The organism is Desulfomicrobium norvegicum, from assembly GCF_900114595.1.
Classification (GTDB): Bacteria; Desulfobacterota; Desulfovibrionia; order Desulfovibrionales; family Desulfomicrobiaceae; genus Desulfomicrobium; species Desulfomicrobium macestii.
In genome coordinates, this window is the sequence record NZ_FOTO01000011.1 from 57,672 (window position 1) to 115,342 (window position 57,671).

The 57,671-nt window shown below is 59.0% G+C and carries 47 protein-coding genes, 2 tRNA genes and 1 pseudogene (2 of these 50 cut by a window edge); 21 read left to right on the forward strand and 29 right to left on the reverse strand.

Going from position 1 to position 57,671, the window contains the following annotated elements; genetic code table 11:
* The 4 genes from BMZ24_RS14640 to BMZ24_RS14655 form a co-directional block, all read right to left on the reverse strand.
* Positions 1 to 810, reverse strand: partial view of a type II toxin-antitoxin system HipA family toxin gene (locus tag BMZ24_RS14640; RefSeq protein ID WP_092193507.1) — the 5' portion only. The gene continues 498 nt to the left of window position 1, outside the view; 810 of the gene's 1,308 nt are visible here — the first part of the coding sequence; its start codon is at positions 808 to 810; its stop codon lies beyond the left edge, outside the window.
* Complete coding sequence (locus BMZ24_RS14645; protein WP_092193508.1) at positions 807 to 1,154, reverse strand: helix-turn-helix domain-containing protein; 348 nt, start codon at positions 1,152 to 1,154, stop codon at positions 807 to 809. The genes BMZ24_RS14640 and BMZ24_RS14645 overlap by 4 nt, the downstream gene beginning before the upstream one ends.
* A gap of 392 nt (positions 1,155 to 1,546) precedes the next feature.
* Complete coding sequence (locus BMZ24_RS14650) at positions 1,547 to 2,008, reverse strand: hypothetical protein (RefSeq protein ID WP_143077925.1); 462 nt, start codon at positions 2,006 to 2,008, stop codon at positions 1,547 to 1,549.
* 5 nt (positions 2,009 to 2,013) lie between these two features.
* On the reverse strand, positions 2,014 to 2,376 hold the full coding sequence (locus BMZ24_RS14655; protein ID WP_092193510.1) for a tlde1 domain-containing protein: 363 nt from the start codon (positions 2,374 to 2,376) through the stop codon (positions 2,014 to 2,016).
* A gap of 485 nt (positions 2,377 to 2,861) precedes the next feature.
* On the opposite strand from BMZ24_RS14655, the gene BMZ24_RS14660 reads away from it, so the two are divergent.
* The 3 genes and pseudogenes from BMZ24_RS14660 to BMZ24_RS19550 form a co-directional block, all read left to right on the forward strand.
* Positions 2,862 to 3,203 carry a helix-turn-helix domain-containing protein gene (locus BMZ24_RS14660; protein ID WP_092193511.1) on the forward strand — a complete coding sequence of 114 codons (342 nt, stop codon included), beginning with the start codon at positions 2,862 to 2,864 and terminating at the stop codon, positions 3,201 to 3,203.
* Positions 3,187 to 4,443, forward strand: coding sequence for a type II toxin-antitoxin system HipA family toxin (locus tag BMZ24_RS14665; protein WP_092193512.1), 1,257 nt, complete (start codon positions 3,187 to 3,189; stop codon positions 4,441 to 4,443). The genes BMZ24_RS14660 and BMZ24_RS14665 overlap by 17 nt, the downstream gene beginning before the upstream one ends.
* Positions 4,444 to 4,532: 89 nt before the next feature.
* Positions 4,533 to 4,679 (forward strand): annotated as a pseudogene (locus BMZ24_RS19550) (transposase); the annotation flags it as partial.
* A 102-nt stretch (positions 4,680 to 4,781) separates the two neighbouring features.
* On the opposite strand, the gene BMZ24_RS14670 reads toward BMZ24_RS19550, so the two are convergent.
* Together BMZ24_RS14670 and BMZ24_RS14675 are read right to left on the reverse strand one after the other, a co-directional pair.
* Positions 4,782 to 6,764 (reverse strand): ATP-binding protein, encoded by a 1,983-nt coding sequence (locus tag BMZ24_RS14670; protein ID WP_161949175.1) that lies wholly within the window; start codon positions 6,762 to 6,764, stop codon positions 4,782 to 4,784.
* Between the two features lie 149 nt (positions 6,765 to 6,913).
* Entirely contained in the window at positions 6,914 to 7,777 is an 864-nt protein-coding gene (locus tag BMZ24_RS14675; protein WP_161949176.1) for a putative phage abortive infection protein, read from the reverse strand.
* Positions 7,778 to 7,952: 175 nt separating this feature from the next.
* On the opposite strand from BMZ24_RS14675, the gene BMZ24_RS14680 reads away from it, so the two are divergent.
* Positions 7,953 to 8,450, forward strand: coding sequence for an ImmA/IrrE family metallo-endopeptidase (locus tag BMZ24_RS14680; RefSeq protein ID WP_161949177.1), 498 nt, complete (start codon positions 7,953 to 7,955; stop codon positions 8,448 to 8,450).
* Positions 8,451 to 8,510: 60 nt separating this feature from the next.
* On the opposite strand, the gene BMZ24_RS14685 is transcribed toward BMZ24_RS14680, so the two are convergent.
* From BMZ24_RS14685 to BMZ24_RS14700, 4 genes are all read right to left on the reverse strand, one after another.
* A complete protein-coding gene (locus BMZ24_RS14685; protein ID WP_161949178.1) occupies positions 8,511 to 9,425 on the reverse strand; it encodes a nuclease-related domain-containing protein in 915 nt (304 codons plus the stop codon).
* Between the two features lie 428 nt (positions 9,426 to 9,853).
* Positions 9,854 to 11,482, reverse strand: a complete 1,629-nt coding sequence (locus BMZ24_RS14690) for a DUF3369 domain-containing protein (RefSeq protein ID WP_092193517.1) — start codon at positions 11,480 to 11,482, stop codon at positions 9,854 to 9,856.
* A complete protein-coding gene (locus BMZ24_RS14695) occupies positions 11,479 to 13,452 on the reverse strand; it encodes a sensor histidine kinase (protein ID WP_092193518.1) in 1,974 nt (657 codons plus the stop codon). Before BMZ24_RS14695 ends, BMZ24_RS14690 begins: the two co-directional genes overlap by 4 nt.
* A gap of 137 nt (positions 13,453 to 13,589) precedes the next feature.
* Complete coding sequence (locus BMZ24_RS14700) at positions 13,590 to 15,263, reverse strand: Na/Pi cotransporter family protein (protein WP_092193519.1); 1,674 nt, start codon at positions 15,261 to 15,263, stop codon at positions 13,590 to 13,592.
* Positions 15,264 to 15,579: 316 nt separating this feature from the next.
* On the opposite strand from BMZ24_RS14700, the gene ppsA reads away from it, so the two are divergent.
* The 5 genes from ppsA (at position 15,580) to BMZ24_RS14725 (ending at position 22,883) form a co-directional block, all read left to right on the forward strand.
* Positions 15,580 to 17,991: a phosphoenolpyruvate synthase gene (gene ppsA, locus BMZ24_RS14705; RefSeq protein ID WP_092193520.1), complete on the forward strand. Its 2,412-nt coding sequence runs from the start codon at positions 15,580 to 15,582 to the stop codon at positions 17,989 to 17,991.
* Between the two features lie 380 nt (positions 17,992 to 18,371).
* The gene (kamA, locus tag BMZ24_RS14710; protein WP_092193521.1) at positions 18,372 to 19,685 is read left to right on the forward strand and encodes a lysine 2,3-aminomutase; all 1,314 of its coding nucleotides are present in this window, start codon (positions 18,372 to 18,374) and stop codon (positions 19,683 to 19,685) included.
* On the forward strand, positions 19,675 to 20,532 hold the full coding sequence (gene ablB / locus BMZ24_RS14715; RefSeq protein WP_092193522.1) for a putative beta-lysine N-acetyltransferase: 858 nt from the start codon (positions 19,675 to 19,677) through the stop codon (positions 20,530 to 20,532). Before kamA ends, ablB begins: the two co-directional genes overlap by 11 nt.
* Positions 20,489 to 21,376 carry a YitT family protein gene (locus tag BMZ24_RS14720; protein WP_092193523.1) on the forward strand — a complete coding sequence of 296 codons (888 nt, stop codon included), beginning with the start codon at positions 20,489 to 20,491 and terminating at the stop codon, positions 21,374 to 21,376. Before ablB ends, BMZ24_RS14720 begins: the two co-directional genes overlap by 44 nt.
* Positions 21,377 to 21,554: 178 nt before the next feature.
* Positions 21,555 to 22,883 carry an HD-GYP domain-containing protein gene (locus BMZ24_RS14725; protein WP_161949179.1) on the forward strand — a complete coding sequence of 443 codons (1,329 nt, stop codon included), beginning with the start codon at positions 21,555 to 21,557 and terminating at the stop codon, positions 22,881 to 22,883.
* 136 nt (positions 22,884 to 23,019) lie between these two features.
* Here the strand turns inward: BMZ24_RS14725 and BMZ24_RS14730 are convergent, their stop codons facing one another.
* The 3 genes from BMZ24_RS14730 to BMZ24_RS14740 form a co-directional block, all read right to left on the reverse strand.
* Positions 23,020 to 23,709 carry an HD-GYP domain-containing protein gene (locus tag BMZ24_RS14730; RefSeq protein ID WP_092193525.1) on the reverse strand — a complete coding sequence of 230 codons (690 nt, stop codon included), beginning with the start codon at positions 23,707 to 23,709 and terminating at the stop codon, positions 23,020 to 23,022.
* Positions 23,710 to 23,778: 69 nt separating this feature from the next.
* A complete protein-coding gene (locus tag BMZ24_RS14735; protein ID WP_143077926.1) occupies positions 23,779 to 24,903 on the reverse strand; it encodes a GGDEF domain-containing protein in 1,125 nt (374 codons plus the stop codon).
* Between the two features lie 166 nt (positions 24,904 to 25,069).
* Entirely contained in the window at positions 25,070 to 25,273 is a 204-nt protein-coding gene (locus BMZ24_RS14740; RefSeq protein WP_092193527.1) for a hypothetical protein, read from the reverse strand.
* A 523-nt stretch (positions 25,274 to 25,796) separates the two neighbouring features.
* Here BMZ24_RS14740 and BMZ24_RS20215 point away from each other — a divergent pair.
* Both BMZ24_RS20215 and BMZ24_RS14750 read left to right on the forward strand, forming a co-directional pair.
* A complete protein-coding gene (locus BMZ24_RS20215) occupies positions 25,797 to 25,934 on the forward strand; it encodes a hypothetical protein (RefSeq protein WP_225940522.1) in 138 nt (45 codons plus the stop codon).
* A 25-nt stretch (positions 25,935 to 25,959) separates the two neighbouring features.
* Positions 25,960 to 26,259, forward strand: a complete 300-nt coding sequence (locus BMZ24_RS14750) for a putative quinol monooxygenase (protein WP_092193529.1) — start codon at positions 25,960 to 25,962, stop codon at positions 26,257 to 26,259.
* Between the two features lie 44 nt (positions 26,260 to 26,303).
* Here the strand turns inward: BMZ24_RS14750 and BMZ24_RS14755 are convergent, their stop codons facing one another.
* Positions 26,304 to 26,945 (reverse strand): YqaA family protein, encoded by a 642-nt coding sequence (locus BMZ24_RS14755; RefSeq protein ID WP_092193530.1) that lies wholly within the window; start codon positions 26,943 to 26,945, stop codon positions 26,304 to 26,306.
* Between the two features lie 135 nt (positions 26,946 to 27,080).
* On the opposite strand from BMZ24_RS14755, the gene BMZ24_RS14760 reads away from it, so the two are divergent.
* Positions 27,081 to 27,869 carry a class I SAM-dependent methyltransferase gene (locus BMZ24_RS14760; protein WP_092193531.1) on the forward strand — a complete coding sequence of 263 codons (789 nt, stop codon included), beginning with the start codon at positions 27,081 to 27,083 and terminating at the stop codon, positions 27,867 to 27,869.
* 85 nt (positions 27,870 to 27,954) lie between these two features.
* On the opposite strand, the gene lon is transcribed toward BMZ24_RS14760, so the two are convergent.
* The 15 genes from lon to BMZ24_RS14835 all read right to left on the reverse strand — a co-directional run bounded on the left by lon (position 27,955) and on the right by BMZ24_RS14835 (position 45,684).
* The gene (gene lon / locus BMZ24_RS14765) at positions 27,955 to 30,402 is read right to left on the reverse strand and encodes an endopeptidase La (protein WP_092193532.1); all 2,448 of its coding nucleotides are present in this window, start codon (positions 30,400 to 30,402) and stop codon (positions 27,955 to 27,957) included.
* A 35-nt stretch (positions 30,403 to 30,437) separates the two neighbouring features.
* On the reverse strand, positions 30,438 to 31,688 hold the full coding sequence (gene clpX / locus BMZ24_RS14770; protein WP_092193533.1) for an ATP-dependent Clp protease ATP-binding subunit ClpX: 1,251 nt from the start codon (positions 31,686 to 31,688) through the stop codon (positions 30,438 to 30,440).
* 32 nt (positions 31,689 to 31,720) lie between these two features.
* Positions 31,721 to 32,317 (reverse strand): ATP-dependent Clp endopeptidase proteolytic subunit ClpP, encoded by a 597-nt coding sequence (gene clpP / locus BMZ24_RS14775; protein WP_092193534.1) that lies wholly within the window; start codon positions 32,315 to 32,317, stop codon positions 31,721 to 31,723.
* Between the two features lie 191 nt (positions 32,318 to 32,508).
* Entirely contained in the window at positions 32,509 to 33,816 is a 1,308-nt protein-coding gene (gene tig, locus BMZ24_RS14780) for a trigger factor (RefSeq protein ID WP_092193535.1), read from the reverse strand.
* A gap of 182 nt (positions 33,817 to 33,998) precedes the next feature.
* A tRNA-Leu gene (locus tag BMZ24_RS14785) sits at positions 33,999 to 34,081 on the reverse strand.
* Positions 34,082 to 34,190: 109 nt separating this feature from the next.
* The gene (gene recD2, locus BMZ24_RS14790; protein WP_092193536.1) at positions 34,191 to 36,365 is read right to left on the reverse strand and encodes an SF1B family DNA helicase RecD2; all 2,175 of its coding nucleotides are present in this window, start codon (positions 36,363 to 36,365) and stop codon (positions 34,191 to 34,193) included.
* A gap of 4 nt (positions 36,366 to 36,369) precedes the next feature.
* Entirely contained in the window at positions 36,370 to 36,975 is a 606-nt protein-coding gene (recR, locus tag BMZ24_RS14795) for a recombination mediator RecR (protein WP_092193537.1), read from the reverse strand.
* Between the two features lie 9 nt (positions 36,976 to 36,984).
* Positions 36,985 to 37,281, reverse strand: a complete 297-nt coding sequence (locus BMZ24_RS14800; RefSeq protein WP_092193538.1) for a YbaB/EbfC family nucleoid-associated protein — start codon at positions 37,279 to 37,281, stop codon at positions 36,985 to 36,987.
* Positions 37,278 to 39,140 (reverse strand): DNA polymerase III subunit gamma/tau, encoded by a 1,863-nt coding sequence (gene dnaX / locus BMZ24_RS14805; protein WP_092193539.1) that lies wholly within the window; start codon positions 39,138 to 39,140, stop codon positions 37,278 to 37,280. Before dnaX ends, BMZ24_RS14800 begins: the two co-directional genes overlap by 4 nt.
* 84 nt (positions 39,141 to 39,224) lie before the next feature.
* Positions 39,225 to 40,148: a branched-chain amino acid transaminase gene (locus tag BMZ24_RS14810; RefSeq protein WP_092193540.1), complete on the reverse strand. Its 924-nt coding sequence runs from the start codon at positions 40,146 to 40,148 to the stop codon at positions 39,225 to 39,227.
* A gap of 103 nt (positions 40,149 to 40,251) precedes the next feature.
* The gene (gene der / locus BMZ24_RS14815) at positions 40,252 to 41,595 is read right to left on the reverse strand and encodes a ribosome biogenesis GTPase Der (protein ID WP_092193541.1); all 1,344 of its coding nucleotides are present in this window, start codon (positions 41,593 to 41,595) and stop codon (positions 40,252 to 40,254) included.
* On the reverse strand, positions 41,592 to 42,638 hold the full coding sequence (gene mtnA, locus BMZ24_RS14820) for an S-methyl-5-thioribose-1-phosphate isomerase (RefSeq protein WP_092193542.1): 1,047 nt from the start codon (positions 42,636 to 42,638) through the stop codon (positions 41,592 to 41,594). Before mtnA ends, der begins: the two co-directional genes overlap by 4 nt.
* Before the next feature lie 183 nt (positions 42,639 to 42,821).
* On the reverse strand, positions 42,822 to 43,103 hold the full coding sequence (locus BMZ24_RS14825; protein WP_092193543.1) for a peptidylprolyl isomerase: 282 nt from the start codon (positions 43,101 to 43,103) through the stop codon (positions 42,822 to 42,824).
* A gap of 68 nt (positions 43,104 to 43,171) precedes the next feature.
* Entirely contained in the window at positions 43,172 to 44,017 is an 846-nt protein-coding gene (locus BMZ24_RS14830; protein ID WP_092193544.1) for a thiamine pyrophosphate-dependent enzyme, read from the reverse strand.
* Complete coding sequence (locus BMZ24_RS14835) at positions 44,014 to 45,684, reverse strand: 2-oxoacid:acceptor oxidoreductase subunit alpha (RefSeq protein ID WP_092193593.1); 1,671 nt, start codon at positions 45,682 to 45,684, stop codon at positions 44,014 to 44,016. Before BMZ24_RS14835 ends, BMZ24_RS14830 begins: the two co-directional genes overlap by 4 nt.
* A gap of 279 nt (positions 45,685 to 45,963) precedes the next feature.
* Between BMZ24_RS14835 and BMZ24_RS14840 the strand changes: the two genes are divergently transcribed.
* From BMZ24_RS14840 to BMZ24_RS14880, 9 genes are all read left to right on the forward strand, one after another.
* Positions 45,964 to 47,625 (forward strand): hydantoinase/oxoprolinase family protein, encoded by a 1,662-nt coding sequence (locus tag BMZ24_RS14840; RefSeq protein ID WP_092193545.1) that lies wholly within the window; start codon positions 45,964 to 45,966, stop codon positions 47,623 to 47,625.
* A gap of 2 nt (positions 47,626 to 47,627) precedes the next feature.
* Complete coding sequence (locus tag BMZ24_RS14845; RefSeq protein WP_092193546.1) at positions 47,628 to 47,957, forward strand: hypothetical protein; 330 nt, start codon at positions 47,628 to 47,630, stop codon at positions 47,955 to 47,957.
* The gene (locus BMZ24_RS14850) at positions 47,954 to 48,853 is read left to right on the forward strand and encodes a DMT family transporter (RefSeq protein ID WP_092193547.1); all 900 of its coding nucleotides are present in this window, start codon (positions 47,954 to 47,956) and stop codon (positions 48,851 to 48,853) included. Before BMZ24_RS14845 ends, BMZ24_RS14850 begins: the two co-directional genes overlap by 4 nt.
* 107 nt (positions 48,854 to 48,960) lie before the next feature.
* A complete protein-coding gene (zwf, locus tag BMZ24_RS14855; protein ID WP_092193548.1) occupies positions 48,961 to 50,436 on the forward strand; it encodes a glucose-6-phosphate dehydrogenase in 1,476 nt (491 codons plus the stop codon).
* Between the two features lie 83 nt (positions 50,437 to 50,519).
* Positions 50,520 to 51,605, forward strand: coding sequence for an aminotransferase class IV (locus BMZ24_RS14860; RefSeq protein WP_092193549.1), 1,086 nt, complete (start codon positions 50,520 to 50,522; stop codon positions 51,603 to 51,605).
* A 72-nt stretch (positions 51,606 to 51,677) separates the two neighbouring features.
* Positions 51,678 to 51,753: transfer RNA gene (locus BMZ24_RS14865), tRNA-Ala, on the forward strand.
* Positions 51,754 to 52,381: 628 nt separating this feature from the next.
* The gene (locus BMZ24_RS14870; protein WP_092193550.1) at positions 52,382 to 55,306 is read left to right on the forward strand and encodes a PAS domain S-box protein; all 2,925 of its coding nucleotides are present in this window, start codon (positions 52,382 to 52,384) and stop codon (positions 55,304 to 55,306) included.
* Positions 55,307 to 55,405: 99 nt separating this feature from the next.
* Entirely contained in the window at positions 55,406 to 56,404 is a 999-nt protein-coding gene (locus BMZ24_RS14875) for an ABC transporter substrate-binding protein (protein ID WP_161949180.1), read from the forward strand.
* Positions 56,394 to 57,671 carry the 5' portion of an ATP-binding protein gene (locus tag BMZ24_RS14880; RefSeq protein ID WP_092193552.1) on the forward strand. It continues 1,002 nt past the right edge of the window, so only the first 1,278 of its 2,280 coding nucleotides appear in the window; its start codon is at positions 56,394 to 56,396; its stop codon lies beyond the right edge, outside the window. Before BMZ24_RS14875 ends, BMZ24_RS14880 begins: the two co-directional genes overlap by 11 nt.

The window sequence follows — 57,671 nt, forward strand, 5'->3', positions numbered from 1 at the left end:
CTTGTCTCCGCCATCCAGACGGTCGAACCGTTTCGTCATGAAATGGCGACGACCGTTCTCCTCGAACAGGCGGCTTGGGCTCATGGTGATTCCCGCGTCGACGGCCATTCGATAATAGGCGTATTCGATCGCGCCGTATCCCTTCGGGTCCTCCTGTTCCTTGTCCTTGTTGCCGCTGACCCCGTCGAACTTCATCAGCCAGTATTCAAACCCGCTACCCGCCTTGACCTGGCCCGAGCGCACTTCGCCCGTTTGCGGATTCCAGGCGATGATCGCCTTGGCCCGCGCCCCGCCCGCGGAAGTTCCGACTTGCAGAATGTCCCGCAGTGCTGTTTCCTTGCCGTCCTCCTTGACCCAGCCGCGCAGGTTGTCGCGATGGGTCAAAACCTTCGAAGCCAGCTCGACCAATTTGTCGACTTCGATCCGGGACGTGCCGGACGCGTCCAATCGGATTGACGGAACATATTCAAGCGCCCCCATGCCGCGCGAACCGGTATAGCAAAGACGTTCCACCGCGTTGAACGATTCCGGCAAACGACCGGACCGGGCAAGCCAGGCATCGATCAATGCATTGCCGAACCGGTCGGGCAACGAATCCGCGAGCAACCCCGGCAGACCGTGGAAGGTTTCCGGTCGCAGCGATGGAAAGGAGTAGAGTCGGCGGGAAAGAGGCATCATCAGCGGGGCCACCTCGATACCGCTCCTGCTGAACGCCGTGTCGTATTCAAACATCGCGCTCGCAGCCCCGTCCTCAAGAGACACAGCGCCGATCGTGCTCCCCCACAGCTTGACCGTTGCCGTCGTGCTCATGCTTCATCACCCCACTGCCACGGCCCTTCCTGTGCGGCCTGCCGCTTGCCGCTGGCCCTTTTGCGCGCCTTGCCCTTAAGCCTGACCAAATCCATGGGCCGGGGGACGGCCTCGGGCACCAGCGTTTCCAACCGGTCCAGGAGTTCCAAAGCCCGCAGAATCCGGATCAAGGTCGACATTTGCGCCGTGGCCCCAGCCTCGATGCGCTCCACCGTCCGCTTCGAAACCCCCGCCTGGTTCGCCAACATTTCCTGGGTAAACTGAAGTTCCAGCCGACGCTGCACAATCCGCCGCCCCAGCTCTGTCAGAATGGCTTCGTCCGTCAACAAACCTTCGATCTTCATCTCCGCGACCTCCGTAGGTAAAAAATCATATATCGCAATAACTGACGACAAACAACTTAAAAAAGCTTATTTTCGCCATTAATGACGACTTACATAAATGAATTTGATAAATTTGAAAGGGATGGTGGAAAGACGTTTGGAACGGCAGGAACGATTAAATATTAGTACAATAATTCAGGATGTTGAATAAAAATTCGCTGAAAAATTGAAACTATGATTTGTAGATTTCGCGTTTGTCTTTCGGTTATTCACATCAAGGATTAGCCAAAGGCAGACTTGATAATCATACAAAAGGACACCTCCGAAAATAGCAGATGACCGAGTCCTCTGCTGTATCGGAGTTGGGAAACACTCATATCGGAGGTGGCCAATGGCTAACCCCGAAAGTAGAGTTATTGTTCTTTGTTATTGAGTTCTGCGTATTCCGACTTGATCTCCTTCAGACAGAGACAACGAAACAATTCCTCTTTCCCGTTATTCATCGTGAAGACTTCAAGGGCATTGATGGCGTTGCCGAGCCATGTCTTCAATGTGATTTCATCTGTTTCGAAAAACGGATCCATGCAGTAGCGCTGTGGCTTAACGCCTGCTTTCGACAAGAGGCGTATTGCGGCAACCGTCTGAGAAGGAATATTTTTAGCCACGCTAACTCTCCATGTCGTGGCAATTGCGGCATCGGATTCTTTGTACATGCTCAACAATATATCCATATTAGCCTGGATATCTTCGCAAGATTTTGTTATGATATATTCATTTTTTTTGTTAAATATGACTTGCTCTTCAAATTCGTCTGAAGAATAGGAATTGTTGCTCAATAAAAAAATTAATATCAATGTAACAATGCTATATTTCACGATTTTCATCTCACTATAAGGCTAGTATCACCGCTTTGACTGATTGCAATTCTTGCATTTCTCGGCAAGACAATACAGCCGCTCGAAGCTAATCCAGGCCGCCTGGCACTATCGCCATGAATCTGGAAAGAACGGCGACCATGCGCAGTATGACCGACAGGATTGAGCAACAAAATCATTTGTCCTGTTTGAGCGCTATTACGTAATTCAGAGTCAATTCTCCATGACCCTCTTGGTATGGGACCTTCATTGACGATATTCTCGGATGCAGGTTGATTTCGATGCGGAGGATGGCCGCTGTATCCTTGATATTCCTCCCCTCCGGGACCAGTAATTCTTCCTGATTGCTGATCATAGATCCAAGGCATAACATTCTCCTCTTGTTTGCCAGTAGGTGGAGTTCTGGCGTTTGACGGGATAATGAGAGGAATCGTAATGAATGGAATCGGAGAAATAAATGGGTGTAGAGTCTGACTGAGCTATGGGATATATACTGTCTGACCAGTATGCCGGATATTTTGAACTCGGAAGATAAAAGGCAGAAAAGCCAAAGGCAGACTTCCCCTATTCTTCAAGATTCAAGATCTGCCCCTTATTCCTGCATGATGGGTGACTGGTGCGGCGAAATACGTCGACATCGCAAAGCTGATATTTCGAGAAAGGCAAAAAGCAAAGAAATTCGTTGTATTATCAAGTAGTTTTGTCCGAGGCGAGAAAACCTGATTTTCTGGCCCGAGGGAGTAATTTCTCTTGACCTCGGTCCTTTTGATGGCTGACCCTTGACTCACCGAGGCATGCGCGCTTTTGGATGATTCATATTGCACAAATAGGTATAACGACATATATATGATGCATGTCACCCAAGAAAACATCCGCCCACGACCTGCCGGGGAGCCCCGCCGCCAATCTTGAACGCCTGGGGGACAACATTCGCGCCGCCCGGAAGCTGCGCGGCCTGAGCATGCAGGACCTGGCCGCGCGCACCATGACCACGCGCGAGACCATCCGCCGCCTGGAAAACGGGCACCCCGGGGTGTCCCTCGGGGTGCTGGCCCATGTCTTGTGGGTTCTGCAGCTCGACGACCAGCTTGGCGGCATGGCCTCCCTGGAATCCGACCCCGTAGGCAGGGCCATGGCCGTGAGCAGACTGCCGCAACGCGTTACAACGGAGGTGAGCGATGCCCTCGACTTCTGAGCGAGCAGTGGTCTTCATCCGCCTGTCCGGCATGGACTACGTTCCTGCGGGGCTGCTCAGGCATGATGACCGGGCATATTTCTTCCGCTACGGACGCCGGTATCTTGAGCGGCCAGACGCCATTCCCCTCGACCCGGCCCGGATGCCCCTTGCCGACATGGAGTTTTCCGGAAGCACCCTTTTCAGCGCCCTGCGCGACGCAGCCCCGGACCGCTGGGGCCGCAAAGTGCTGGGACTCATGGCTGGTCGCGCCCCCGGAACGCTGAGCGAATTCGAAGTTCTGACGGCGGCCCATCATCCGCAGCGCATGGGCGCCCTGGCCTTCGGCCCCACACCGGACGGTCCCGCGTCCCTGGCTCCCTGGGCCACAGGCGATGCATTCTGCATGGTGCCCGAAGACCTGGGGCGGGTGGCGGCCATTGTCGCCCGCGTCGATGAGGTCGAGGACGACGAGGTATTCGATGCAGTGCGAAGCGGCATGCCTGAAGACGCGTTCCTGGCGGCCCTCGCCTCCAGCCTGTCCCTGGGCGGGGCAAGGCCCAAGGCCATGATCACCCTGGACGGAACGTCCTGGATCGCCAAATTCTCCAAACGCGGGGACCCGTGGCGCGAACCCGTAGTCGAGCACGCGACCATGACTCTGGCCGCACGCTGCGGCATCACGGTCGCATCGACGCGGCTGATGGAACTGGACGGGCATTTCGTCCTGCTGGTCGAGCGTTTCGACCGCCTAAGCGGCGGCTCGCGGCACGTCATTTCGGGCTTCACGGTGACGGGGGCCGAGGAAGACGGCGACTGGGGCAGCTATCAGAACCTGGCCGAACAGGCCCGCAGGCTCGGCGACGCGGACTCCGGCCCGGAGATATTCCGCCGCATGGCTTTCAACGTCCTGTGTTCGAACCGGGACGACCACCTGCGCAACCACGCCTTTTTCGTCTCGCGCAAAACCATCGCCATGACCCCGGCCTACGACCTGGTGCCATCCGCCATCCGCTTCAGGCAATGGGACCTGTCCCTGCGCTGCGGACTGGAAGGCCGCGCGGCCACACGATCCAATATCCTGAGCGACGTCCGACCCTTCGGGCTCAGCGAAAGTGAGGCAAGGAGAACCTGGGAAGAAATGTGGGAAACGACCGCAGGCTGGCGAGAGCATTTCGCCGGGCACGGCGTGACAAAGCGGGAGATGGAGGAGCTCAGTCAGCGCTTCGCTTTGGCGAAAGCTGCATCAACGGGCCCATAGCCATGAATCTATTTCTGGCATAAAAGGATGCAACGTAAAAAAATCAAGATTCAAGATCTGACCCTCGACTTTGGATTCCTTTTGACCCCAGATTCCTTTCCAATGCGAGGCTCGAGGGTTACAAGGGCCTGTTCCAGGCGGCGAGAGCCAAAGCCCGAGGATACCGAAATGTGGAGAACTTCATCACCATGGCCTACCTGATAGCGGCTCCGATCCAGGTCTTGGTGACTTCATGAATTCCACATCAAACGTCGAAGAACCAGATAAATCAAGATTCAAGATCTGACCCTCGACCCCTGCTATAAATAAAGTTGTAAGTATGCGTAAGTTGGATAGTGCTACAAGAGACCGAGTTTATCAAAAAGGATGCGATTGCGCTTCTGCGCATCTCCAATAAGCTTGTTGTACGGGATGATTTCTACATTCAAATTAAATTTGCTGTGACGGCCATACCACAATTGGCCATCTGGTGTTTTTTCATATGAATATTCGTTAGCGCGATCCTCAAGTTGTTCGTCCATATCTGCTATTATGTAGGCGTAATAGCGAGTTTGATCAGAAACTGGAGGCTTTTTGCCTCGATCATCACGCACGTCTCCTGCTCTTACGGCTTTAGTATAATCGAGGATTTGCTGAATTGGGCATTTGTGGTGGCCTGATTTCACAGGGCGCTTGAATTCAATAATGACAACAGAGTTAAATGGATCAGATCGATTCAAATCTTCACCTACGAATGAGATTATATCGGGCTCTCCGTTACTTTTAGTGGCGACAACCTTATTTCCCTTTAAAGATTTGTCCGACATGAGATAATTATGATACGATAACCTCTCGTCAATAATCCAGAGGTTATGGTCGCCAAACATGATCTCATCTGAAGTCTTATACCGAGGAAATATTATCTCGTGAATCTCTTCTTCTTTATGGAGAATTCCATTGTCGTCACAGCCAATACAGTCGTCAGCGACGTCAAGTATTGCTCTTCGTTCCATAATATAGTCAGCAAGTTTGTCACGCTGGATATTCGCAGAATTTTCTAAAATTTCTTTAAGTCTTTCTTTTCTCTGGTGAACGCTATCTTTGCCTTTTTTTTCAAGGTATATTTTGACTTCGGAGCGATAGCGTTTGATATTCTGTAAGTACTGCTTTTCAAGTTCAACGATCATGTCGTCTTCTTTGGCGCCGAGAGGAATTTCGTCAATGATTGCCGGATTCTTGTGTACGACCCCTCTATATCTAGGATGCTCGTAGTTTACAATTTTATTGACACGTTGCGTATGTTCCTCAATTGCATTCTTGGCTAAGGGCTTCAGGTAACTATTAATAACTGATCCTACTTTTTTCTTGATCACGTCGAGGCGTACCGTATCGTCGCCAAAAAGAAGTCCTGATCTCGCTATATTAAATTCTGTTCTGCTTTCATTCACGTGCTTCGTTAGGTAGTCGCTGTGAACATATGTACATATATGCAGTGGTTTGTCCTCTAAATATATCTTTCCGCTTGTATAGTTTGAAAATAAACTATCTGAATAGTCTGTCACAACCCTATTTGACGCGCAGAAGAAAACACGGTCTTTGTCATTCACTGTCGTATTTACAAATACGATTTCTGCGTAAAATTCTATGTCGTTTTCTATAAATTTTCCACTCTCTTTGTTTTTACCGTATAGGTCGCGATAAACGTCTGATATGCTATACGATTCGCCGCCTTCATTGATTATTATTTTTGGAGCTTGATCAAATATATAATAGCAAAGGAAGTGGCTTGCTATGCGTTCAGCAATTTTTTCTAGTTCTTTTGGGAAATGCTTAACGTATTTGTCACGAAGATTATGTAAAGTAATTTTTGTGTAAGTGCTTTTGTTAACACATTCTTTACATTCATGATTATGAATTCCATTTTCTGTTTCACAAAATTCAAATATGCGTTTATATGATTTTCCATCTTTAAAAAAAATACTTTCTATAGATGCTTTGTGAAAAACTTTAAGCCAAGTTAGCCTTCCAACTCCCTTTCCGCCAATATTTGCCTTCAACTCTGAGTCTAGTCTGCAAAAAGATTCAAAATTTATATCTGTAAAACCTTCTCCGTCATCGATTATCACCACGCTTTTAAATGGTGGCAGCGGCATTCTTTTGTTAGATAACCGGAGAGTCTTGTCTCTATCGCGTTCAAATTTAATTGAAACATTACCGCTTGTGTTGTTTTGAGCAAATGAGTCAATAGAATTTGAAATTGCCTCGTAGATGGGAATGAGAGGACGAGAAACGGGGCAGTCGAATTTTCTCAGTCTACCAAGCAGACTCGCTGTAATTGTCATGAGTTTCTCCTCAAATTTCATACGAGAGCGATCAAGCCAAGCCGGTCTCACCTATACGTTAATTCTTACCTTTTGTGTTCGACTGCGTATTCCGGTCCAAACTGACCACGGATACCGGCGGAAACTGACCCTCGACTCTTGTCATTTTTTTATAGAATATCATGGTATATAAAGTTCAGCGACTTGATGATTATTTTTGGGGCATTTAAAAAACTATCAATATATATGTCTATTCTATGCTCGAATGCGCACTTTTTGTACTTTCCCGCACTGTAATTGTCGAATAGAATTCTCTTATCTAAGTTATGAAACATGCAATGCTTTTCAAGCAAGGACTTAATTTTTGATTGTTTGCGTAATAATTTCGCGTCACCGTTCATTAGTGAGTCATAGTAAAGCAATGCATATTCATAGTTATTAATTTGAGCCCTGAGTATTCCTGTAAATTGATTTTTAATTTTTGCATTGCTATTTTCGATATACTTTAGTAGATGATAAAAATTTCTAAAATATGGACTTAAAATATTCTCAGTGCATTCATTGAATATGTTATGGCAGATTTTAAATATATCATGCCTGTCTTTATTTATTAAGCCATAATCATCCCTATACATATCAAGCCTATCATCTATTATATCTTGAATTGATATGCGTATTTTTGGCATTGTGTGTTCATAATCCGGATTATTTGCTTTTGTATATATAATTTTCAATAATTCATAAAATTCAAAGAAAATGTCGTGATTCACAGACCTATCTTCAAAAATATCGTATTTGACTTTATCTTTATTACTAATATGTATATTTAGGAGATTAAAAAAATTTATTTCAAACTGCTGTATGCTAAAATTGTATGCCTGAATTATGATTGCATACACTGCTCCTGCTGAAGCAAGCGCAGCGAATAGTGCATTGATCGGTGAAAATGTATTTTCTAAATCGGAATAGCCAAAGAAATTTGGCAAAATCCACCATTGCTTGTAAAATATATGACCGCCAATCAGCCAGAGCATTATGAAAATGATTAGGAGGGAAAGAAAGGGAATTGCTCGCATCGCTTTGTGATCGCAGGGGTTGTTTTTGTTATTTTGATAATTACATCTTATCTCATGAAGGTGGATTTGAAAAGACTTGTCAATGTGTGTATTTTGTGAAAAAATATTATTCTTAATTACAGGGGATGTTACGATGCCTAGAATGTTAGATGGGGAAATTCCCAAAAATTTTGTGCGCAATAAGGCTACAGAAGTGCGTAAAAAGTATTTCAAAGATTATCGCTCACCTCAGGATGCTTTTGATGCTATTTTTTGTGAATTTAATGGAAGTGTGGAATATGTTGAAGGGGATGACAGGGAGGAGACGCTACGTGTCTATCCGAATAGTTTTGTTATTTTTCTCCCTTTATCTTCTTCCAAGGCAAGAGATAATTTTACGGTAGCCCATGAACTTGGTCACTTTTTTTTACATACCGAAGATAAGGGTGACGAAATTTTGAGGTTCACACGGCGCGGCAGTAATCGCCGTGAATGGGAAGCAAATTGGTTCGCAGCAGAATTGTTAATGCCTGAACGTGAATTTAAAAAAGCTGTATTAGAGTTAGGTTGTGACGAAATTGAGCTCGCTTCTAAATTTGATGTTTCTGTAGCCGCTGCAAGTGTGCGATTAAGTTCATTGGGCCTGTGTTAATAAAACGACTAGGGACAGATATTGAACATTGATTTTTTCTAGCATCAAAATTTGCAAACATTACATCCCCTCCTGACACTCATAACAAAACGCCTTCCCCCCAAACCTCTCCTTATTATTCCAACAAAACCGCGCCACATTGCCCGGAATCGCCGTCCTACACTTGAAGCAGTAATACTTCCTTTCCACCTGCCCTTCAGCGCCGTTACTTCTATCAATCACGGTCTGAATTGGATCAGTCGCTGCCTCGATCCCGAACCTCTTCCGGTAGTCAATTGAGGCGCTGGAATGGTTCGACCGAAGGGATTCCGCGAAATCGGTCACGGTCTTGATCGTGGACATGTTCCCCATGATGGCCAGGCCCTGCAATGGGTTCATCTTGTCGACAACCTCGTCGATTTTTGTCCGCAACGTATCGGCCTTGATCACCATGTCGGTGTCGAACGTCTTTCTGTCCGGCCTGGAAATGACGGACTTCGGGGACATGAGGATCAGGCTTCTGTAGCGGGGGACTATTGGGATGCCGAGCCTGCTGGGAGTGAGCCCGCGATCTGCGATGAACTTTTCCAGCAGGAAGATGTGGCGTTTGTTCTGTTCGATGGGTGAGGGGATGCCAAAGGAATGGGAGCCGCTTTTGAGAGTGAATTCTCCGCTATCGTTGATGGCCACTTCGTAGGAGAAATTCTTCGATTCGATGACGTAGATTTCAAAGAGGCGGTTGATCAGCAGATGGTCGATCTGGGCCACGCTGCCCTGGTGCTCGATGCGCAGGTCGTGGACCACGCACCAGTTATCGGATTTGCCGAAATAAAAATTGATGTAATAGGCGCAGTCCTCCTCCCCCGCTATTCCGGCCTTCATGGCCCGCAGCTCGCGTTCGATGAGAAAGCGCTTGCCTTGAGCGTCGACCTGCTTCAGCAGCGCATCGAGTTCGGCAATATCCCTGTCCTTTGGATCTCGAATCTTGATGATCATTCCCGGCCTCCGGATTGCAGCAAATGCGTCGGTTAGCAACAAAGATTGATTTGAGCAAGGAGGGTATGATTGTAAGACATAGGTAGCAATCATTATTTTGTCTGACTGCGGTACCAGGATCATTTAGTATTGATATGAAAGAGCGAGGATATTCGCCGACGGGCTAGTGTTGTATCGACCAACAGTCTGGATAAAGACATGCCTTTGCATCAAGTTACATCTGCGCAATATGCACGGCAACTCGTTCGACTATTTCCGATGCGACCCGCACGTTGAATTTTGTCATACGCGGTGAAAACCGACCTGTTTAACTACCGGCGTCTCGTCGTTTCACGCGCTCGGCCGCCAGCGAGTCGTCAAACCGGGAAGCCGCAGGGGCAGGCGGTTTGGAGACGATGAAACGGCAGGCAATTCAAGAAGTTCTTGCTTCATTCGGAGCGGGCGGAGCGGTCGGAGCGGTCGGAATCCGCCGGGAGCGCTTCCCGGCTTCCCAGGCAGACCCCGCACTCGTCGTGGTATTCTTCCCAGATGGCCATGAACTCCTCCTTGTTCTCCAGGAGGATATCGACCAGGCACGGGTCAAAATGCTTGCCGCTCTCTTCCAGAAAATATGCGAAGACCTTGTCCCAGTCCCAGGCCTGATGGTAGACGCGCTTGTTGGACAGGGCGTCGAACACGTCGGCCACGGCCACGATACGGCCGTGAATGTGCGTCTCCTCGCCCACGAGCCCCTGCGGATAGCCCTTCCCGTCCCAGCGCTCGTGATGCAGCAGGATGATCCGCGCCGCTGTCTTGATGATGGGGCTTGTCGAGTTCACGAGCAGGTCGTAGCCGCGCTGCACATGGCTCTTGATGATGTCGTATTCCTCCGGGTTGAGCGACCCGGGCTTGTTCAGGATGGAATCGGGGATGCCTATCTTGCCCAGATCATGGGCTGTCGAGGCCAGTTTGAGCATTTCCGCCTGCTCCTCGCCAAGCCCGTATTTCAGGGCCATCAGGCGCACATACTCCGAAACGCGCCGGACATGGCTACCCGTTTCGGCCGAGCGGCACTCCATGGTCTCGGCCATGTGGAAGATGACTTCCTTTTGCGTGTCCTCAATGCCCTTGTTCAGATACAGGTTGTCGAAAGCCAGGGAAACATTGGTAAAAAAGAGTTCGAGCAGATCATGGTCGTTCTCGTCCAGATCCTTTGAAATTTCAAAATACAGAAAGTTGTCCGAGCCCGTCTTGCTCTTGAAGTACCAGGCGCACTTGTCCTCCTCGCAATAGAAACCATGGGGCTGAGTCCTGGCCCGGTCGAGGGCCCTATGCACGGTTTCGCTCTGAATCTGGTCGATGGGTTTTTCCAGATATTTGCTGAACTCCCCGGTGGCGGCCAGAACCACGGACTCGCCCTTTATCCCCGAAGCGGTCAGCCCGGAGGCCTGCGTGAACACTGCGTCATTCTTGAGTTGCAGGATGGAGGTGAGCTGGCTCAAGACTCCGCAGCCGAGTTTCTGCAGGGACTGGCGTTCGAAGATGTCCGAAGAGGCCTCGATGATGCGCCGCAGGCCATTGCGGTTGTTCTCGATGGTGGTGATGAAGTTGTAGCTGCGCAGGGCCGAGATGAGCGTCACCAGCATCTTCTCCAGGGTCAGCTCCGTTTTTTCCTTGTAGTCGTCGATATCGTACTCAAGGATGACTTTCGCCGCCGGAGCCTTGCCCGGCTGTCCGGTGCGCAGGATGATGCGCACGGTGTACTCGTTCAGCACCTCGCGGATATATTTGACAAGCAGCAGCCCGCTGTCGTCGGTCTCCATGACCACATCAAGCAGAATCACGGCGACGTCGGGGTGTTCCGCCAGCACTATCTTGGCCTCTTCCGCGCTGTAGGCATGCAGGAAATTGAATTTCCGGCCGCGATACTCCTGACCGGCGAGCATGTAGGTGGTGACGCTGTGCACGTCGGCCTCGTCGTCCACGATCAGGATCTTCCAGCCGTCATCCCCCGCCGCCTGGGCGGGAGCCAGGGGCAGGGTCTCGTCCTTGAACAGGATTTCGTCGTTACCGGTCATGTGCTCTCTCTTTTCAGGGGCATGCGTACCTGAAACGTGGTGCCCTGGCCCGGGGCACTGCAGCAGGTGATGGTGCCACCCAAGGTGCTGGTCACGATGTTGAAGACGATATGCAGGCCAAGCCCGGTGGAGCCCTTGGCCCGGGCAGTGGTGAAAAAGGGCTCGAAGATCCTGTCCTGATATTCAGGGGGGATGCCGCACCCGTCGTCTGAATAGGTCAGGCTCAGCATGTCGTCGTTTTTTGCGATTTCGATGCGTATCAGCCCCGTCTCCTTTTCGCCAAAGGCATGGGTCAGCGAGTTGACGATGAAGTTGGTCAGTATCTGGGAAAACGCACCGGGATAGCTGTCGATGACCAGATCCTCGTCGCACTCGACCTCGATCCGATGCGTGGTTCTTTTCAGCTTGGGCCTCAGGCTGAGGAGCACCTGCCCGATGTACTCGCGCACGTTGAAGCTCCGGCGGGATTCGGAAACCTGATCCGCCGCGACCATCTTGAAGCTGCGGATCAGATCCGAGGCGCGGTTCAGATTGATCAGGCTCATCTCCACACCCTCGCGAGTGGACTCCAGATATTCCGACAGGTCGCTCCGCTTCATCTCGCCTGTAGAAAAAAGATCGCTGATGACCCGGTTCTTTTCGGCCAGGGTCGATGTGGCGGACAGAGCCACGCCCACAGGCGTGTTGATTTCGTGCGCCACCCCGGCCACCAGCCCGCCCAGGGCGGCGAGCTTCTCGGACATGACCAGCTGCCCCTGGGTCTGACGGAGATTTTCAAGGGCGGTTTGCAGCTCCCTGTTGGCCTCGGCCAATTCGGCGGTACGGGTCACGACCCGCTCCTCCAGATCCGTGTTCAGCAGGCAGCACTCCTCCTCGGCCCGCCTGCGCTCGGAATCCTGGATCTGCAGACTTCCGGCCATGCGGTCAAAGGCGGCCGCGAGCACCCCGAGCTCGCCTTCTGCGTGGTCAAGATCCGTGCGCGTGCTCAGATCGCCTGTCCCAAGACGATCCGCCGCCGCCAGCAGCCGTTTCAGTCGGCGCATGATGGTCAACTCTCCGACGAACCGGGCCACCGCCACGGCCAGAACCGTCGCCAGCAGCAGAAGGAACGTATTGCGAAAAAGCGCCCGTCTGACCTCGGCCAGCGCCAGGTCTTCGGGCTGGCCAAGGCGGATCATGAGCGACCTTGACGGATCTTCCCCGAACTGCAGCCGCTTGAAGCTGTAAAGACGGCGCACCCCATCCACGCCCTTTTCCAAAAAAGTTCCCTCGGCACGGTCCCCGGACATCCTCGTTATCATCCGGGGAAGATCTGGCACCCATGTATATTTTTCGGTTTCAGGAAACCGGGTCAGACGCATGCCGTCGGCATCGGTCAGGGTGAAGATGGACCCCGCGGGCAGATGGGCCTCGGCAAAAATGCGCCCGAAATAGCTCAGATCAAAGGAGGCCGCGAGCACGCCGCGCAGCGACCCTTCCCGGTCAACGACGGGCTGGGCGAATTCGACGACAACGTTCTGGGTGCCTGGGACCAGATGATAGCTGCCCATGCTGAAATGCATGTGTTCCCTGGCTTCCTGCAGGCAGGCCCACTCCTCCCCGGAGGAAAAGGAATCCGCCGGAGAAGCCGACACCATGCCCCCTTGCGGATCGTACAGGGCCAAGGCTGCGTAGACGCCATTGCGGGAGAGCATTTCCTGCAGCAGAAGTCTGGTCCCCTGCGGGTCGAGCATCTGTATTTCGCGAGCCTTGGCCAGGGTGGCCAACAGCAACCGCGCGTTGTCCACAACCTGTTCATGACTTGAGGCCATGACCTGGATCTGGCGCAGGGCCGCCTCCTCGGCGCTTTCTATCATGTTCACCCGCAGCGTGTAGCCCGAGAAAAGCATGATGCCCAATGCAGGCAGCACGGCCAGGAACACCAGGAAGACCAGCGTGGCGCGGATGGAATGAAAAAATGGAAATCTCATGCGTCCTCCGGCAAGCCGAAAAGGCCTGAAAAGCTTGCAGGCTTTTACGAGAGGAATACCGGCGCAGGGCGATGGAGGCAAGGAATTCCCGCAAGACATTGCGTCTTGCGGGAATCTCAGGGAAAAAAGCTGGGAGTCTAGTTCTCGGAGGTCACGGAGCGGGCGATGGAGTAGCAGTAATCGCCGATTTTCTCGAGCCGGGCCAGAAGGTTGATGAAGGTCAGGCCGCCTTCGATCCCGCACTTGCCGATCTTGAGCCGCTCGATGTGGGATTCGCGCATGGATTCACGCATGGAGTCGATGGTCCGTTCGGCCTCCTCGGCCTTCTCCATCAAACCCTCGGGCTCCCTGATCAGGGCGTCGCTGATCATCCTCAGGAATTCATCGACCTTGGCGGCAATAATGAACAGATCGCGCATGGCGACTTCGTTGAACTTGAGCTCCTTGTCGACGATGTCCTCGCAAAGCAGCCCGAACGCCTCCACGGCATCACCGATGCGTTCGAGGTTGTTGACGACCCGCATCTGCTCGGCGATGTCATTGGAGATGGCCTCGTTGATCTCGCTTTGCATGGTCTTGGCCAGGAAGGTCGAGATGGCCCTGTGCATGGCGTTGACCTGGTCCTCGAAGCGCTGCCGCTGCCGGATGGTGCGATGGTCCCGCGTCTCCAAGCATTCCAGGGCGTTGTTGTACGCCGCGCGCACGGTCAGCGACATGCGGTGAATTTCACCCCGCACCTGGGCCAGGGCGGCCACGGGATTATCTTCGACGTGCTGGTCAAAGACCGGTTGCCGAAAGAGGGAGTCGCCCGTGGTCTTGTCCTTGGGGGAGAGCCAGGTTCCCACCCGAACCAGCAGAGGAAGGAAAACCAGAAAAACGAGAGCGTTGGTAAGATTGAAAAGCGTGTGGCCGTTGGCCAGATAGCGGGCCATATGGGGATATTCCTCACCCACATGGAGGTCCCAGGGCTCTGCACCCATGACGTTTTGGGTGATCCATTCCACCCCCTGCAAAAACCAGGGGAAAATGAGCAGCATGATCATCACCCCGAGCACGTTGAACATGGTGTTGGAACGCGCCGCCCGATGGGAGTCGATGTTTGACGCCCCGATGGTGGCCAGTTCGGCCGTGATGGTGGTTCCGATATTCTCGCCAAGAACCAGGGCCATGGCCGAAGGAAAGTCGAGCAGGCCCTGGGTGGCCAGTGCCATGGTCAGACCCACCGTGGCCGAGGAGGACTGGAGGATCATGGTCAGCCCGCAGCCGGTGGCCACGCAAAGAAGTATCCCGCCAAAGGATGCGGCGTTGAATTTGGTGAAAAAGGCTATGAACTCTGGCTCCACCCGCAGCGGCTTAAGCCCATCGCCCATGACCGTCATGCCGAAAAAGAGCAGGCCGAAGCCCAGAATGACTTCGCCCAGATAGCGGTATTTCTTGCGCGTGGAAAAATATTTGAGCGGAACCCCGAGCGCGATGGCCGGCAGGGCGAGGTTGGAGAGTTTGAAGGCGATGAGCTGGGCGGTCATGGTCGTGCCCACGTTGCAGCCGAGCATCACGCCCACGGCCTGGGTCAACGACATGAGCCCCGCCGAGACGAAGCTGATGAGCATGACCGTGGTGGCCGAGGATGACTGCACCAGGGCGGTCACGGCCGCGCCCGTGGCAAAACCCACCACCCTGTTGTCGGACACGGCTTTTAAGACGTTGCGTATCCTGTTGCCTGCTGCCATCTGCAGGCCCTCGGTCATGAGCTTCATCCCGAGGATGAAAATGCCGAGTCCTCCAAGAGTCTGAACCAAAATATTGAGCATAGATTATCCATGGGAGTTTTTGTGACGGTTGTATGACAAAGACGCGAAACCCGCACCTCTGTAGAGCATCTTGGGCGTTAAGAAAAGTTTTTTTACGATTCGGAAACAAAACTGTCACAGAACGGTAACAATCGAATTATTTTCTTTCATTCCAGATTGTTGGAACCAGAAAAATCCCGATGAAAATCTGCACGCAGGCATCCGTTTCATCCATCCAGCCTGCCTTAAAGCACATCCTGAGTTGCACAATTCACATTGCCGTGAGATGGATAAAGAGACGTGATCATACCCCTTTTGCGCCCCAAGGAGGACTGCCGTGGAGAAACAAAAAGCCTTTGTGCTCTGGTTTGACGAACTCGGAATAGAAGACGTTCCGCTGGTCGGCGGAAAAAACGCAAGCCTTGGCGAAATGTACCGCAATCTCGTGCCCAAGGGCGTCCCCATACCAAACGGTTTCGCGGTCACAGCCCATGGATATCGCCATCTGCTCAAAGCTTCCGGGGCCATGGACAAAATCAAGGCCATGATGGAAGGGCTCGACACCCACGACATGGACAACCTCATGGAACGCGGCAGCCGCATCCGCGCCCTGATCCGCAATCTGGAGATACCGGCGGACCTGCAAAGCGCCATCATCAGCGCCTACCGCAAACTGGAGCAGGCCTACGGCCCGAACGTCGACGTGGCCGTGCGCTCCTCGGCCACGGCCGAGGACCTGCCCGACGCCAGCTTCGCCGGTCAGCAGGAGACCTATCTGAACATCCGTGGCGCCGAGGACCTGCTGGACGCCTGCCAGCGCTGCTTTGCCTCTCTTTTCACCAACCGGGCCATCTCCTACCGTCAGGACAAGGGCTTCGACCATTTCTCGATCTCGCTGTCCATCGGCGTGCAGAAAATGGTGCGCTCGGACCTTTCAGCCAGCGGGGTCATGTTTTCCATCGACACCGAGACCGGCTTCAAGGACGCGGTCTTTCTGACCGGCGCCTGGGGCCTGGGCGAGAACGTGGTCCAGGGCGCGGTGAATCCCGATGAATGGTACGTCTTCAAGCCCACGCTCAAGAAAGGGTTCAAACCCATCATCATGAAGCGGGTCGGCGGCAAGGCCATCAAGATGATCTACACCACCGACGCCAAGGCCCCGACCAAGAACGTGGCCGTGCCCGAAGAGGACCGGCGCAGGCTGGTCATAAATGACGAGGAGGTCGTGGCCCTGGCGCGCATGGCCTGCACCATCGAGGAGCATTACAGCACGCATCGCGGCCAGTTCACGCCCATGGACATCGAATGGGCCAAGGACGGCCAGACCGGCGAGCTGTTCATCGTCCAGGCGCGGCCGGAGACCGTGCATTCCCTGAAAGACATGGCCGTCCTCAAGAAATACGTGCTGCTGGAAAAAGGAGAGACCTTGGTCCAGGGCCAATCCGTGGGTGAACTCATCGGACAGGGGCCGGTCCAGGTCATCAAGTCGGCCCAGATGATCCACACCTTCCGCAAAGGCGAAGTACTGGTCACGGACATGACCGACCCGGACTGGGAGCCGATCATGAAGATTGCCTCGGCCATCGTCACCAACCGTGGCGGCAGGACATGCCACGCGGCCATCGTCAGCCGCGAACTGGGCATCCCCTGCATCGTCGGCACGGGCAACGCGACCACAAGGCTCGCCCAGGGCGAGGACGTGACCGTGGACTGCTCCGAGGGCTCCATCGGCAGTGTCTACCGGGGCCTTGTGCCCTTTGAGGTCCAGGAGACGGATCTTGGCACCCTGCCCAAGCCGAAGACCAAGATCATGATGAACCTCGCAAGCCCCGAGCAGGCCTTCGAGAAGAGCTTCATCCCCAACGAAGGCGTGGGCCTTGCGCGGGAGGAGTTCATCATCAATTCCTACATCAAGATCCATCCCCTGGCGCTCCTGAACTATGAAGACCTGCCTGACGACATTCTCAAACGCGCCATCGCCGACATGACTTCGGGATATGCGGACAAGGCGGAGTTTTTTGTCGACAAGCTGGCCGAAGGGGTCGGGATGATCGCGGCCGCCTTCTATCCCAAGCAGGTCATCGTGCGCCTCTCGGATTTCAAGTCCAACGAATACGCCAACCTCATCGGCGGCAAGCTCTTCGAGCCGCAAGAGGAAAACCCCATGATCGGCTGGCGCGGGGCGTCGCGCTACTATTCCCCGGACTACAAGCAGGCTTTCGGACTTGAATGCCGGGCCATGAAAAAGATCCGCGAGGAAATGGGGCTGACCAATGTCGAGATCATGATCCCCTTCCCACGCACCGTGGAGGAGGCGAAAAAAGTCATCGAGACCATGGCCGAGTTCGGCCTGAGACAAGGCGAGAACGGACTTAAAGTCATCGGCATGTGCGAGATTCCATCCAACGTGATCATGGCCGAGGAGTTCCTTGAGGTCTTCGACGGCTTCTCCATCGGCACCAACGACCTGACCCAGCTCATTCTGGGAGTGGACCGCGATTCGTCGCTGGTGGCCCACGTCTATGACGAACGCAATCCTGCCGTGAAACGCTTCGTCAAGCAGGTCATCGAGGTCGCGGTCAAAAAGGGCAAGTACATCGGCATCTGCGGACAGGCCCCGAGCGACTACCCCGAGTTCGCCCAGTTCGTGGTCGAGTGCGGCATCGAGTCCATGTCCCTCAATCCCGACACGGTCATAAAGACCACCCTGATCGTGGCCGAGCTTGAAAAGAAGCTGGGCCACGGCTGACTTCTTCCCGGGGCCGGCCGCTTCGGACACGGCCGGCTCCGGGTTCCCGCACTCTGAAACGCGCTTGCGACCTTCCAAGCAAATCCATTGCTCACCGAAAAATACACGCCCTCCTGTCGGGTACACCCGCGTACCCGAAACACAACCCTCGCATCCCCTTGATCAGAAATATTTTACATGATCTAAATTGCCAATCCCGCGACCAAAAAAAGCTTCATTTAAATCATTACAAATTTCTGCAGATAGCAGAACTTGGTTCTTTTTTAAAAGAGCTGCTTTGTCTTTGACTTTTTTCCGACCCGTCAATCACACACTGTAATTCTCAAATATTTTTTTCTGGATATCATTCAGAAAGAAAATGTCGCGGAGAAGGAGATCCAATGCAAATATATTCTGAAAACCAGCGTCGCCTGGCAAAGATCATTGCGGAAGACGCCACCCGTTCCAACTGGACGGATTGGAAGTGGCACGTGCGCAACAGCATCAAAAGCATCGAAGGGGTCGAGCGCCTGCTCGGCATCCGATTTACCGAGAAGGAGCGGGCTGCGCTCAAAAACACCACTGAAAAGTTTCCCATGGCCATTACGCCATACTATCTGTCCCTGATCGAGCCCAAGGACTATCGCAACGATCCCGTGTTCATGCAGGCGTTTCCCTCCACCGACGAACTGCGCATCGAAAGCCACGACATGAGCGACCCCCTGCACGAGGACGAGGATTCCCCCGTGCCCGGCCTGACCCACCGCTACCCGGACCGGGTACTGCTGCATGTCAGCAACACCTGCGCCATGTATTGCCGCCACTGCACCCGCAAGCGCAAGGTCGGCGACCGTGACTCCATCCCGAGCCGCGACGATCTGCGCCTGGGCATCGAATACATCCGCAACACTCCGCAGGTGCGTGACGTGCTCCTGTCCGGAGGCGACCCCTTTCTGCTCTCCGACGACATGCTCGACTGGCTTCTGACCGAGATCGGCGGCATCGAGCACGTCGAAGTCGTGCGTATCGGCACCCGCACCCCGGTGGTTCTGCCGTACCGCATCACCGATGATCTGGTCGAGATGCTCAAGAAGCATCATCCGCTCTGGATCAACACGCATTTCAATCATCCGGCGGAGATCACGGCCTCATCCAAGCAGGCCCTGGCCAAGCTGGCCAATGCAGGCATTCCCCTTGGCAACCAGAGCGTGCTCCTGGCCGGAGTGAACGACTGCCCGCGCCTGATCAAGGTCCTGAACCACAAGCTGGTGCGCAACAGGGTGCGTCCCTACTATCTGTATCAGTGCGATCTGTCCGAGGGCCTGACCCATTTTCGCACGCCCATCGGCAAGGGCATCGAGATCCTTGAGAGCCTGCGCGGCCACACCAGCGGCTTCTCCATTCCGACCTACGTGGTCGATGCTCCGGGCGGCGGCGGCAAGATCCCGCTCATGCCCAACTACATCATCTCCTGGACCGCGAACAAGGTCGTGCTGCGCAACTACGAGGGCGTCATCACCACCTACCACGAGCCGGCCCACTACGAGCCGACCTACTGCGACCGGGAATGCAAATCCTGCAACCTGCAGTTGCGGGAGGCCGACGCCGAGGAGAAGGCCATCGGCATCGAGAGCCTGCTGGCCGACTGGGACGACACCCAGAGCCTCACCCCCGAGGAGAACGAACGCATAGGGAGGCGCACTGATGCAGCCTGACAGCATGATCCGCATGACAGGAGCCCTGCTCCAGCACGGACCGGCCAGCGACCGTGTCTATCTGATGAAACTGGCGTCCCCGGATGTGCCGCGCATCATCCGCTTCATGGAACAGTTGGCCTCGACCAACGGCTACACCAAGCTCTTCGCCAAGGTGCCCGGACCGGCCGAGGGCTGGTTCAGGGCTCAGGGCTTCAAGGTCGAAGCCAGGGTCCCGAACATGTTCAACGGCAGCCAGGACGGCTGCTTCATGGCCAAATACCCCAAGCGCGAACGCTCCGTCATCCGCAGCCCGAAGCTGGTGCAGGAGGTGCTCAGCACCGCCAGGGAGCAGAGCGTGCAAAATGGACGCACCCTGCCCGAGGGCTGGACCATCGGAGCCATGAAGCCCGAAGACGCAAAGGCCATGGCAGGTCTCTACCGCCGTGTCTTCGAAACCTACCCCTTCCCCATTGATGATGAAGACTACCTTCTCTCAACAATGGAATCACATGTGCGCTACTTCGGTGTGCGCGATGCCGAGGGAAACTTGACAGCCCTGGCCTCGGCTGAAATGGATTGCTCCTCCGGGAACGTGGAAATGACCGACTTCGCCACGCTGGCGGAAAACCGCGGCAAGGGGCTGGCCTGCATTCTCCTGGCGCACATGGAAAAGGAGATGACAAAAGCCGGAATCGACACCGCCTATACCATCGCCCGGGCTCATGCCACCGGCATGAACATCGTTTTCGCCCGGCAGGGATACTCCTTCGCCGGAACCTTGCCCAACAACACCCAGATCAAAGGCGATCTTGAGAGCATGAATGTCTGGTACAAACCCCTTGAGGCCCGTGATAAAACGCTTTGACCTGGCTTACTCCATCCGCTGGAACCTCTTTCTGATCACCAGCGGAGCGCTCCTGTGCGCCTTCGCCATGAAAGGCATCGCCATTCCCCAGCAGTTCATACCGGGCGGTTTTTTCGGCGTGGGCGCGCTCATCTATTATTCGACGGGATGGCTGACCCCGGGCATCCTCTTCTTTCTGATCAACCTGCCCGCCTTCATCCTGGGCTGGTACAAGCTCAGTCCCCGTTTCGTGCTCTACAGCCTCTATGGTCTGGTGGTCATGACCGTGGCTTTCGAGCTCATGAACGTCACCGTCGAGATCCATGACCAATTCTACGCGGCCGTTGCCTGCGGCGTGCTGAACGGCCTCGGCGGCGGTCTCATCCTGCGTTCCCTGGGGTCGGGAGGGGGGCTGGACATCCTGGCGGTCTATCTCTTCCAGAATTACAACATCGGCGTGGGCAAGGTCTATTTCGGCTTCAATCTCGGGCTGTTCCTCCTGTGCCTGACGATCATGCCCGTCGATCTGGTCATCGTATCCCTGATCCTGGTCTTCATCTCCTCGGTCATGGTCGAACAGACCCTCTCGCTCTTTTCGCAGCGCAAGGTCGTCTTCATCATCTCCGATCATTCCGAAGCCATCAGCCAGAGCATCCTCGACTCCCTGAAGCAAAGCGCCACCTTTTTAAAAGGCATGGGAGCGTTCAGCAAACGCGAAAAGAACGTGCTCATGACCGTGGTCAACAACATCCAACTCAAGAAACTCGAAGAGATCACCTTCACCCACGACCCGCAGGCCCTCTTCATCGTCGAGAACACCTTCACGGTGCTGGGTTCGAGTTTCTCCAAGCGCAAGATCTACTGACCACGAAAAACGCCCACAAACAGACTTATACATCCCTACAGCCCCCCGTTGCCGCGATGCGTGCAATCGGGGGCTTTTTTGCGCATAACAGGGCATGACATCGACCAGCAGAGCGGGTACATACGCCCTTGCATCATCGCGCCCCCGCGCCCTCATGAACCGACCTTCGGAGGAAGGCATGTTTTCCTCGCGCAACGTTCCCCTTGTCACCTACGTACGCCGCACCCTTGTCGCCAGACTGGCCATCATGGCCACGGTCATCGCGGTGGCCATGGCCGTCTTCGCCTACGTGGCCGAAGAGCGCATGCTCAAAGAGGAAATCGTGACCGAGGCCCGGGCGGACATCGGGGAACTGGTCGCAAGGACCCGGGAGATCGTGGCCCAGACGGACGCCAAACCGGCGGCAGCCTTTGACCGGGCCCTGGGCGAATTCGGCGCCACGAGGCGGCTCACCACGCGCGGCAAGATCGTTTACGCCAAGTTCAGCGGACGGGACAAAGCGGAAGTGCGGGAATACCTGGATACGACTTTCGCCGAGCATCAGGCGGTCTGGGAACAAATCCACGCGGACGGAGCATCCGCATCCACGGAACTCCCCTGGGTCGAGACAAAGCGCATCGCGGATCTTCTCGCGGTCCACGCCGTGCTGCTCCTGGGGGATCCCGCGCGAGGCGAGGCGGGAACGGCCGAGATCGTTTTCATCCCAGCCCCGGCCGTTGTGACCTCCATGAAAAGGAAATCCGTCTTTACCGCCGGCATCGTGGTGCTTATCACCCTGGCCACGACCGGAATCCTCTACCCGGTCGTGCTGCGCCTGACCAACCGGCTGGTGGCCTTCTCCCGCAACATGCAGGCCGCGAACTTCGAGACCCTGTCGCTGCTCGGGTGCATCGTCGCCAAGCGTGACAGCGACACGGACGAACACAACTACAGGGTGACCATGTATGCCCTGCGCATGGGTGAGGCCCTTAACCTGCGCACGCCCCAGATGCGCGCCCTGACCATGGGCGCCTTCCTGCACGACGTGGGCAAGATCGCCATCAGGGACGACATCCTGCTCAAGCCTGGCAGGCTCACACCGGAAGAATTTGAAATCATGAAAACCCATGTCCGGCACGGTCTGGACGTCATCGCACGCTCGACCTGGCTGCGCGAGGCGCGCGAAGTGGTCGGCGGACACCACGAAAAATTCGGCGGCGAAGGCTACCCCGGCGGCCTGGAAGGAAAGGAGATCCCCCTGACCGCACGCATCTTCGCCGTGGCCGACGTCTTCGACGCCCTGACCTCGCGCCGGCCATACAAGGCACCGCTCAGCTGCGGGGAAGCGCTTGACATCCTGGAACAGGGCCGCGGGACGCATTTCGACCCGGAGGTCGTGGACCTCTTTGCGGGCATGGCCAAATCCCTGTACGAGCATTACGCACACAAGACCGGAAGCGACCTCAAGGCCGAACTCATCGACATGTCCTGGAGATATTTCCAGCACGATGCCGACACCTTGATCTGATCACCCCAAAATCACGGATGCTCCACAGGCAGCCGCCCACTTTTCACGCTCCGGCGATGAATGCGCCTCCCGGGCATCTGGTGCGGGCGTCTGGCCCCCGCATATCGTTCATCCCGCAAATGGTCCGCCTCACCTCTCAACCGGCGATACGAACCTCCCCGCGCATCCCCTCGATCCAGGACAGGACCTGGTCGCGTCCCTGCTGGAACGCACGGACCACCCTTGGATCATACATTTTTCCAGCCTGGCCCATGATCTCGGCCTCGGCATGTTCAAAGCTCATGGCCCCCTTGTAGGGGCGTTCCTGCATCATGGCCGAAAGGCTGTCGGCCACGGCCAGGATTCGCGCTCCCATGGGGATGTCGTATCCACTCAATCCGTCCGGATAGCCGAGACCGTCATAACGCTCGTGATGATGGCGGATCATGCGCGCCACTCCGCTGTGCCCGTTCAGGGCCTTGACCGGCTGCACGATGGCCTCGCCGATGAGCGGATGGCGTTTTATGACCTCGAATTCCTCCCGCGTCAGCGGTCCGGCCTTTTGCAGAATGGCGTCGGGGATGCCGATCTTGCCGATGTCGTGCAGATGTCCGGCCAGATGGACCAGCTCTGCCTGGGCGGGGGTAAAGCCCATGTTCAGGGCCAATATCTGACTGACAACGGCCACTTCCTCGGAATGGGCGCAGGTCCACGCGTCTTTGGCGTCCACGGCCCGCCCCAGGGATTCGGCAAACTGGTGCAAGGTCAGCACCAACGGAGCACAAGGCCCGGCAGTTCCCGGAAACGTCCCGGACGTATTCGGCAACCGCCCAAGAATATTGAACATATATTTCCTTACATCAAGAAATGATGAATTGATGGCCCGCGGGCCGTGTACGTTTGAACCGGCGGCGCCCTAGAAGCGGCTGCACGGAGCCGTGGCGGCCCCTTCAGTTCGTTCGGTGACAACCTGGTTTCCGCCCAGGTCCTTGGCCCTGTAGAGGCAGCTGTCGCAATGATGCACCAGCTCCGACACGCTCGATCCACGCGCGGGAGTCCATGCGCAAAGACCGATGGAGACCGTGCAGTCAGCGTCATTGGCCGCCTCGAAGCGGACGCGGATTCGCTCACACGCTTTCAGGCAGGCGGAAAATTCGAAAGCACGGAAAATGACGCCAAACTCATCCCCTCCAAATCTGAACCCGACATCAACGCCTTCCCGCACCGACTGGGCGATGATCCGACCCAGCGCCGCCAGCACCTCGTCACCGGCCTGGTGCCCCCGCGTATCGTTGACCCGCTTGAATCCGTCACAATCGATGAGCGCCAGAAAAACGCCAGCGCCTCGTGACGGATCGCGCAAGGCATCGGGCAGAAAGCGGTCGAAATAGCGACGGTTGTAAAGCCCGGTCAGCGGATCGCGGTAGGACATCTCCTCGAAAAAGCGTTTGCGCAGATCACTTTCGTCAAGCCGTACCCGCAGCGCCTTGGTCTGGGACTCGATGTGATGGGCCATCCAGTTCATGTTGCGCCTCAGGCGCAGCATTTCATGCTCGTCATCACCTTCGGCGCCCACCGCGAAGCGCGCTCCGTAGCGGCCTTTTTGAATCTGCGAGCAGAAGTCGTTCAGGGCGCGCAGATCGCGAAGGACCAGAAAAAAGGCCCCGGCACGGCTCACCGGAGCCAAAAGGCCAAGCCCCAAGGCCAGGCCGAGAACCAGCATGCTGACAGGATCGACGGCAATGCCGGACTCGATCAGGGCCAGGATAGCGGCCATGGGCAGCAGCACGAGGACAAGCAGCAGCAGGGCCATCCGCCTGACGATTCCGATGCGCGACAGCCAGGATGCCTGACGCCCTCCCCCGAACCGCGCTTCGGTCCAGGCAGCGCCCCGGTGCGATTCGCGTCCCGAAGTTCGAAGCGGCACGGTCGGGCCGTCCTGCCGAAACTTCAGCACTTCGATCCCTCTCTCCCATACGGGCAAGTTCCCGGCGCGGCGCATCCGCCCCCCGCCTTGCGCCAGACGCAACTCTTCAGACACAGACGCCGCAGCCGCTGACCGGAAACCCGGTCCAGGCAACGCAAATCGGCGGCCCCCAGATGCCCCTCGGCCAAAAGCCGCGTCAGCGTGGCCTCGGACATTTCAATGCGCAACGATTCGATTCCCTTGCAATGCATAAGCAAACCCCGATCAACTGTTCGTATTGTCAACCTTTCCTGGCCCGCACGTCAGGCGCGTCAGCTTCGTCTGAGCCCTGAAGGCCGCCACCCGCCGAAACCTCCCGGTCATGAGCGCCGCAAGCGCCCAGCACCCATGACCGCGCCCCCATCGCTCCGCTCGATTTCTTGCGCAAACGATGCATGTCCTGAACCGAAAACAACTCCGAACCGTTATCCAACTTGAAACACATGCTTCCTCCCTGTCACTTTTCTTGTTCTCCCGGCTGCGGCGGACAACTGTTCCGCGTCCGCCTCTTGTGTGCCTGACGCATAATTAGACAAGGCTAATTATACAGGCCTCACAAAATTCCTGGGCCAAATCTTCATCCGGACATACTCGACACTAAGCACCTAATCTAGAGAAGCACCGGCTCATCAGCCACACTTTAAACGGTACAAACATATTAGACATGACTAACTATTTAAGCGACGAATTAGTCCCCGCACAGCCGGCTGTCAACGAAAAATTTCGCAGCGCATCCCCTGCCTCCTCATCCTGGTTCAAGATCGCCAAGGCTGATTCCAGGGCACACTCTATTCCGAAATGCACCAGGCAAGCCAAATGCGAATCACCCGGCTGGCAATTCCTATTGGCAGACCCGGCCGGGCCTGATACCGATAAAAAAATCAGGAGGACACATGCCCGATTGCGAGTTGACTACCAAGTGTCTATTTTTCAATGATAAAATGGCAAACATGCCAAGCACGGCAAGCATGATGAAACGCAAGTACTGCCAAGGGGATTTCGAGCAGTGCGCCCGCTACATCGTGTGCAAGGCCCTGGGCAGGGACAAGGTGCCGGCCGACCTGACCCCAAGCCAGGTGGACAAGGCAAAACAAATCATTCGCTGATCATCGGCGCCGGAGGAAGCAGTTCATGTTCGTCGTCATTGTGGATGTCGTGACCAGGAAGGAATTCGCCGATGATTTTCGAGAGGCGGTGATGCGGCAGGGGAATAATTCAGTCACCAGGGAAGAAGGTTGTCTCGGGTTTGAAATTCTGCAGGATCCCGAAAATCCGGCCAACTTCACCCTCTACGAAACCTACACCGATGCGGCCACGTTTTACGATGTGCACCGCTCAACGCCCCATTTCAAGGACTATGCGCTCTCAACCGCCCCCTGGGTGGAAAGCAAGAGCATGCGCGTTCTGACCAAAATCTGGCCTGCTGCCTGACGCAATCCGGGCCGACCGGACACGTCCATTGCGGCCTGACTCGGCTAAAGATATTTGATGGCCGCAAAGCCCAGAATGGCCAGGACGACCAGGGCCGAGGCGGCCAGCTCGAAATGCCTTTCCATGAAAGGCTTGATGCGCGCCCCGAACAGACGGATGAGCCCGGCCACCAGGAAAAAGCGCGTTGCCCTGCCCAGTACCGAAGCCAGCACGAATTGGCCCAGATCAAAACTCATCATGCCCGAAGCTATGGTGAAGACCTTGTACGGGATGGGCGTCACCGCGGCGACCAGCACGCCGAAAAAACCGTAATTTTCGTACCAGACGCGGACCATCTCGACCACGGCCTCCCCATGATACATGCGCACGATGGGCAGGCCTACCGTCTCCCAAAGCCCCCAGCCGATGAAATACCCGAGCAATCCACCCACGACCGAGGCCGCGGTGCACCACGCGGCCAGTTTGAACCAGCGTCCGGGCGTCGAAAAGCACAGGGCGATGAGCAGTACATCGGGCGGCACCGGAAAAAAAGAACTCTCGGCAAAGGACAGGAGCACCAGGGCCGGCAGGGCGTAAGGCGTGGCGGCCCAGTGCAGGGTCCAGTGGTAGAGCTTGCGCAAGGGGTTTCGCGTGGCGCGGGCCTGGGCCAGATCGTCCGTGGCGGTGGTGGAAGCTTCGTGTTTCATTGCGCTGGCAGACCAGCATAAAAGAGCCGGGACCACAACAAAAAAACTCGCGCCTCATGCTCCCGCGCCGCTTTTCTTTTGCCCTCGTTTCCCGCACAGTCCGGTCCGAAAGTTCACCATTTTCCCGGAAATATCATGACCAGCCCCAAAACCCGGCCCACGCCCGAAAAAGGCGACGCAAAGAGTTCTCAAGGACGCCTCGTGGGGCTGCCCTGGCCGCTGCCCGCGCTTGTGACCTGGGGTGCCTGCTGGGCGCTGTTCCTGAGCCTGCACGCCCTGCAAACTCCAATTCCGTGGAGCCTGACCCTGGCCACGAGCTTTGGACTCGCGGCCAGTTCCATGGCCGTCTCCGTCTGGCGCAAATTTTTCATCGCCGCCGGCTTCCCCCTGTCCCTGGCCGCATCAAACCTCGGGACCGGGCTTCCGCCCTGGATCTGGCTCATCCCGCTCGGCCTTCTGCTGCTCCTCTATCCCATGAGCGCGTGGCGGGATGCTCCGCTGTTCCCCACTCCCAAGGGCATTCTGGACGGCCTGGACAAGATCGCGCCGCTCAAGTGCACGGATCGCATTCTGGACGCAGGCTGCGGAGTGGGCAACGGGCTTTTCGAACTGTACCGTGTCTACCCCATGGCGCAGATCGACGGACTGGAAAAAAGCTGGCCCCTGCGCATCGTGTGCACCTGGCGCTGCCCCTTCGCCCGAGTGCGCCACGGAGACATCTGGAAGGCCGACTGGTCGGGCTACTCCATGGTTTACATGTTCCAGCGCCCTGAAAGCATGGGCCCGGCGGCAGAAAAAGCCCTGCGTGAACTTTCGCCCGGTTCCTGGCTGGTCAGCCTGGAATTCGAGGCGTTGGCCCTTGAACCTCTTGTCGTGCTGCGCAACCGCGAAGACAAACCAGTCTGGGTCTACCGCATGCCTTGAACACGCACCCGCCCGGCCCAATACAAACGAAAACCCCCAGCGCGGAAGCGGTGGGGGTTTTCGAAATTGTTTCGGAAACGTCGCGTTATTGCGGACTTGAGAACTCATGTCCCTTGTGCAGTGCCTTGGAGACCGGGATGATGTCGGCGGAAGGACAGAAAAGCGTCTCCATGGTGACATCCTTCAAGGCCTCGCACAGCACCTGATCCATGTTCTCGACGAACACTATCTCAAGGTCCTTCAGGATGACCTTGGGCACTTCCTTCAGATCCCGCTCGTTTTCCTTGGGCAGCAGAACCCGCGTGATGAGACCGCGATGCGCGGCCAGAAGCTTGTCGCGCACCCCGCCGATGGGCAGAACTCGGCCGCGCAGGGTGATCTCCCCGGTCATGGCCACGTCGTTCCTGACGGGAATGTCAAGCAAGGCCGAGGCCAGACAGGTGGCCAGCGTAATCCCGGCCGAGGGCCCGTCCTTGGGGGTGGCTCCTTCGGGCACGTGAATGTGGGTGTCGATTTCCTTGTAGAAATCCTTGCGCAGCCCGAAGAACTCCGAGCGGGAGCGGATGTAGCTGATGGCCGCCTTGGCCGACTCCTGCATGACATCGCCAAGCTTTCCGGTGATCTCGATCTTGCCCGTGCCGGGCATGAGCGCCACTTCCACAAAGAGCAGTTCGCCGCCGACCTGCGTCCAGGCCAGGCCCGTGGCCACACCGACCTGGGCCTCCTCCTCGCGCTGGCCATGGCGAACCTTGGGTACGCCAAGATAGGAGCCAAGCATGGACTTGGTCACGGCCACGGTCTTGTCCATGTCCCCCTCTTCCACCAGGGCCCTGGCCACCTTGCGGCAGACCGAGGCCAGCTCGCGCTCCATGTTGCGCACGCCGGATTCGCGGGTGTAGCGGCGGATGATCTCAAGGATCGCGCCCTTGGACATGCTCAGATTTTCAGACTTGAGGCCATGCTGCTCAAGCTGCTTGGGCAGCAGGAAATCCGAGGCGATGCGTTCCTTCTCCGTCTCAAGATAGCCGGGGATGGTGATGATCTCCATGCGGTCCTGCAAGGGCAGCGGAATGGTCTGGAGCGAATTGGCCGTGGTGATGAAAAAGACCTGGGACAAGTCGTAGTCCATGTCCAGATAATGGTCGTTGAAGGCGCTGTTCTGTTCCGGATCGAGAACTTCAAGAAGCGCGGCCGAAGGGTCTCCCCTGAAGTCCATGCTCATCTTGTCGACCTCGTCCAGGCAGAAGACCGGATTGTTGGTCGAGACACGCTTGAGCGACTGGATGATCTTGCCCGGCAGAGCCCCGACATAGGTCCGGCGATGACCGCGGATCTCGGCCTCGTCGCGCACGCCGCCCAGCGACAGGCGCACGAATTCGCGCCCCGTGGCCCGGGCGATGGACTTGGCCAGGGAGGTCTTGCCGACGCCGGGAGGGCCGACCAGGCAAAGAATGGGACCTCGCAATTTTTTGACCAGGGCCTGCACGGCCAGGTATTCGAGAATGCGCTCCTTGGGCTTTTCAAGGCCGTAATGGTCGTCATCCAAAATTTTCTGCGCCTGCTTTATGTCGATGTCCACGTCGCGGACCACGTTCCAGGGCAGGGCCAGAATCCAGTCCACGTAGTTGCGCAGCACCGCGTACTCGGCCGAGGACGGAGGGGTCTGGCGCAGCTTCTTCATCTCGGCCATGGCCTTGGCGCGAGCCTCCTCGGGCATGTCCTTTTCCTTGAGCTGGACTTCGAGCTCCTCCATGTCCGCCTTGGGATCGAAATCCCGGCCCATCTCCTTGTGGATGGCTTTGAGCTGCTCGCCGAGGTAGTAATCCTTCTGATTCTCCTCCATCTGCTTCTTGACCCGGCCCTTGATCTTCTTCTCCAGGGAAAAGACCTCGACCTCTTCCTGGATGAGTTCATAGACCCGCTCCAGACGGCGGACGGGATTGCGCAGTTCGAGAACGCCCTGCTTGCGATCGTAGGTAGCCTTGAGATGCGGGGCGATGCTGTCGGCCAGGCGGCCGGGCTGGGACACGCTGGTGATGGCCAGGATGGTCTCCTTGGCCAGCTTGCGGTTGACCTGGGAGTATTCCTCCACCGCCTCATGGGTGGCCCGGACCAGAGCCTCGCCCTCCATGGGATTGCCTTCCAGATCCGGCAGCGCGGAGGTCCGCACCATCTGGATGTCGTCCTCGATCATGAGCCCGCGCTCATGGTCGAAGGACGCACGGTACAACCCCTCGAAGAGCACCTTGATGGTCCCGTCGGGCAGACGCAGCATTTGCAAGACCTTGCTGACCGTGCCCACTTCATAGAGGCCTTCCACGTCGGGTCGTTCCTGTCCGGGATCTTTCTGGGCGACCAGAAAAATCCTCTTCTCGTATCTGTCCAGGGCCATCTCGATGGCCTTGATGGAGGAATCCCGGCCCACGAAAAGAGGCACTATGGACTTGGGGAACATGACCACTTCGCGCAGGGACATGACCGGAAGGATCATGCTCCCGTGAGTGGATTTTTCAAAAACTATGGCATCGGTCATGGTTGATCTCGCGGGTCTTGGCCGACCACGGATGGTCAGGCGCTCTTGGCCTCTGGCTTGAACAGGAGCAAAGGTTCCTTGCCCTCTTCCACCACGGCCTTGTTGATTACGCACTCGGTGACGTCCTTGGTGGACGGGAGAGTGTACATGATGTCAAGCATGATGGATTCCATCACGGACCTGAGGCCCCTCGCCCCGGTTTCCAGCTTGATCGCCTTGGAGGCCAGGGCCTTCAAGGCATTGTGCGTGAATTTGAGTTCCACGTTCTCAAGCTCGAACATCTTCTGATACTGTTTTACCAGAGCGTTTTTGGGTTCCTGCAGGATGCGCATCAGATCTTCCTCGTTGAGTTCGGTGAGGGAAGTGATGACCGAAATGCGCCCTGTAAATTCAGGAATAAGTCCGAAACGGATCAAGTCCATGGGGTGAACCTGCTTGAGCAGGCTGTCGGTGTTGTCATCCTGCTTGCGGCGCATCTTGGCGCCAAAACCCATGCTCGAACCCTGAACGCGCTGCTTGACCATGTCGTCCAGTCCGATGAAGGCACCGCCGACAATGAAAAGAATGTTCGAGGTGTCGAGGCGGATGAATTCCTGCTGCGGATGCTTGCGGCCGCCCTTGGGGGGGATGTTGGCCACGGTCCCTTCGATGATCTTCAAAAGCGCCTGCTGCACGCCCTCGCCGGACACGTCGCGGGTGATGGACGGACTGTCGGACTTACGCGAAATCTTGTCGATCTCGTCCACGTAGATGATGCCCTTGGCCGCCGACTCCAGATTGTAGTCGGCGTTCTGTACCAGCTGGACCAGGATGTTCTCCACGTCCTCGCCCACATACCCGGCCTCGGTCAGCGTCGTGGCGTCGGCGATGGCGAAGGGCACCTTCAGGATGCGCGCCAGGGTCTGGGCCAGCAGGGTCTTGCCGGAACCCGTGGGGCCGATCAGGAGGATGTTGCTCTTGTCGAGCTCCACGTCATCCTTGACCAGGGAGTGATACTTGATGCGCTTGTAGTGGTTGTACACGGCCACGGACAGGATCTTCTTGGCGTCGTCCTGTCCGACCACGTAATCATCCAGGGCGGCCTTGATCTCCTGGGGCAACGGTATGTCCGAGGAATCAAGATCTTCCTTGCGATTGTCATTTTTCAAGATGTCATCGCACAGGGCAATGCATTCATTGCAGATGTATACATCCGGACCGGCAATGAGCCTCAGCACTTCGTCCTGTCCCTTGCCACAAAAAGAGCAGGTCAGATCCTTGCCGGTTCTTTTTTTTCTTTCCGCCATGGTTACCTCAAAATTCTAAAAAATTCCTGAATCTATTCAAGTTCCTTGCGGGAGGCCAGAACCTGATCGATGAGACCGTAAGTGCAGGCTTCTTCCCCGCTCATGAAATAGTCCCGTTCCGTGTCCTGCTCGACCTTCTCCAGCGTCTGGCCGGTGTGACTGGCCAAAATCCCGTTCAATTCGCCGCGCAGCCGGATGATCTCCTTGGCCTGGATGGCGATGTCCGTCGCCTGGCCCTGAAATCCGCCCATGGGCTGATGGATCATGATGCGCGAATGAGGCAGCGTGTAGCGCATGCCCTTCTCGCCGGCCGCCAGGAGCACCGCCGCCATGCTCGCGGCCTGGCCGATGCACAGGGTAGCCACGGGCGCGGAGATGTACTGCATGGTGTCATAGATGGCCATGCCGGCCGTCACTGCCCCGCCGGGAGAGTTGATGTACATGTAGATCTGCTTCTCCGGATTCTCCGACTCCAGAAAAAGCAGCTGGGCGCAGATGGAGTTGGCGACGTGATCGTCGATGGGAGTGCCCAGAAGCACGATGCGGTCCTTGAGCAGGCGGGAATAGATATCGTACATCCGCTCGCCGCGGCCGGTGTTTTCAATGACGAATACGGAATTACTGACCATGAAAGCTCCTAAAAAACAAAAATGGGGACTGACACCAAAGATTTGAAAAATAACGATCCGGGGCAGGGTGTCAAGGGCTGTGTGCGGGGGAGTCGCGGGTCACCCGCCTTGACCTGCACATTGCCTGCCAGATTGAACGCGGACTTCCCGGAAAAGAAAAGGGGCCGGGTCAAGCCCGGCCCCCCACGAAACTATGCGTTCGGGGCTGCTGCCGGGGGAACCGTGGTCACCGTGGCGTTTTCGTAAATAAGTTCCATGGCCTTGTCGGCCAGAACCCGATCCTTGAGCGGGATCATCAGGTTGTGCTGCTCATAGTAATCCTTGATGGAGTGGAAGTCCTGACCGGTGGACGCGGCCATCTTCTGCAGGACCATATCCACTTCCTGGGGATCGACCGTCAGATTTTCGGCGTTGGCGATGGCCAGGAGCACCAGGGATGACTTGACCACGTCCTCGGCCTGGGCGCGGTTCTCTTCGCGGAGCTCGGCGGGAGTGCGGCCCAGGGAATCAAGGCTCTTGCCCTGACGCTCAAGCTTGCCCTGCAGCTCGACGATCTGCTTGTCGATCTGCTCTTCGACGATGCTCTGCGGCAGCTCGAAGCTGACTTCGGCCTTGATGCCGTCCAGGAGCTTCTTCTGAGCGTCGCCCTTGACCAGCTGCTTGCGGGTCGAAACGTAGGACTTCTCGATGGCGTCCTTCAAATCCTGCACGGAGGTGTAGCCGCCGGCAAGCTCGGCGAAGTCATCGTTGATCTCGGGCAGGTCGCGGACCTTGATGGCATGCAGGGTGACCTGCATGGACACGGTCTGGCCGGCCAACTTGTCGTTGATGAAATCCGCGGGGAAAGTCAGTTCGCTTTCCTTGCTTTCGCCGGGAGTCATGCCGATGACGATGTCCTCGAACTCGGGCAGGGAATTGCCTTCGCCCAGGGGAAGCTCAAACTTGTTGGCGGCGATTCCTTCCATGGCGGCCCCGTCCTGGAAGGCCTGGAAGTCGATGACCGCGATGTCGCCGGTGACGGCGGGACGCTCTTCCTTGATGATCACGGTCTTGGCCATGTTCTGACGGATGCGCTCGATGACGTCCTCGACCTGCTGCGGATCGACGACGACGTCCTCCTCCTCGACGGCCAGGCCTTTGTACTCGGGCAGGTCGAAGGAAGGCGCGATTTCAAAGGAAAAGGAATAGGAAAAATTCTCGTCCCGCTCCATTTCCTTGGCATCGACATCGATGCGGGACAGGGGGGAGAGCTTGAGTTCGCCCAGGATATCATTGATATGATAGTTGATCAGGTCGGTCGTGGCTTCGCCGTAAATCTGCTTGCGGTACTTGGCCTCGACCACGGAGGACGGGACCTTGCCCTTGCGGAAACCCTTGATCTCCGCACCCTTGCGGTACAGGGCCACGGTAGCGGCCAACGCGGCATGCACTTCCTCGACGCTCACTTCCACCGCCACCTTGCGCTTGACCGGGGAAAGTTCTTCGACTTTGTATTCCATGACTCCACTCCTTAGGTGATGGGCGCTCCCTCGGGGGCCCGGATAATCGATATTTCGCGAGAGGCGGGCGTGGGCTTACTCCCTCGGCGTGCCCGTTCCCGTCATTTCCTCAGTACGTCCGAATTGTCTTGTCCCTGGCATCGCGGGCATTGAAGCCTCTGGTCCGGGATCTGTCATTTTTTTGGTGCGGGCGATAGGATTCGAACCTACAAGCTTTTGGCGTCAGCTCCTAAGGCTGATGCGTTTACCGTTCCGCCACACCCGCAATCCACAAAAGAGACTCCATAGACAAGCTTTCACGGGCCTGTCAACGCATCTCACGCACCCAAATCCGGGATTTCGGCCCCATTCACCCGTTCTTTCAGCCCCTTGGATCAGATTTGATGCTCTTTTGCCAGACGCACGGCCAGGGACGTGTGACGCTGCCGACCGCGCTCGTTGCCCAGTCCCATGTGCATGGCCCGGCGCGAACCCATGAGCACGGCCAGCTTCCTGGCCCGGGTCAATCCGGTATAGATCAGGTTGCGCTGCAGGAGCATGTAATGCTGCGAAACCACCGGCATGACCACGGCCGGATATTCGCTGCCCTGGCTCTTGTGCACGCTGATGGCGTAGGCGAGGCCTATCTCGTCAAGCTCATCGAAACCATACTCCACCTCCCGGCCGTCAAATTCCGCGACCAGGGTCTCATCCTCCGGATCGAAGCCGAGTATGCGCCCCAGGTCGCCGTTGAAGACTTCCTTGTCGTAGTTGTTCCTGAGCTGCAGGATGCGATCCCCGACCCGGTAGGCCCGCTGCCCGCGCAACAGCTCCCGTCCCTGCGGGTTGAGGCGTTCCTGCAGGAGGCGGTTCAAGGCGATGGTCCCCACCTCGCCCTTGTGCATGGGCGTCAGCACCTGCACGTCGGTCATGGGATCAAGCCCGTACGCTTCGGGGATGCGCTCGCAGACCATACGCAGGACCAGGGCCTGCAATTCGAGCAGGTTCTCCTTTTCGACCCAGAAAAAATCGGCCTTGGGCGGAGCATGCGGGCTGCCCAGGGGAAATTCGCCTTCATTGATACGGTGCGCGTTGACCACGATCATGCTCTCCCGCGCCTGGCGGTAGATGTGCGTCAGCCGCACGGCCGGAATCACGCCGCTCTCGATCATGTCTCCGAGCACATTGCCCGCGCCCACCGAAGGCAGCTGATTCTCGTCGCCGACGAAAACCAGGCGGCAGGTCAGGGGCAGCGCCCGCAGAAGCGACAGGCACAGACCGCAGTCGAGCATGGAGACCTCGTCCACGACCATGACGTCGGCGGAAAGCTTCTTCTCTTCGTTGAATTCGAACCCCGTGGCCGGCTGATAGCGCAGCAACCGGTGCAGGGTCGTGGCCGTGAATCCGGTGGCCTCGGCCAAGCGCTTGGCGGCCCGGCCCGTGGGTGCGGCCAGGGAAATCTTCAGCCCCAGAGCCTTCAAGGCCCGCACCACGACACGCGTGATCGTCGTCTTGCCCGTGCCCGGCCCGCCCGTGATGATCGAAACCTTGTGCCCGCAGGCCGACTCCACCGCGGCCCGCTGCTCTTCCGACAGGGTCAGGGACTGACGCTGCTCCTCATGCTCCACGGCCCTTGAAATCTTCTCCGGGGCGATGCGGCTGACGTGATCGAGCAGCCCCTGCAGGCGCGACGAAATCTCGCGCTCGGTCCGGTAGAAATAGGTCAGGAAAACGGCCTCGGCCACGCCCTTCTCCGGCAGGGGCTCGATGACCAGGCGCTTGCGTTCGGCCAGGGCGTCGATCTGCTCCTCGATGAGCTCCAGATCATGACAGCCCAGCAGCTTGGCCGCCTCCTCCGCCAGGACCGGACGCGGCAGGAACATGTGCCCGGCCCCGTCGGCCACCTGACGCAGGCAATACTCCACCCCGGCCTCCAGACGCTGCGGCGCGTCCTCGGCAAAGCCGAGTTTGAGCGCCACCTCGTCGGCGGTGCGAAAACCGATGCCATGGATGTCATAGGCCAGATCGTATGGATTGGCGCGCAGACGCTGCACGGCGTTCACCCCGTAATGGCGGAAAATCCGGTGGGCGAAGGTCGTGGCCACTCCGTGAGTCTGCAGGAAAAGCATGAGCCCGCGCACCTCGCGCTTCTCCTGCCAGGATGAAATGATGGTCCTGAGCTTGGCCGGGCCGATGCCCTCCACTTCAAGAAGCTGCTCGGGATCCGAATCCATGATGTCGAGAATCTGGCTGCCGAAACGGCTGATCATGCGGTCGGCGGTCTTCTCGCCGATGCCCTTGATCGCCCCGGAGCCCAGAAAGCGGCGAATGCCGTTTATGGACGCGGGCAGAAGATGTTCGCAGGTATCGGCCTTGAACTGCCGCCCGAACTTGGGGTGCTCGACCCACTCGCCCGACATGCGCAGGGACTCGCCCGGAGCCACGTCACCCAGAAGCCCGACCACGTTGATCTGGCCGGGTTCGGACGGAGAGTCCACGCGCGCGATGACGTAGCCGTTTTCAGGATTGTGGTAGACGACGGTGACGACTTCGCCCGAAATGGTGCTCATGGGGCTACAGGGACTGCCTGTGCTTGAGGGACTGTTTCAGGGTTTCGCGGTCCACGTATTTGAGTTCCGAACCCAGCGGGATGCCCTGGGCCAGACGGGTCACGGACACGTTCGGAAAGCCGCGCGTCAGCAGGTTGTGCACGTAGGAGCCCGTGGCTTCGGCCTCCATGGTCGAACCCAGGGCCAGAATGACTTCGCGCACCTGCCCTTCACGCAGGATGGATTCAAGGCTGTCCAGTTCGAGGGCCCTGGCATCGATCCCGTCCAGCGGGGACAACAGGCCGCCCAGGATCAGATAGCGGCCCTTGAATATGCCCGATTCCTCCATGACCATGAGGCTGTCCCACTCCGAAACCAGGCAGAGCTGCTCCGGCGTCCTCGCGGGGTCCGTGCAGAGATGGCAGGGGTCGCTGTCGGCCAGGCCGTGACAGCGAGAGCAGATGTGCAGGGCGCTGCGCAGGCCCTCGATGTCGCGGCCGAAAGAACGCACGGACTCCTCGGGCCATTTGAGCAGGGTCAGGGCCATGCGCAAGGCGCTTTTGGGCCCCACACCGGGCAGGGCCGAAAACTGATCGACGATCTTTTGCAAAGGGGAAGGAAGACGCTGCACCCGGGCTCCCTAGAAAAGACCGGGAATCTTCATCCCGCCGGTGATCTGGGCCATCTCGCCCTGCATCAGGTCCTTGCCCTTCTTCAGGACTTCGTTGACGGCCGACAGGACCATGTCCTGAAGCATGTCCACGTCCTCGAGCACGGCCGGGTCGATGACCACGGACAGAATCTCGCCGGCACAGGTCGCCTTGACCGTGACCATGCCGCCGCCCACGCTGGTCTCCACTTCCTTCTTGCCTATCTCTTCCTGAGTGCGCAGCATTTTCTTCTGCATCATCTGCGCCTGTCTGATAAGTTCGTTCATATCTCGCTCTCCTTGGAATTTCCGTTTGATAGGGGCCGGACCTCGACGATCCGGGCCTGAAATTTTTCCTGAGCCTCCCGCACAACGGGATCGACCAGCGCCATCTCGCGCAGTTCCGTGCGGGTCTTGCGCACCGACTCCGCCGGAGCATCAACCCGCAGCGTCACTCCCGGACCGAAGTAGGCGCGCGCCGCTTCCGTCAGCAAGGGCATGCTGGCCTTGAGACGGTCGCACAGAAAGATGTGCCGGCTCGTCATCACCAGCTCCGATCCCCGAAGCTCCCCCTGCGCCTTGTCGAGCCCCGGCAGAGGCTTTGCCCCCTCCGCGCGTTTGGAGCAAAAGGCCACGAAGCCATCCCAGCTCTTGGGCCCGGCAGGCACGGCCTGTGCGGCAGGCACGGCCTTTGCGACAGACGGAGCCTGCGTCGAGGACATGGGCGGAACCGCGCCCGGGCCATCGGCCCGGCTCTTGAAATCCGCCTGCGCTTCCCGCAACGACATGTCCGGCCCTGAAGCCGGGGCAAACGCCCCGGACGCCGCGGGCCGTGACATAGCCCTGGACGATTCGAAAGACTGCGAACCCGTTCGCGCAGGTCCGGCCGGTGCGACGGGCGCTGGCTGGGCGGCAGGCGCGGCCTGGGCGGCAGGCGCGGCCTGGGTTGGGGCGGCAGATGCCGAAACCGGCCGGGGCGGGGCGGGACGGCCGGGGGCCGCTCCGCGACCGGAATCGCCGCCGGGCCGGGCTTCTCCGGCGCCCATGGCCAACAGGTCCGGCAGGCACGCCAGATTGAGCAGCAAAAGCTCCAGGGCCAGGGCAGGCTCCATGCTGGTCAGCACCTTGCGCTGGCTGTCCATGGTCATCTGCCAGGCCGCATGCAAATGCCCGAGGGAAAATCCGGGCGCGACGGAGGCCCAGATGTCCACTTCCTCGGCCGGAAGGTCGATGATGCTCCGCGCGGCGTCGCCCATCTGATGCAGCAGGAAAAGATTGCGCCAGCAACCGGCCAGCTCGCGCAGGAAAAAGCCCAGGTCCACGCCCTGATCCAGGATCTGGGTCAGCAGGGCGTGCAGGCCCTGCAAATCGCGGGACTGCACGCATTCGATCAGGCGCACGAAAACCTCGCCACCGGCCAGGCCCAGCACCTCGCGCACGTCGTCCAGGGTCAGGGAATCGGAACCCAGGGCCATGACCTGGCCCAAAAGCGACATGCCGTCTCGGACCGATCCGGCCCCGCGCCGGGCGATGAGGGTCACGGCGGAAGGCTCGGCAGGCATGGATTCACGGGTGAGCACGCCGTCCAGATGCCGCACCAGTTCGGCCTGGGGCAGACGCTTGAAGACGAAATGCTGGCAACGGCTGATGATGGTCTGGGGAAATTTTTCCGGCTCCGTGGTGGCCATGATAAAGGTCACATGGCCCGGAGGCTCTTCAAGGGTTTTAAGGAGCGCATTAAAGGCCTGCTTGGAGAGCATGTGCGCTTCGTCGATGATGATGACCTTGTAGCGGCACTCGAGCGGCGCGTAGCCCACGTCTTCCTTGAGGCGGCGGACATTGTCGACGCCGGTGTTGGAAGCACCGTCGATCTCGACCACGTCCACGGCCGAACCCAGGGTGATCTGGCGGCAGATCGGGCACTGGTTGCAGGGCTCAAGGGCGGGGCCGTTCAGGCAGTTCAGGGCCTTGGCGAAAATGCGGGCCAGGGTGGTCTTGCCCACCCCGCGCGTCCCGCTGAACAGATAGGCCGGCGCGACCCGTCCGGTGGACGCAGCCCGGGAGAGGATGCGCTTGACAGCGTCCTGGCCGGCCACTTCTGCAAAACTCTGAGGGCGGTAACGGGCGGTAAGGCTTTCCTGACTCATGGTGCGTGGTGGGGGTGCAAAAGTTCATGGAACGCCGGGTCCCGCAGGGCGGAACCCGGCATGCGCTCAAGGATCGGAAAAAGCCTAGATCGTGTAACGGGCCAGCCACTTTCCGTACTTCGGATTGTCGCCGCGCAGCAGCTTGAAATAGGCGTCCTGCAAGGCCGCCGTAACCGGGCCGCGACTGCCCTCGCCGATGGTCCGGCGGTCGATCTCGCGGATGGGCGTGACCTCGGCCGCCGTGCCGGTGAAGAAGGCTTCGTCGGCGCAGTACAATTCGTCACGGGTGAAACGGTCCTCGACGACGGTATAGCCGAGGTCTTCGGCCAGGATCATGAGCGTCTCACGGGTGATGCCGGCCAGGATGGAACCCAGCGGCGGAGTCTTGATCACGCCGTTTCTGACCATGAAGATGTTCTCTCCGGTGGCCTCGGACACGTAGCCTTCAGCATCGAGCATGAGGGCCTCGTGGTAGCCGTCGGCCAGAGCCTCGCGCTTGGCCAGCACGGAATTGACGTAGTTGCCGCAGGTCTTGGCCTTGGTCATCATGACGTTGACGTGATGCCTGGTGAAGGTCGAGGTCTTGATGCGGATGCCCTTCTCCAGGGCTTCGGCCCCAAGATACGCGCCCCACGGCCAGGTGGCGATGATGGTCTGGATCGGATTGTCGCCGGGGAAGACGCCCATGGCGCCAGCACCGATGAAGCACAGGGGCCGAACGTAACCCTCGGGCTGACGGTTGGCCTTCAGGGTCTCGATGATGGCATCGAAAATCTGCTCCTGGGTGAAGGGGATGACCATCTCATTGATCTTGGCCGACAAAAAAAGCCTTTCGACGTGTTCCTGCAGACGAAATACGGCCGAACTCCCGTCGGAGCAGACGTAGCAGCGGATACCCTCGAACACGCCCACACCGTAGTGCAGAGTGTGCGTCAGGACGTGAACCTGTGCCTCGTCCCAGGGCACGAGCTTTCCGTCGAACCAGATCTTGTCAGCTTTCTGTACCATACATCCTCCTCGATATGGGCGTCTTTTTTGGGCCCGGAACGCGAGCTCCAAGGCGTGGGGGGACACTAGGACATGGCCAAAGCCCGGTCAAGAGAGCCCTGTCCTACTTGCCTTTTTCGTTGTCGTGGCTGGAGCGGAAAACCATGCGGATGGGCGTCTTGTCCATGCGGAAGACCTTGCGCAGCTGATTTTCCAGGTAGCGTACGTAGCTGCCGTGAAAGAGCTTCGCGTCGTTGACGAAAAACACGAAGGTAGGAGGACGGGAGTCGGCCTGGGTCATGTAGTAGATCTTGCCCCGGCGGCCGCCCATGACCGGTGGCTGATGCCGCTCGGTGACCATCTTGACCAGCCGGTTGAGTTCGCCCGTGGTCACGCGCTGGCCGCACTGCTCCCAGAGCTTCTCGATCAGGGGCAAAAGACCGCCCAGCCCGGCCATGGAGACGGACGAGGAATACAGCACCGGCACATGGGCGCAGAAAGCGAACTCGGCCACCAGGTCCTTCTTGGTCTTGGCCAGCTGGTCCTTGGTCAGAAGGTCGATCTTGTTGACGACGATGACGAAGGGGATCTTCTCCGTGTCCAGAAAGGACAGAAGGCGCTTGTCCTGACCGACCACGCCGTCCATGATGTCGAGCACCAGGACCACCACATCGGCCTGCTTGGCGGCTTGCATGGAATGCACGACGCTGAAATATTCCAGGGAATCCGTGACCTTGGACTTGCGGCGCACCCCTGCGGTGTCGACAAACGTGTACGTCTTGCCGCCGCGCTGCACGGTCACGTCCACGCAGTCGCGGGTGGTGCCGGCCTCGGCGCTGACCATGAGCCGCTTCTGACCGAGAAGCGCGTTGATGGTCGAGGACTTGCCCGCATTGGGACGGCCCAAGAGAGCGACCTTGAGCCCGCCCTGGGCGTGTCCGCCTTCCAGCTCCTGCGCGTCGGCCTTGGGCAGGACTTCCTCGATCATCTCCCGCAGGTCGCCCATGCCGAAACCATGAGACGCGGACACGCAGTCCAGCGGGAAGCCCAGACCATAGAAATCGGCCGCCATGGTCTCTTCCTGCTCGGGACCATCGACCTTGTTGACGATGACGCGCACTTCCTTGCCGCTCTGGCGCAGATACTGCCCGACCTGTTCGTCCTGGGGATGCAGCCCGGTCCGGCCGTCGACAATGAACAGTATGAGGTCCGCCCCGGCCATGGCCTCCCGGGCCTGCTCGAAGATGCTGATCTCGATCTCGTCGCTGGAATCGGGGACCAGGCCACCGGTGTCGACCAGCATGTACGAACGCGTTTCTCCGCGCACCTCGCTGAAAATGCTGTCCCGGGTCACTCCGGCCATGTCGTGGGTGATGGAGACCCGCCTCTTGATGAGACGGTTGAAAAGAGTGGATTTGCCCACGTTGGGACGCCCGATGAGGGCCACCATGGGAAGAAACTGGTTCATGGTCTGCGTTCCTGGCCGATGATCTCGGCGATGCTCGATGTGTAGGGCGGGGAAAGAACCCCGCGTTCAGTGATGATGCCCGTGATCAGGGAATGATCGGTGACATCAAAAGCGTAATTGAAAACCGGGACCCCTTCGGGCGTGATCCGGGTGTCGCCGACGTGGGTCACTTCCAGCGGCGTGCGGTCCTCGATGGGGATGAGGCTGCCGTCCGGCGTGGCCAGATCGAAGGTGGAGCTGGGCGCGGCCACGTAGAAGGGGATACCGTAGTGGCGGGCCAGAATGGCCACGCCGGAGGTCCCGATCTTGTTGGCCACGTCGCCATTGGCCACGATGCGGTCCGCGCCGACCACGACCTTGTCCACCAGCCCGCGCTTCATGAGCAGCGAGCAGGCGTTGTCGCAGGCCACGGTGACCGGGATGCCGTCCTTGTGCAGTTCGTAGGCGGTCAGCCTGGCGCCCTGCAGGAAGGGCCGGGTCTCGTTGGCGATGACGGAAATCTTCTTGCCCATGTCCACCGCGCCGCGAATCACGCCAAGGGCGGTGCCGTAACCCGCCGTGGCCAGCGCTCCGGCGTTGCAGTGGGTCATGACCGTGTCGCCGTCGGCAAGCAGGGCTCCGCCGAATCGGCCCATGGCCTTGTTCATAGCGATGTCCTCGGCGTGGATCTTCATGGCCAGGGCCAACCAGACCTCGCCAAGCTCGCGCGGATCCTGGATGCCGGCTCCGGCCTCGCGCATGACGCCGACGGCCCAGGCCAGATTGACCGCCGTGGGCCGCGCCTGGGCCAGCATCGAGAGCAGTCGCTCAAGCTCATTGCGCCAATAGGCTCCGGCGGCCATGGCCTGCCTGAGCGCAATGCGGCACCCGTAGGCGGCGCTGACGCCGATGGCGGGCGCCCCGCGCACGACCATGGTCTGCAGCGCGAAGACGACGTCCTCGACAGTGCGGCAGGCAAAGGTTTCCTCGATCAGAGGCAGCTTGCGCTGGTCGAGAAGCAGCAGGGTGCAGGCCTCGGCGTCAAAGCGGATATGGTCTTCCATGGAGTTCCTCTTAAAAAAAGAATGGGTCGTATGGGACGTATGGGACCTATGTTTGAAGAAAGAACCCATACGTCCCATGTGTCCCATAGGTCCCATAGGTCCCATTCTCCCATTCGCTTCCTCAAAAAAAACCGGACCACCAAGCAGCCCGGTTTTCACAGACAGGCTTGGCGCCCTGTCCCTTCAGGAGCGCTCGGTCACTTCCACCAGGTGAAAGCCGAACTGGGTCTTGACCGGTCCGTGCACGACGCCGACGGCCTCGTTGAAGCAAACCTGGTCGAATTCGGGAACCATCTGGCCGGGACCGAACGAGCCCAGATCGCCGCCGCGCTTGCCGGACGGGCACTGTGAATAATTGCGGGCGATCTCGGCGAAATCTCCGCCCTCTTCCGTGATTTTCGTTTTCAGAGCCTGGCAAACCTCTTCGGTTGCCACCAGAATGTGACGGGCACGTGCTTTGGCCATGGAATTCTCCTTCGTTTTTTTTGTGGCCCTACCCGTATGCCCGTCACTTGGCAAGACGCCCCTGCGGGTCAGGCGTGGGCGAACATGCGCCGCTTCACGGCCTCCATGTCCACGGTCTTGCGATACAGGGCCCCGTCTGCACACTGCGGAAGCTGCGCGTCCTTGGAGGGCCGCTCCTCGCGAAAGAGCACGCCGATGGGGATCTCCTCGCCGAACGTCGCGGCCACGGTCATGGCGGAGGCCCAGTCCTGCGGATCGTGGCTGACTTCCTTGCACCTGGCCTTGTACCAGGCAAAGGTGTTGACCTTGTTGAAGGATATGCAGGGCGAGTGCATGTCCACCAGGGCGAAGCCCGGATGCCGCATGGCCTGCACGATGGTCTGCACGGCGTGCTCGTGAAAGCCGGAGAAGGTCCTGGCCACGAAGCCCGCGCGCATGGCCACGGCCACGGCCACGGGATTGAAGGGCTGATCGAAAACGCCCAGAGGATTGTTCTTGGTCACGTGCCCGGTCATGGTCGTGGGGCTCGACTGGCCCTTGGTCAGGCCGTAGATCTGATTGTCATGGACGATCAGCGTGATGTTCACGTTGCGCCGGATGGCGGCCAGAAAATGATTGCCGCCCTCGCCGTAGGTGCAGCCGTCGCCCGACTCCACCAGCACGGTCATTTCCGGGTTGACCAGTTTCACGGCCTGGGCCGGGGACAGTGCACGGCCGTGCAGCCCGTTGAAACCGTTGCACTTGAGATAGTGCACGATCTTGGCCGCCTGACCGATGCCGGAGACCATCACGAACTGATGCGGCAGAATGCCCTGACCGGCCAGGGCTTCCTTGACGGCCACGAGCACGTCGTGGTTGCCGCAGCCGGGGCACCAGCTGGTCTTGAATTCGCCGTAGGTCTTGGTGTCGATCATAAAGCCTCCAGGATGGGCCGCAGCCGCTCCATGACGAACCCGGCCGTCAGGGTCCGGCCGTCATAGCGCAGAACGGTGTCTTGAATGTGAAAACCCGTGGTCTTGCGCAGCAGGCCCGCGAACTGGGCGGTACTGTTGCCTTCCACGGCCACGACGGTTCCTGCCGCCTCAAGGCGCGGCATGAAGGTATCCGGGAGCAGCGGCCAGACCTGGGTGAAACACAGGCAGGCGGCCCTGGTCCCGTCGTCGCGCAGTTTCGCGGTCACTTCGCGCAGCACCTCGCAGGAGGATCCCCAGCCGACCAGCAGGAGGTCCGGGTCCTCGTCGCCGGAAAATTCAGGCGGCAGCACTTCGGCAAGAAGCGTGGCCATCTTGGCCTGGCGCTTGTCCTGCATGCGCACGCGGATGCCCCCGTCCTCGATGATGTTCCCGGTCTCGTTGTGCTCGTGGGAGTCGGCCAGGACCAGGCTCTCTCCATGCCCGGGAATGCGCCGGGGGGAGATGGGCTCGTCCCAGTTGTAGCGGCGGTAGTTCCCGGGGTCGGTGTCACCGAGGTCGGGAGTCGCGATGGGCGCAAGTCCATCCAGATCGAAGGGGGCGACCGAGCGCGCGGCACTGGCCAGATACTGATCCGAGAGCACGAACACCGGCCCCTGGCTCTTTTCGGCCAGATCGAAGGCCTTGTGGGTCAGATAAAAGCAATCCTCCAGCGTGGCCGGAGCCAGGACGGCACGCGCAAATTCGCCGTGACCGGCGTAGAGCACAAGATCCAGGTCAGCCTGCTCCGTGCGCGTGGCCAGGCCCGTGGCCGGGCCGGGGCGCTGGATCACGGCAAATACCACGGGTGTCTCCGAGACTCCGGCCAGGCTCACCGCCTCGGTCATGAGGGCGAACCCGCCGCCCGAGGTGGGCACGATGCTCCGCGCTCCGGCATAGGATGCGCCGAGCGCCATGTTCGCGGCCGCGATCTCGTCCTCGGCCTGCTCCACCACGACACCCATCTCGACGGCGGCATGCACCAGACCTTCGGCGATGGAAGTCGCCGGGGACATGGGGTAATATCCGCAAAACCGCACGCCGGCGGCCAGCGCGCCAAGGACGATGGCCTGGTTGCCATCCATGCTGAGCATCTTGATCGCGTCATCGGCCTTGGGCAGGGGCAGGCTCGGTGCGTTTTCGGCGGCCCACTTCATGGAAGACGCCAGCACGTCCAGATTGCTGGAGACGATCTTGTCCCCCTTGGCACTGAACTCTTCCTTCAGCTGTTCCTCGAACAGGGACGCCTCAAGGCCAAGCATGGCACCGATCACGCCAAGCAAGGCCACGTTGCGGAACACGGGACGCGACGCGAGCTCCGCAAAGGGGATGGGCACCATGCCGGGACCGGCAGGCAGTTCCCAAGCCGCGTCGACCAGGATGATGCCCGGGTCCTTGAGCTTGTCCTTGTGCAGATCCACGCTTTCCTGGCTCATGGCCGCCAGCAGGTGAAAGGTGTCCGGCGGTCCCTGTACGGGACGCGAACCGATGCGCAGGCGAAAATTGTTGTGACCGCCCCGCACCCGGGACATGACATGCTGGGCCCCGAGCAGATGTCTGCCCGAGCGGACCACGGCCTTCACGAGCAGCCCGGACACGGTATCCAGGCCCTGACCGGCCTCCCCTCCCATGATCAAATGCAGTTCTTCGTGCACGAATATCTCCTTGGTTTCCCATGAGCGCGGCGATTCCGCGACATGAATCTTGACCATCCTCCTGCTGGCATATTTTGCGGGAGGATACAACCATAAGCGGCTGAACGTGACAAAAAAACCGCTGCTCCCCGCAACATGCGCCCCCGTGACATGACGCGCATCATCCGGCGGCCGCCCCGTTCCACTGGACGGGACCGCCGGAAATACTTAAGGCAATCGCGTCTGAAGGATCATCCCCGGAGAAAGGAAATTCCCATGTCCCCACCAGCCTGCGTCATCGGCATCGACACCGGCGGCACCTACACGGATGCGGTAGTTCTCGACCGCTCGTCCGGCCGGGTTCTGGCCGGCGTGAAGACCCCGACCACCCCCCACGACCCGGCCCTGGCCATCGGCCGGAGCCTGGAGAAGGTGCTCCTGGCCTCGGGCGCAAATCCGGAAACAATCGAACTCGTGACCGTGTCCACGACCCTGGCCACCAACGCCCTGGTGGAAGACAAGGGCGCGGAGGTCGGACTCTTCGTCATCGGGCACGACAAACGACTGCACATCCCGGCGGCGGACATGCGCTTCATCCCCGGCGGCCACAAGGCCCGGGGGGTCGAAGCCGAACCCTTGGGCATGGATTTTCTGATCCAGGGCATCGCCGCCATGAAGGGCCGCGTTGACGCCTACGCCGTCTGCGCCATGCTCGCCTTCGAGGACCCGACCCACGAACTGGTCGCGGCCAAGGCCATCGAACTCATGGACCAAAGGCCCGTGTTCTGCTCCCACCAGGCCAGCACCCGCCCGGGCATGGAGGAACGCGCGGCCACGGCCGTCCTCAACGCCAGGCTGCTGCCCGTCATGCAGGACTTCCTGCGCGGCATCGCCCGGTCCATGGAGCGCCTCGGGCTGTCCTGCCCGGTGCGCATCGTGCGCGGGGACTGCCAGAGCATGGACCTGCCCGAAGCCGTGCGCAACTCCTCGGCCACGGTGGCCAGCGGTCCGGCGGCCACCGCCCTGTTCGGCGGCCACGCCGCGGCGGGCGAGACGGCGCTCATCGTGGACGTTGGCGGCACCACGACGGACATCACCCTCATCAGGGAAGGCCGTCCCGTGGTCCGCGAGGAAGGCATGACCATCGGCTCCTGGCGCACGCACGTGCGGGCCGTGGAGATGTACACCGTGGGCCTTGGCGGCGACAGCCTGACGCGCGTCGAGAATGGCCGCCTGTGCCTTGGCCCGGCCCGGGTCGTGCCGCTGTCCCAAATCCACCTGCTTCTCGACGGGCCGGCTCTGGCATCCGTCACACACCCCGAAGCCTGGCTCGGCGCGGACCTCTGCGCCCAGTGCGTGCAGCTGGCTCCGGGCATCGATCCCGGGGACGACCAGATCCTGCGCTGGCTCGCCGAACATGGCCCGGCCACGCCCATGCGCCTGCGCCGGGAACTGGCGCTGGCCGAATCGAGCCTGGAGAAGGCCATCGCCAGACTCCAGGCCGCAAGGCGGGTCATCACCTGCGGATTCACGCCCACTGACGCCCTGCATGTGCTCGAACGCCTGGACCTTGGCGACCCAAGGCCCGCCATGGAAGGGGCAGCCGTGTTGGCCGCGCTGCTGAACCTCTCGCCGGAAGCGTTCTGCGATCAGGTGCTCGAAAAGGCCCACGCAACCATCGCCACCACCATCCTGTGCGCCCTCGGCAACCGGGAAGTCGGACCGGCCCTGGCCCATTTTTTTGAGCAGTCCGAGCAAAGCGCGCTCCTGGACATCACGATCAGAGTTCGTCCCCGGATCATCGGCATCGGCGCGGCAGCACCGTTCCTCTTGCCGGAAGTGGCCGCGCGCCTTGGCACCGAAGCAGTCTTTCCAAAACATTACGAGGTCGGCAACGCCCTGGGCGCGGCCCTCATGGACACCATCACCAAGGAGTGAACATGCATTTCAAGGAACAATCTTTTGCGGCGGCCATGGAAATCTGCAGCGAGAGTGAACTGGCCGAGGTTGTCCACGCCTGGATCCCCGGTGATGCGGGATATGTGGTCCACGCCTGGGCCGAAGTCGAGGACGCGGTCTATGACCTGACGGAGAGCGAACGCCCGATCGCCAAGGCCGACTACTATGAGCGCATGGGCGTGCGACCGCACCTGACCCGCCGCTACGGCCGGGTCGAGTACTTCACCCTCATGGCCGAAACGGGCAGCTTTGGCCCCTTCGACACAAAATTCTTCTTCGCCAACCAGACCTCGTTTCTCCCCCAGGCGTGACGACCATCCCGTTTGCAGGCGAGGTCGCGGCCCTTTCGGCCGCTTTCATCTGGGCCGTGGCCACCATCATCTACGCCCGCACCGGCAACAAGGCCCCGGCGCTGTTCCTGAACCTGATCAAGGGCAGCATCGCCGTGGCCATGCTGACCGTGACCATTGTCGTCCTTGGCGATGCGCCCCCCACCCTCTCGACGTCGCAGTGGCTGTGGCTGGCGGGCAGCGGAATCGTCGGCATCAGCATCGGCGACAGCGCCTATTTTTCGGCCATAAAGCGCGTCGGCCCCAGCCAGACCCTCCTGATCGAATCCCTGGCTCCGCCGCTGACCGGCGTCCTGGCCCTCTGCTTCCTGCACGAGGCCATCGGATTCTGGGCCTGGGCGGGAATCTTCCTGACCATGAGCGGCATCCTCTGGGTGGTCACGGAACATCAACCCCAGCAGAAGAGCCTGAACCTGCCGGGCCTGGGCTTCGCTACCCTGGCCGCCCTGTGTCAGGCCACCGGCATGGTCATGTCCCGGCAGGTCATGGTCGCAACCGACATCACCCCCCTCTGGGCCGCCCTGATCCGTCTCGCCGCGGCCAGCCTGGTGCTGTGGACCCTGCTCCCGATCCTGAAACCCGAGATAGTCCTGCGCCGTGAATGCTGGCGCTCCATCGGCACGGCCCGAAACGGATGGGCGTTCTTCACCCTGGCCGTCTTTCTGGGCACGTTCCTTGGCATCTGGCTGCAACAGGCCGCCCTCAAGCTGACCGACGCGGCCATCGCCCAGACCCTCATCTCGGTCAGCCCCCTTTTCGCTCTTGGGCTTGCGGTCGTGACCGGACACAAGGTCTCCCGGCGCAGCCTCGTCGGCGCCCTGGTCACCCTGGCCGGCGTTGCCCTCTTTTTCCGCTGAAAAAAAGCCCGGGGCGGGCTCAGGCGGCAAGGGAACCGGGGCTTGCCTTTTGGCTTCGTCCTGATATTTCTGATCGCTGCAAACCTTCTCACCGCCCCGGGAGCACCATGACCGCCACATCTTCATGCCCCACCGCGTCCCAGGCCGCTCCGGTCAATCTGGTCATCTTCGGCGCCACCGGAGACCTGGCCATGCGCAAGATCTTCCCGGCCCTGGCCTCCCTCTGCCAGAACGGGCTGCTCAGCCACGACACGCGCATCCTGGCCGTGGGACGCACGGATTTGAGCGCGGATGAGTACTCGAACCTGATCGGCGAAAAACTCGCCCATGCCATTCCCCCGTCCTGCCTGGCCGACCTCGTGCCCCGGGTCCGCTACCTGCGCCTGGACCCCGACGAGCCCGAATCGGGCTACACCCTGAGCATGGCCCTCGGCGACCTTGACCGCGAGACGCCGAAAAACCGGCTCTTCTACCTGGCCGTGCCCCCGAACGCCTACATCCCCCTGGCCACCATGCTCGGCGAGGCGGACCTTGGGCGGGAGAGCGAGGACACGAGCGTGCGCATCGTCGTGGAAAAACCCTTCGGCCGCGACCTGCCCACGGCCAGGGAGCTGGACACGGTGCTGCACCGCTATTTCAGCGAGCGCCAGATCTTCCGCATCGATCACTACATGGCCAAGGAGACCGTGCAGAACGTCCTGCTGCTGCGCTTCGCCAACGCCCTCTTCGAGCCGGTCTGGAACCGCCGCTACATCGACCACATCCGCATCACCGCCGCCGAAACCCTCGGCATCGGCCACCGCGCCGGTTTCTACGATCAGGCCGGGGTGCTCAGGGACATGTTCCAGAACCACATGATGATGCTCCTGTCGCTGTGCGCCATGGAGCCGCCGTCCATATTCGAGGCCGAACTGGTCCGCGACGAGCGCTCCAAGGTCTTCCGGGCCCTGCGCCCGCTCGATCTGGAGCGTCTGGATGAACAACTGATCCTGGGGCAATACGGGCCGGGCATGTCGGACGGCGAGGCCGTGCCGGGATACTTGCAGGAACCGGGCGTGCGGCCGGACTCGACCACACCGACCTTTGCCTGGCTCAAGGTCTATCTGGACAACTGGCGCTGGCAGGGCGTGCCGTTCCACCTCTGCTCGGGCAAACGGCTTGAGGCCAAGCACACCGAGATCACGGTGCAGTTCAAGAGCGTGCCCGTCTCCATGTTTCGCAAGTCCAAGGATGAAATCATCCCTCCCAACCGTCTGGTCATCGGCATCCATCCGGATGAAGTGGTCCGGCTGGAGGTGCAGACCAAGGGTCAGGGATCAACGCTCTGCCTGCAGGGTCAGTCCATGGAGTTCTCCTACGGCGCGGGCTCGGGCCTTGGCCGTCTGGACGATTACGCCAAGGTGCTGATGGATTGCATCACCGGCGACCAGACTCTTTTCTGGCGGCAGGACGCCGTGGAGCTGTGCTGGGGGTTTCTGACCCCCATCCTGGACCGCTGCGACTGCCCGGACAGCGAACTTCCCCTGCACACCTACGTCGCGGGCGGCCCCGGCCCCAAGGCCGCGCAAAGGGTCGGATCATGACCGGCCCAGGTCTGGCACAAGTCCCTGGGCGCACGTCCCCGCGGGCTCAACAATAAACCATTCACCATCCCACGGGAGGACCCATGGCCGGTTTTGAAGGCACCAAATGGGCTGATTTCCAGTCACGCTACCTGCTCCAGGGCAAGTCCCTCGCCATGCTCCCCATGGCGGACAAGGTCCCGGCGGTGTCCCGCTCCATTCATTACGGGCTCTGCCTGGCCTTCGAGGGCATCCGCTACTTCATCGGCCCGGCCGAGGACGGCAGCCTGCATGTCCAGTTTCTGAACCTGCATAAGAACCTGCAGCGTTTTCGCCGCTCCATCTCCTTCAACCTGGGCGCGGCCCAGCAGTTCCTGGTGCCCTCGGAAGAGGAACTGGAGGCCATGATCCTGCACTACCTGCGCAGCCCGGAACTGGCCGAGTTCATCCACTACATGGGCGAATCCGGCGGGCAGGGCTATCTGCGCCCCTTCACCGTGGACGAGTCCCAGTCCATCGGCGTAACCTTTCCCGAAAGCCCTTCCATCCGCATGGTCACCTGCACCTACGACCGCTACATGGGCGAACCCTTCAACGGCGTGGTCGTGCCGGGACTGGTGCGTGCAGTAGGCGCCAACGGCACGGGCAACCTGAAGCTCGGAGTCAATTATCTCCTGAGCGTCAAGGCCGTGGACGAAGCTCGAACCATCCTGCCCGAAGCAACCTCGGCCCTGTTTCTGGACGACCGGCTGGACCTGCCCCTGCGCGACCGCCGCGTCACGGAGTGGGACTCCTCGTGCTGCCTCATCGCGCTGACCAATGGTTCCGTGGTCAAGATTCCCGAAAGCCCGCTCATCCTGCCCTCGGTCACCATCCAGGGCATCTGCGCCATCCTGCGCGAATCCGGGATTACGGTCGACGAGCGTGACATGACCTACGGCGAACTCATGGCCCGGGCCGAAGCCGGGGAAATCGCGGCCATCGCCTCCATCGGCACGGCGGGCATCCTGAACCGCGCCGAGCGGCTGGTCATGGTCGATGAAAACAACGCGCCCTGCGCCCAGATGCGCGCCCAGACGGAGCACCCCTTGTACCAGGCCTTGGGCCGCGCCCGGCAGACATACTGGGACATCTACCAGGACAAGGCCCCGGTGCCACAGGGAATGGTCCTGCAAAGCTACCTGATTTAGGACATTTCAGAACCAAGTCCGCCAGCCCTGTTGACAACAGGCCCCGGACCCCATATCAGGCTTCCCACGTCAGGGGATGTAGCTCAGCTGGGAGAGCGCTGCGTTCGCAATGCAGAGGCCAGGAGTTCGATCCTCCTCATCTCCACCAGACAGATAAGCAAGGAAGTTAGCTAACTAGTTAACTTCCTTTTTTTATTGCCTAGACGAAAGCGAATCTGCACGACAAAGAAACCCGTAAAAGATTCCTTGAATGCATTAATCCAAGATATTTAATCTTTAAAAAAAACCGATCCTCGCAAATCCTGAAATTGCCAAATTTGTCCCGCACCCCGCCTGTATACACATTCTTGGACAATCCGCCTTCAGAGAAACACATCCAAGGTCTGTGCAAGCTTTTGAATGCCAAGGCACCGTGGCAGAAATAGCGACCGCGATGCTTTCCGCTCCGACGCAACCCGCACCTATGCCGTCTGTTCCAGCAACAAGGTCGTCGGCTATTATTCCTTGGCTGTCGGTAGCGTGGAGCACCGGTTTGCTTCAGGTGCCGTCAAGCGCAACATGCCCCAACCCAACCCGGTCATGATTCTAGCCCGTTGTTCACTGTTTTCACTGAAATAATCGGCGATCGATTGATATTTCGTGAAAATGATGAAACACAATGAAAAAGAATGCCCCTCCGGCATGGGTCTTGAAGCAGTTTTCAAGGCAAGATTCCAGTATCGCTCATGAAAACTGGTTGTCAGGCAGCCATCTCACCCTAACCTTGCGAGTCGCGAATGCCCACTCACCTGTCATCGACGGAAAATCGCCGTGACCAGGAATGCCCGAGCCGGGAAAATGCGTTGCACGACATCCTGATGAACGCGCCCATCGGCTTCTCGACGGCCACGCCGGACGGCAAACTTCTCAGCGCCAATCCTGCACTGGCGAGAATGCTCGGCTATGACTCCCCTGAAGACCTGATCGCCTCGGACCCCGACATCGCGGCCCGGCTCCATGACGCGGCAGGTGCAAAGCATTCGAGAATCGCGGACGGGCCGGAGAATGACGGCGCCCGGGAATTCCAGATTGCGCGCAGGGACGGAGCCATCATCTGGGTGTCCGGAAAGACCGGAATCCTGCGCGATGCCGAAGGCCGGATCTCGCACACCCAAAGCTTCACCACCGACATCACCGAGCGCAAGCGCATGGAAACGGAACTTGAGGCCAGGGAAAAGAACACCTCCATGCTCGTCGACAGCCTCCCCGGCATGGCCTTTCGCCGCCGCAACGACGCGGAACTGAACATGGAGTTCGTCTCGGACGGCTGCCTCGGACTGACCGGCTACAGCGCCGAAGAGCTGCTGCACAGCAAACGTCTCTCATTCACCGACCTCATTCTCCCGGAATACCAGCACAATGTCCGAAAAAAATGGACTGAGGGCATCCAAAAGCTCGCCCCGATCCAGCTCGAATTCGAGATCATGACCGCCGACGGACAGCCCAAATGGGTCTGGGAAGTGGGCATTCCCGTGCAGGGTCAAAACGGCGAAGTCAGGACCCTCGAAGGATTGATTGTCGACATCACGCCACGCAAGCTCGCGGAAAAAAACTCGCTTTTGCGCGAAAAGGCCCTGGAGCTTGCGGCCGGGACCTCTCTTGAGCTTCTCCTTGAACCCGATCTTGAGCAATCCATGGCCAAAGTCCTGGCACGCCTGGGCCAGGGCACGGACACGGACCGGGTCTATATATTCAAAAACCAGCAGCAGCCCGATTCAGGCGCAGTGCTGACCAGTCAGCTCTACGAATGGACACGACCCGGAATCCCGACCCAGCTCGACAATCCGGACCTCCAGAATCTGCCCATGAGCGACCTGACGCCCCGCTGGCTGACCGAGATGCGCGCCGGACGCGCCATCAGGGGACTGGTCCGCGACTTTCCGGCTGACGAAAAAGAAATTCTCGAACCGCAGGGCATCATCAGCATCCTGGTGGTCCCCATCCAGCTGCACGGCACGCTGTGGGGATTTCTCGGCTTCGATTCGGTTCGCGCACCGCGCTCCTGGACGCCCATCGAGGAGCATGTCCTGAACATCGTCTCGGCCAGCCTTGGCGCGGCCATCGCCCGCAGGCTGGCCCAGGAAGAGCTGGCGAGCAGCAACCGGACGCTCATGACCATCCTCGACAGCCTGCCCGTGGACGTCTACGTGTCCGACCTGACCAGCTACCGCATCCTGTTCATGAATCAGAACATTAAGAACAGCTTCGGGCGCGACTGCACCGGCGAGCTCTGCCACGAAGCGTTCAACCACGAATCCGCGCCCTGTGGCCACTGCACGAACGGCAGGCTGCTGGACGAACACGGTCGCCCCCGGGGAGTCATCGCCTGGGAATGTTTCAACCCCGTGACCGGCAAATGGTACAGAAACTTCGATCAGGTCATCCCCTGGACCGACGGACGCCTCGTGCGCATCGAAATCGCCATGGACATGAGCGACCGCAAGCGGGCCGAAGAGGAAATCCTTCGGGCCCGGGATCTGGCCGAAGCCGCCAACTGCGCCAAGTCCGAATTTCTGGCCAACATGAGCCACGAGATCCGCACGCCCTTGAACGGCGTCATGGGCATGCTCCAGCTCCTGCAACTCACCAAGCTCGACCCCATCCAGGAAGACTACACGGACACCGCGATCCATTCCTGCAACCGGCTGGTGCGGCTCCTGACCGACATCCTTGATCTCTCGCGCATCGAGGCGGGCAAGCTCAGCATCCAGAGTGCGCCCCTGGAACTGTCCGAAGTGCTGCGCCAGACCGGGGACCTCTTCTCGCCCACGGCCAGGGAAAAAGGGCTGGCCCTTCGCTTCCTGATCGACCAGGCCATCCCCCGCCAGCTCCTTGGAGACGCGACGCGTCTGCAGCAGGTCCTTGGCAACATGGTCGGCAACTCCCTCAAATTCACTCCGGCCGGCAGCGTGACCGTCGAAGCCTCTCTTCTGCCTGCGCTGCATGACGGACAATGCCGGGTGCTCTTCTCCGTGGCCGACTCTGGCATCGGCATCCCCGACGACAAGCTGAGCAGCCTTTTCCAGCCATTCTCCCAGGTCACGGAAGGGTACACCCGCAGCTATCAGGGCGCGGGCCTCGGCCTGTCCATCTGCAAGCGCCTCGTGTCCTTCATGGGCGGCAACATCTCTGTTGTCAGCGAACTTGCGGTGGGCACGACCATGTATTTCAGCGTCACCTTCGCCCTGGGATCAGAAAAATCCGAACCCGTCCCGGGGCGCGAATCCTTTTTTGCCCCTGCCCTGGACGGCTTGAGTGTGCTCATGGCCGAAGACGACCATTTCAGCGGCATCCTCGGCGTCAAGCTCCTTGGCGCTTTCGGAGCCACGGTCAGGCACGTGCAGAACGGAAAGCAGGCTCTTGAGGCCCTCGCGAGCGAGCCCTACGATCTTGTGCTCATGGACGTGCAGATGCCGGTCATGGACGGTGTCGAGGCAACGCAGTCCATCCGCCGGGGCCTGGTCGGCGATCAGGTGAAAGACATTCCCATCATCGCCATGACGTCCTATGCCATGGACGGGGACCGGGAAAAATTCCTCGACGCGGGCATGAACGCCTATGTGTCCAAACCTGTCGACATCAAGGACCTGATGCACGCCATCTCCGAGATGCTGCGCAGGGAGAGCGCGAAGAAGCCGCTCAAAACGAAGGTCGGCCCCTGAGCCCTTCCCGCCCTCCGGGCCATTGTCAGGGAAACCATGATCCCGCCCACGAAGCCCCGCGCGTATTGCGGCACACAACATAGTGTGACAGGAAAAATTATGCGCCGCATAATCATGACCATCATCATGCTGTCACTCATCACGCTGATCTCTTCCCGCCCCGGCAAGGCCGCGGACGCTCCCGGCGGGAAGATCCTGATCGTGCACAGCTATGACCGCAATTTCGCATGGACCGCCGACATCCATGACGCCCTGGAGCGGATGCTCTCAAAGCGCCGGATCGAACTGCGCACCGTATTCATGGACGCCAACATCAACCGCGACGAGGAAACCCTCACCGCCGTGGGACAAAAAGCGGCCGCGATGATGCGCAGCTTCAGACCGGACGTGGTCATCGCCAGCGACGACGATGCACAGCAGTATTTCGCGGCGCGGTTCGCAGGCGACAGTTCGGCCCCGGCGATTGTCTTCTGCGGAGTCAACCAGGACCCGGCGCGCTACGGCTATCCCGCTCTCAACGTCACGGGAGTCGTAGAGAAACTCGCCTGGCGCGAAAGCCTGAAGCTGCTGCGCCGCCTGTGCCCGGACGTTCGCAGGGTCGCGGTACTCCTGGACTCCAGATCCTCAAGCCTGGCGGCGGTCGGATCGATGCGCACCTCGACCCCGACGGACATCGAAGCCGAATGGATCATTGTCGACACCTATGAAAAATGGCGGGAACTGGTTGACGCCAGCGGTTCAAACCACGACGCCCTTGCCATCATGAACTACCACAGTCTGACCGATGCCGGAGGCCGGGTAGTGCCGGGCCACGAGGTCATGCGCTGGACCCGGAAACACGCGGACCTGCCCTCCGTGGGTTTTTTCGACTACACGGTCGCCGACGGGGCCCTCTGCGGAGTGATCCAGACCGGATTCGAACACGGAACCCTGGCAGCGGGCATGGCCCTGCGCATCCTGGACGGCGAGCGCGCCGGGAACATTCCCATCGTCAGTACAACGCGAGGCCTGACCATGTTCAACCTGAACATGGCCAGAAAACTGCGCATCGACATCCCCGAGGCTCTCCTTCAGGAGGCTGCGGCACTTGTGGAATAAAGCCTTCTACCTGCTGACCGTGATGCTGCTGACCCTGAGCGTTCCCTGCGCGCAAGGCCAAAGCGCCCCCGACATCCTGGTCATTCACTCCTACAATCCGGGGCTGAGCTGGACCGACGACATACACCAGGGCATCGTCGAGACCCTCGCCTCCTCCAAAACACCCTGTTCGCTCAGCACCGAGTACCTCGACGCCAAGCGTTATCCGCAGGAAAACATGCTCAAGATGCAAACGGAGTTGATCGCCACCCACGTGCGCGGCCATGCCGTGGATGCGGTGATCGTCTCCGACGACGCGGCTTTCGGGTTCGTGCTGCAAAACCGCGAAGAGCTCTTTGCGGGCGTGCCCATAATCTTCTGCGGCGTGAACAACTTCCAGCCGGAAATGCTCGGCGGCGCGGAGGGCATCACCGGCGTGTCGGAAATAATCTCCGTGCGCGAGACCCTTGACGCAGCCCTGGCCCTGCACCCCGACACGCGCAACGTGGTCATCATCGGAGGTTCCCTGTCCAGCACGGACAGATCGAACCGCAGCCGGTTTCTGCATCTCATGCCCTCCTATGCCGGGCGACTGCGCTTCCACTTCTGGCAGGACATCCCCACTCCCGTCCTGCTGGAAAAGGTCGCAACCCTAAGCCCGAAAACACTTGTCTTCCTGGCCAACGCCATCGCCGGCCCGGATGGCCGCATGCTTGATTTCGGTCCCAGCGCGGCCTTGATACGGGCCAACACGCAGAGCCCCCTCTACGGATTCTGGGATTTTTTCCTGGGACACGGCATCGTCGGCGGCAAACTGGTCAATGGAGCCGAACACGGCAGAATCGCGGCCCGCATGGCCTTGCAGATCCTGGACGGAACCGCGCCTTCGGACCTGCCCGTAGTCCGGGAAGTGGCCAACCGGTTCTTCTTCGACTACCGGGAGCTGTCCCGCTTCAACCTGGATGAAAAGGTCTTGCCTGAAGGTTCCGTCGTCACGCATCGGCCTCTGAGCATCTTCGAGGCCAACAAGCGGCTTTTCCTGATCTTCGGCAGCATCGTCATCGCCCTGCTCGTCATCATCATTTCCCTGACCCTGGTCGCGCACATCCGCAAGCAGACTCTTCTGGAACTGCAATCCGCCAGGCGCAAGGCCGATGAAGCCAACGAGGCCAAAAGCCTTTTTCTTGCACACATGAGCCACGAAATCCGCACGCCCCTGACCGGGATCATGGGCCTGGCCGAACTGGCCCTGGGCAATCCCGGGAGCCCGAGCGTGCAGGAATATCTG

Coding starts and splice junctions, on each gene's coding strand:
- BMZ24_RS14645 (WP_092193508.1), bottom strand. CDS start 1,154: ATGAAGATCGAAGGTTTGTTGACGGACGAAGCCATTCTGACAGAGCTG.
- BMZ24_RS14655 (WP_092193510.1), bottom strand. CDS start 2,376: ATGCCTTGGATCTATGATCAGCAATCAGGAAGAATTACTGGTCCCGGA.
- BMZ24_RS14660 (WP_092193511.1), top strand. CDS start 2,862: ATGTCACCCAAGAAAACATCCGCCCACGACCTGCCGGGGAGCCCCGCC.
- BMZ24_RS14665 (WP_092193512.1), top strand. CDS start 3,187: ATGCCCTCGACTTCTGAGCGAGCAGTGGTCTTCATCCGCCTGTCCGGC.
- BMZ24_RS14670 (WP_161949175.1), bottom strand. CDS start 6,764: ATGACAATTACAGCGAGTCTGCTTGGTAGACTGAGAAAATTCGACTGC.
- BMZ24_RS14675 (WP_161949176.1), bottom strand. CDS start 7,777: ATGCTCTGGCTGATTGGCGGTCATATATTTTACAAGCAATGGTGGATT.
- BMZ24_RS14680 (WP_161949177.1), top strand. CDS start 7,953: ATGCCTAGAATGTTAGATGGGGAAATTCCCAAAAATTTTGTGCGCAAT.
- BMZ24_RS14685 (WP_161949178.1), bottom strand. CDS start 9,425: ATGATCATCAAGATTCGAGATCCAAAGGACAGGGATATTGCCGAACTC.
- BMZ24_RS14690 (WP_092193517.1), bottom strand. CDS start 11,482: ATGACCGGTAACGACGAAATCCTGTTCAAGGACGAGACCCTGCCCCTG.
- BMZ24_RS14695 (WP_092193518.1), bottom strand. CDS start 13,452: ATGAGATTTCCATTTTTTCATTCCATCCGCGCCACGCTGGTCTTCCTG.
- BMZ24_RS14700 (WP_092193519.1), bottom strand. CDS start 15,263: ATGCTCAATATTTTGGTTCAGACTCTTGGAGGACTCGGCATTTTCATC.
- kamA (WP_092193521.1), top strand. CDS start 18,372: ATGCAAATATATTCTGAAAACCAGCGTCGCCTGGCAAAGATCATTGCG.
- ablB (WP_092193522.1), top strand. CDS start 19,675: ATGCAGCCTGACAGCATGATCCGCATGACAGGAGCCCTGCTCCAGCAC.
- BMZ24_RS14720 (WP_092193523.1), top strand. CDS start 20,489: ATGTCTGGTACAAACCCCTTGAGGCCCGTGATAAAACGCTTTGACCTG.
- BMZ24_RS14725 (WP_161949179.1), top strand. CDS start 21,555: ATGTTTTCCTCGCGCAACGTTCCCCTTGTCACCTACGTACGCCGCACC.
- BMZ24_RS14730 (WP_092193525.1), bottom strand. CDS start 23,709: ATGTTCAATATTCTTGGGCGGTTGCCGAATACGTCCGGGACGTTTCCG.
- BMZ24_RS14740 (WP_092193527.1), bottom strand. CDS start 25,273: ATGTGTTTCAAGTTGGATAACGGTTCGGAGTTGTTTTCGGTTCAGGAC.
- BMZ24_RS20215 (WP_225940522.1), top strand. CDS start 25,797: ATGATGAAACGCAAGTACTGCCAAGGGGATTTCGAGCAGTGCGCCCGC.
- BMZ24_RS14750 (WP_092193529.1), top strand. CDS start 25,960: ATGTTCGTCGTCATTGTGGATGTCGTGACCAGGAAGGAATTCGCCGAT.
- BMZ24_RS14755 (WP_092193530.1), bottom strand. CDS start 26,945: ATGAAACACGAAGCTTCCACCACCGCCACGGACGATCTGGCCCAGGCC.
- BMZ24_RS14760 (WP_092193531.1), top strand. CDS start 27,081: ATGACCAGCCCCAAAACCCGGCCCACGCCCGAAAAAGGCGACGCAAAG.
- lon (WP_092193532.1), bottom strand. CDS start 30,402: ATGACCGATGCCATAGTTTTTGAAAAATCCACTCACGGGAGCATGATC.
- clpX (WP_092193533.1), bottom strand. CDS start 31,688: ATGGCGGAAAGAAAAAAAAGAACCGGCAAGGATCTGACCTGCTCTTTT.
- clpP (WP_092193534.1), bottom strand. CDS start 32,317: ATGGTCAGTAATTCCGTATTCGTCATTGAAAACACCGGCCGCGGCGAG.
- tig (WP_092193535.1), bottom strand. CDS start 33,816: ATGGAATACAAAGTCGAAGAACTTTCCCCGGTCAAGCGCAAGGTGGCG.
- recD2 (WP_092193536.1), bottom strand. CDS start 36,365: ATGAGCACCATTTCGGGCGAAGTCGTCACCGTCGTCTACCACAATCCT.
- BMZ24_RS14800 (WP_092193538.1), bottom strand. CDS start 37,281: ATGAACGAACTTATCAGACAGGCGCAGATGATGCAGAAGAAAATGCTG.
- dnaX (WP_092193539.1), bottom strand. CDS start 39,140: ATGAGTCAGGAAAGCCTTACCGCCCGTTACCGCCCTCAGAGTTTTGCA.
- BMZ24_RS14810 (WP_092193540.1), bottom strand. CDS start 40,148: ATGGTACAGAAAGCTGACAAGATCTGGTTCGACGGAAAGCTCGTGCCC.
- der (WP_092193541.1), bottom strand. CDS start 41,595: ATGAACCAGTTTCTTCCCATGGTGGCCCTCATCGGGCGTCCCAACGTG.
- mtnA (WP_092193542.1), bottom strand. CDS start 42,638: ATGGAAGACCATATCCGCTTTGACGCCGAGGCCTGCACCCTGCTGCTT.
- BMZ24_RS14825 (WP_092193543.1), bottom strand. CDS start 43,103: ATGGCCAAAGCACGTGCCCGTCACATTCTGGTGGCAACCGAAGAGGTT.
- BMZ24_RS14830 (WP_092193544.1), bottom strand. CDS start 44,017: ATGATCGACACCAAGACCTACGGCGAATTCAAGACCAGCTGGTGCCCC.
- BMZ24_RS14835 (WP_092193593.1), bottom strand. CDS start 45,684: ATGGGAGGGGAGGCCGGTCAGGGCCTGGATACCGTGTCCGGGCTGCTC.
- BMZ24_RS14840 (WP_092193545.1), top strand. CDS start 45,964: ATGTCCCCACCAGCCTGCGTCATCGGCATCGACACCGGCGGCACCTAC.
- BMZ24_RS14845 (WP_092193546.1), top strand. CDS start 47,628: ATGCATTTCAAGGAACAATCTTTTGCGGCGGCCATGGAAATCTGCAGC.
- zwf (WP_092193548.1), top strand. CDS start 48,961: ATGACCGCCACATCTTCATGCCCCACCGCGTCCCAGGCCGCTCCGGTC.
- BMZ24_RS14860 (WP_092193549.1), top strand. CDS start 50,520: ATGGCCGGTTTTGAAGGCACCAAATGGGCTGATTTCCAGTCACGCTAC.
- BMZ24_RS14870 (WP_092193550.1), top strand. CDS start 52,382: ATGCCCACTCACCTGTCATCGACGGAAAATCGCCGTGACCAGGAATGC.
- BMZ24_RS14875 (WP_161949180.1), top strand. CDS start 55,406: ATGCGCCGCATAATCATGACCATCATCATGCTGTCACTCATCACGCTG.